Origin of the sequence: Phascolarctobacterium sp. ET69 (genome assembly GCF_023336935.1) — a bacterium.
Classification (GTDB): Bacteria; Bacillota; Negativicutes; order Acidaminococcales; family Acidaminococcaceae; genus Fusicatenibacter_A; species Fusicatenibacter_A intestinipullorum.
This window is the reverse complement of record NZ_JAMBLR010000004.1, coordinates 57,672-115,342: the sequence shown is the minus strand read 5'-3', so window position 1 is coordinate 115,342 and position 57,671 is coordinate 57,672. Positions and strand designations below refer to the sequence as shown.

At 46.9% G+C, this 57,671-nt stretch carries 54 protein-coding genes, 3 tRNA genes and 3 riboswitches (1 of these 60 only partly in view); of the genes, 11 read left to right on the top strand and 46 right to left on the bottom strand.

What is annotated here, in order from left to right:
* The first annotated feature begins 86 nt into the window (after positions 1-86).
* Both M3079_RS07495 and M3079_RS07490 read left to right on the top strand, forming a co-directional pair.
* Positions 87-362: a type II toxin-antitoxin system RelB/DinJ family antitoxin gene (locus M3079_RS07495; protein WP_021716231.1), complete on the top strand. Its 276-nt coding sequence runs from the start codon at positions 87-89 to the stop codon at positions 360-362.
* Positions 355-633 carry a type II toxin-antitoxin system YafQ family toxin gene (locus M3079_RS07490; protein WP_249078407.1) on the top strand — a complete coding sequence of 93 codons (279 nt, stop codon included), beginning with the start codon at positions 355-357 and terminating at the stop codon, positions 631-633. Before M3079_RS07495 ends, M3079_RS07490 begins: the two co-directional genes overlap by 8 nt.
* Before the next feature lie 82 nt (positions 634-715).
* Here M3079_RS07490 and M3079_RS07485 read toward each other — a convergent pair whose 3' ends face one another.
* The 11 genes from M3079_RS07485 to M3079_RS07435 all read right to left on the bottom strand — a co-directional run bounded on the left by M3079_RS07485 (position 716) and on the right by M3079_RS07435 (position 15,168).
* Entirely contained in the window at positions 716-1,999 is a 1,284-nt protein-coding gene (locus tag M3079_RS07485; RefSeq protein WP_249078405.1) for an L-serine ammonia-lyase, iron-sulfur-dependent, subunit alpha, read from the bottom strand.
* Between the two features lie 61 nt (positions 2,000-2,060).
* Positions 2,061-3,308, bottom strand: a complete 1,248-nt coding sequence (locus M3079_RS07480) for an aminotransferase class I/II-fold pyridoxal phosphate-dependent enzyme (RefSeq protein WP_249078403.1) — start codon at positions 3,306-3,308, stop codon at positions 2,061-2,063.
* Positions 3,309-3,335: 27 nt separating this feature from the next.
* The gene (locus M3079_RS07475) at positions 3,336-4,565 is read right to left on the bottom strand and encodes an aspartate kinase (RefSeq protein WP_249078401.1); all 1,230 of its coding nucleotides are present in this window, start codon (positions 4,563-4,565) and stop codon (positions 3,336-3,338) included.
* A 114-nt stretch (positions 4,566-4,679) separates the two neighbouring features.
* Entirely contained in the window at positions 4,680-7,046 is a 2,367-nt protein-coding gene (locus M3079_RS07470; protein ID WP_249078399.1) for an endonuclease MutS2, read from the bottom strand.
* 8 nt (positions 7,047-7,054) lie between these two features.
* On the bottom strand, positions 7,055-9,538 hold the full coding sequence (locus M3079_RS07465; RefSeq protein ID WP_249078397.1) for a U32 family peptidase: 2,484 nt from the start codon (positions 9,536-9,538) through the stop codon (positions 7,055-7,057).
* The gene (locus tag M3079_RS07460) at positions 9,538-9,780 is read right to left on the bottom strand and encodes a cell division protein ZapA (protein WP_021716238.1); all 243 of its coding nucleotides are present in this window, start codon (positions 9,778-9,780) and stop codon (positions 9,538-9,540) included. Before M3079_RS07460 ends, M3079_RS07465 begins: the two co-directional genes overlap by 1 nt.
* 11 nt (positions 9,781-9,791) lie before the next feature.
* Entirely contained in the window at positions 9,792-10,631 is an 840-nt protein-coding gene (locus M3079_RS07455) for a protease inhibitor I42 family protein (protein WP_021716239.1), read from the bottom strand.
* 18 nt (positions 10,632-10,649) lie between these two features.
* Positions 10,650-12,113, bottom strand: coding sequence for a glutamate--tRNA ligase (gene gltX / locus M3079_RS07450; RefSeq protein WP_249078396.1), 1,464 nt, complete (start codon positions 12,111-12,113; stop codon positions 10,650-10,652).
* 142 nt (positions 12,114-12,255) lie between these two features.
* Positions 12,256-13,521, bottom strand: a complete 1,266-nt coding sequence (locus tag M3079_RS07445; RefSeq protein WP_249078394.1) for a glutathionylspermidine synthase family protein — start codon at positions 13,519-13,521, stop codon at positions 12,256-12,258.
* A gap of 11 nt (positions 13,522-13,532) precedes the next feature.
* A complete protein-coding gene (locus tag M3079_RS07440) occupies positions 13,533-13,904 on the bottom strand; it encodes a hypothetical protein (protein ID WP_249078392.1) in 372 nt (123 codons plus the stop codon).
* A 10-nt stretch (positions 13,905-13,914) separates the two neighbouring features.
* Positions 13,915-15,168, bottom strand: coding sequence for a DEAD/DEAH box helicase (locus tag M3079_RS07435; protein ID WP_249078391.1), 1,254 nt, complete (start codon positions 15,166-15,168; stop codon positions 13,915-13,917).
* 193 nt (positions 15,169-15,361) lie between these two features.
* Here M3079_RS07435 and M3079_RS07430 point away from each other — a divergent pair, with 193 nt between their 5' ends.
* The gene (locus M3079_RS07430; protein WP_249078389.1) at positions 15,362-15,583 is read left to right on the top strand and encodes a hypothetical protein; all 222 of its coding nucleotides are present in this window, start codon (positions 15,362-15,364) and stop codon (positions 15,581-15,583) included.
* Between the two features lie 239 nt (positions 15,584-15,822).
* Here M3079_RS07430 and M3079_RS07425 read toward each other — a convergent pair whose 3' ends face one another.
* Positions 15,823-16,833 (bottom strand): hypothetical protein, encoded by a 1,011-nt coding sequence (locus M3079_RS07425; RefSeq protein WP_249078387.1) that lies wholly within the window; start codon positions 16,831-16,833, stop codon positions 15,823-15,825.
* A gap of 139 nt (positions 16,834-16,972) precedes the next feature.
* On the opposite strand from M3079_RS07425, the gene M3079_RS07420 reads away from it, so the two are divergent.
* On the top strand, positions 16,973-17,302 hold the full coding sequence (locus tag M3079_RS07420) for a hypothetical protein (RefSeq protein ID WP_249078385.1): 330 nt from the start codon (positions 16,973-16,975) through the stop codon (positions 17,300-17,302).
* A gap of 66 nt (positions 17,303-17,368) precedes the next feature.
* Here the strand turns inward: M3079_RS07420 and secF are convergent, their stop codons facing one another.
* The 12 genes from secF to M3079_RS07360 form a co-directional block, all read right to left on the bottom strand.
* Positions 17,369-18,262, bottom strand: a complete 894-nt coding sequence (gene secF, locus M3079_RS07415; RefSeq protein WP_249078381.1) for a protein translocase subunit SecF — start codon at positions 18,260-18,262, stop codon at positions 17,369-17,371.
* Positions 18,262-19,497 (bottom strand): protein translocase subunit SecD, encoded by a 1,236-nt coding sequence (secD, locus tag M3079_RS07410; protein WP_289521604.1) that lies wholly within the window; start codon positions 19,495-19,497, stop codon positions 18,262-18,264. Before secD ends, secF begins: the two co-directional genes overlap by 1 nt.
* Positions 19,498-19,528: 31 nt before the next feature.
* A complete protein-coding gene (locus M3079_RS07405; protein ID WP_249078377.1) occupies positions 19,529-20,089 on the bottom strand; it encodes a 5-formyltetrahydrofolate cyclo-ligase in 561 nt (186 codons plus the stop codon).
* Positions 20,090-20,091: 2 nt separating this feature from the next.
* Entirely contained in the window at positions 20,092-20,394 is a 303-nt protein-coding gene (yajC, locus tag M3079_RS07400) for a preprotein translocase subunit YajC (RefSeq protein WP_021716250.1), read from the bottom strand.
* Positions 20,395-20,469: 75 nt separating this feature from the next.
* Positions 20,470-21,582, bottom strand: a complete 1,113-nt coding sequence (tgt, locus tag M3079_RS07395) for a tRNA guanosine(34) transglycosylase Tgt (RefSeq protein WP_249078375.1) — start codon at positions 21,580-21,582, stop codon at positions 20,470-20,472.
* A 15-nt stretch (positions 21,583-21,597) separates the two neighbouring features.
* Positions 21,598-22,629 carry a tRNA preQ1(34) S-adenosylmethionine ribosyltransferase-isomerase QueA gene (gene queA / locus M3079_RS07390; RefSeq protein WP_249078373.1) on the bottom strand — a complete coding sequence of 344 codons (1,032 nt, stop codon included), beginning with the start codon at positions 22,627-22,629 and terminating at the stop codon, positions 21,598-21,600.
* 16 nt (positions 22,630-22,645) lie between these two features.
* Positions 22,646-23,950, bottom strand: coding sequence for a SpoIID/LytB domain-containing protein (locus M3079_RS07385; RefSeq protein ID WP_249078372.1), 1,305 nt, complete (start codon positions 23,948-23,950; stop codon positions 22,646-22,648).
* Positions 23,951-23,966: 16 nt separating this feature from the next.
* Positions 23,967-24,512, bottom strand: coding sequence for an epoxyqueuosine reductase QueH (locus tag M3079_RS07380; RefSeq protein WP_249078370.1), 546 nt, complete (start codon positions 24,510-24,512; stop codon positions 23,967-23,969).
* A 1-nt stretch (position 24,513) separates the two neighbouring features.
* Positions 24,514-25,524 (bottom strand): Holliday junction branch migration DNA helicase RuvB, encoded by a 1,011-nt coding sequence (gene ruvB, locus M3079_RS07375; protein ID WP_021716256.1) that lies wholly within the window; start codon positions 25,522-25,524, stop codon positions 24,514-24,516.
* The gene (ruvA, locus tag M3079_RS07370) at positions 25,524-26,132 is read right to left on the bottom strand and encodes a Holliday junction branch migration protein RuvA (protein ID WP_249078367.1); all 609 of its coding nucleotides are present in this window, start codon (positions 26,130-26,132) and stop codon (positions 25,524-25,526) included. The genes ruvB and ruvA overlap by 1 nt, the downstream gene beginning before the upstream one ends.
* Positions 26,133-26,627, bottom strand: a complete 495-nt coding sequence (gene ruvC, locus M3079_RS07365; RefSeq protein ID WP_249078364.1) for a crossover junction endodeoxyribonuclease RuvC — start codon at positions 26,625-26,627, stop codon at positions 26,133-26,135.
* A gap of 62 nt (positions 26,628-26,689) precedes the next feature.
* Positions 26,690-27,436: a YebC/PmpR family DNA-binding transcriptional regulator gene (locus M3079_RS07360; protein ID WP_021716259.1), complete on the bottom strand. Its 747-nt coding sequence runs from the start codon at positions 27,434-27,436 to the stop codon at positions 26,690-26,692.
* Positions 27,437-27,619: 183 nt separating this feature from the next.
* Between M3079_RS07360 and M3079_RS09420 the strand changes: the two genes are divergently transcribed.
* The 5 genes from M3079_RS09420 (at position 27,620) to M3079_RS07340 (ending at position 29,817) form a co-directional block, all read left to right on the top strand.
* The gene (locus tag M3079_RS09420; RefSeq protein WP_283162460.1) at positions 27,620-27,742 is read left to right on the top strand and encodes a CD1871A family CXXC motif-containing protein; all 123 of its coding nucleotides are present in this window, start codon (positions 27,620-27,622) and stop codon (positions 27,740-27,742) included.
* Positions 27,735-28,553, top strand: a complete 819-nt coding sequence (locus tag M3079_RS07355; RefSeq protein ID WP_249078362.1) for a 4Fe-4S binding protein — start codon at positions 27,735-27,737, stop codon at positions 28,551-28,553. The genes M3079_RS09420 and M3079_RS07355 overlap by 8 nt, the downstream gene beginning before the upstream one ends.
* A gap of 10 nt (positions 28,554-28,563) precedes the next feature.
* Positions 28,564-29,091, top strand: a complete 528-nt coding sequence (locus M3079_RS07350; RefSeq protein WP_021716261.1) for a TlpA disulfide reductase family protein — start codon at positions 28,564-28,566, stop codon at positions 29,089-29,091.
* A 148-nt stretch (positions 29,092-29,239) separates the two neighbouring features.
* Positions 29,240-29,425 carry a type II toxin-antitoxin system HicA family toxin gene (locus M3079_RS07345; protein ID WP_044896897.1) on the top strand — a complete coding sequence of 62 codons (186 nt, stop codon included), beginning with the start codon at positions 29,240-29,242 and terminating at the stop codon, positions 29,423-29,425.
* Between the two features lie 5 nt (positions 29,426-29,430).
* Entirely contained in the window at positions 29,431-29,817 is a 387-nt protein-coding gene (locus tag M3079_RS07340; RefSeq protein WP_249078359.1) for a type II toxin-antitoxin system HicB family antitoxin, read from the top strand.
* Positions 29,818-29,874: 57 nt separating this feature from the next.
* Here M3079_RS07340 and M3079_RS07335 read toward each other — a convergent pair whose 3' ends face one another.
* Positions 29,875-32,427, bottom strand: coding sequence for an autotransporter outer membrane beta-barrel domain-containing protein (locus M3079_RS07335; protein ID WP_249078357.1), 2,553 nt, complete (start codon positions 32,425-32,427; stop codon positions 29,875-29,877).
* Positions 32,428-32,741: 314 nt separating this feature from the next.
* Here M3079_RS07335 and M3079_RS07330 point away from each other — a divergent pair, with 314 nt between their 5' ends.
* A complete protein-coding gene (locus M3079_RS07330; protein ID WP_249078355.1) occupies positions 32,742-34,118 on the top strand; it encodes an MATE family efflux transporter in 1,377 nt (458 codons plus the stop codon).
* 71 nt (positions 34,119-34,189) lie between these two features.
* Here the strand turns inward: M3079_RS07330 and M3079_RS07325 are convergent, their stop codons facing one another.
* From M3079_RS07325 to M3079_RS07285, 9 genes are all read right to left on the bottom strand, one after another.
* Positions 34,190-34,930 carry an ABC transporter permease gene (locus tag M3079_RS07325; RefSeq protein ID WP_249078353.1) on the bottom strand — a complete coding sequence of 247 codons (741 nt, stop codon included), beginning with the start codon at positions 34,928-34,930 and terminating at the stop codon, positions 34,190-34,192.
* Positions 34,927-35,790 carry an ABC transporter ATP-binding protein gene (locus M3079_RS07320; protein WP_249078351.1) on the bottom strand — a complete coding sequence of 288 codons (864 nt, stop codon included), beginning with the start codon at positions 35,788-35,790 and terminating at the stop codon, positions 34,927-34,929. The genes M3079_RS07325 and M3079_RS07320 overlap by 4 nt, the downstream gene beginning before the upstream one ends.
* 1 nt (position 35,791) lies before the next feature.
* Positions 35,792-36,577 (bottom strand): ABC transporter ATP-binding protein, encoded by a 786-nt coding sequence (locus M3079_RS07315; protein ID WP_249078350.1) that lies wholly within the window; start codon positions 36,575-36,577, stop codon positions 35,792-35,794.
* Position 36,578: 1 nt separating this feature from the next.
* The gene (locus M3079_RS07310; protein WP_249078348.1) at positions 36,579-37,592 is read right to left on the bottom strand and encodes an iron ABC transporter permease; all 1,014 of its coding nucleotides are present in this window, start codon (positions 37,590-37,592) and stop codon (positions 36,579-36,581) included.
* 11 nt (positions 37,593-37,603) lie between these two features.
* Positions 37,604-38,365, bottom strand: coding sequence for an ABC transporter substrate-binding protein (locus tag M3079_RS07305; RefSeq protein ID WP_249078346.1), 762 nt, complete (start codon positions 38,363-38,365; stop codon positions 37,604-37,606).
* A 295-nt stretch (positions 38,366-38,660) separates the two neighbouring features.
* Positions 38,661-39,665, bottom strand: coding sequence for a sirohydrochlorin cobaltochelatase (locus tag M3079_RS07300; RefSeq protein ID WP_249078344.1), 1,005 nt, complete (start codon positions 39,663-39,665; stop codon positions 38,661-38,663).
* Between the two features lie 254 nt (positions 39,666-39,919).
* A riboswitch (cobalamin riboswitch) is annotated at positions 39,920-40,047 on the bottom strand.
* A gap of 270 nt (positions 40,048-40,317) precedes the next feature.
* Positions 40,318-40,393, bottom strand: a tRNA-Trp gene (locus M3079_RS07295).
* An 8-nt stretch (positions 40,394-40,401) separates the two neighbouring features.
* Positions 40,402-40,476 (bottom strand) — tRNA-Gly (locus M3079_RS07290).
* A gap of 2 nt (positions 40,477-40,478) precedes the next feature.
* Positions 40,479-40,555, bottom strand: a tRNA-Asp gene (locus M3079_RS07285).
* A 201-nt stretch (positions 40,556-40,756) separates the two neighbouring features.
* Between M3079_RS07285 and M3079_RS07280 the strand changes: the two genes are divergently transcribed.
* The gene (locus tag M3079_RS07280; RefSeq protein ID WP_249078342.1) at positions 40,757-41,365 is read left to right on the top strand and encodes a hypothetical protein; all 609 of its coding nucleotides are present in this window, start codon (positions 40,757-40,759) and stop codon (positions 41,363-41,365) included.
* 54 nt (positions 41,366-41,419) lie between these two features.
* Here the strand turns inward: M3079_RS07280 and M3079_RS07275 are convergent, their stop codons facing one another.
* From M3079_RS07275 to M3079_RS07220, 12 genes are all read right to left on the bottom strand, one after another.
* A complete protein-coding gene (locus tag M3079_RS07275) occupies positions 41,420-43,786 on the bottom strand; it encodes a heavy metal translocating P-type ATPase (RefSeq protein ID WP_349293362.1) in 2,367 nt (788 codons plus the stop codon).
* 662 nt (positions 43,787-44,448) lie between these two features.
* Positions 44,449-45,936 carry a glycerol kinase GlpK gene (glpK, locus tag M3079_RS07270; RefSeq protein WP_249078338.1) on the bottom strand — a complete coding sequence of 496 codons (1,488 nt, stop codon included), beginning with the start codon at positions 45,934-45,936 and terminating at the stop codon, positions 44,449-44,451.
* Between the two features lie 102 nt (positions 45,937-46,038).
* Positions 46,039-47,010, bottom strand: a complete 972-nt coding sequence (locus tag M3079_RS07265) for an ABC transporter ATP-binding protein (protein WP_249078336.1) — start codon at positions 47,008-47,010, stop codon at positions 46,039-46,041.
* Positions 47,000-47,791, bottom strand: a complete 792-nt coding sequence (locus M3079_RS07260; protein WP_249078334.1) for an ABC transporter ATP-binding protein — start codon at positions 47,789-47,791, stop codon at positions 47,000-47,002. Before M3079_RS07260 ends, M3079_RS07265 begins: the two co-directional genes overlap by 11 nt.
* 23 nt (positions 47,792-47,814) lie before the next feature.
* On the bottom strand, positions 47,815-49,380 hold the full coding sequence (locus tag M3079_RS07255; protein WP_249078332.1) for an ABC transporter substrate-binding protein: 1,566 nt from the start codon (positions 49,378-49,380) through the stop codon (positions 47,815-47,817).
* A 44-nt stretch (positions 49,381-49,424) separates the two neighbouring features.
* On the bottom strand, positions 49,425-50,255 hold the full coding sequence (gene nikC, locus M3079_RS07250) for a nickel transporter permease (protein ID WP_249078331.1): 831 nt from the start codon (positions 50,253-50,255) through the stop codon (positions 49,425-49,427).
* A gap of 1 nt (position 50,256) precedes the next feature.
* On the bottom strand, positions 50,257-51,201 hold the full coding sequence (nikB, locus tag M3079_RS07245; protein WP_249078329.1) for a nickel ABC transporter permease: 945 nt from the start codon (positions 51,199-51,201) through the stop codon (positions 50,257-50,259).
* Between the two features lie 129 nt (positions 51,202-51,330).
* Positions 51,331-51,452, bottom strand: a riboswitch (cobalamin riboswitch).
* 219 nt (positions 51,453-51,671) lie between these two features.
* On the bottom strand, positions 51,672-52,910 hold the full coding sequence (locus M3079_RS07240) for a porin (protein ID WP_249078327.1): 1,239 nt from the start codon (positions 52,908-52,910) through the stop codon (positions 51,672-51,674).
* 91 nt (positions 52,911-53,001) lie between these two features.
* Positions 53,002-53,361, bottom strand: coding sequence for a hypothetical protein (locus M3079_RS07235; RefSeq protein WP_249078325.1), 360 nt, complete (start codon positions 53,359-53,361; stop codon positions 53,002-53,004).
* A 126-nt stretch (positions 53,362-53,487) separates the two neighbouring features.
* A riboswitch (cobalamin riboswitch) is annotated at positions 53,488-53,630 on the bottom strand.
* A gap of 120 nt (positions 53,631-53,750) precedes the next feature.
* Entirely contained in the window at positions 53,751-54,524 is a 774-nt protein-coding gene (locus M3079_RS07230) for an ABC transporter substrate-binding protein (protein ID WP_249078324.1), read from the bottom strand.
* 255 nt (positions 54,525-54,779) lie between these two features.
* Positions 54,780-57,158 (bottom strand): phosphoenolpyruvate synthase, encoded by a 2,379-nt coding sequence (ppsA, locus tag M3079_RS07225; protein ID WP_249078322.1) that lies wholly within the window; start codon positions 57,156-57,158, stop codon positions 54,780-54,782.
* A 163-nt stretch (positions 57,159-57,321) separates the two neighbouring features.
* Positions 57,322-57,671, bottom strand: partial view of a TRAP transporter permease gene (locus M3079_RS07220; protein WP_249078320.1) — the 3' end only. It continues 1,588 nt past the right edge of the window; 350 of the gene's 1,938 nt are visible here — the last part of the coding sequence; its start codon lies beyond the right edge, outside the window; the stop codon is at positions 57,322-57,324.

The window sequence follows — 57,671 nt, the reverse complement described above, 5'->3', positions numbered from 1 at the left end:
TGAAATTCAGGGTACGTGAATTTATCTACCATTGTATTTACAATGTAAATCAATTATGATACAATTTTATAAAAGAGGTGATAATTATGCCACAGGCAACAGCTGTTATCAATACCAGAATTAAACCGGAAATAAAAAAAGAATTTGAACGTGTAACTTCCCAGTTAGGCTTAACATCTTCTGCCGCTATTAATTTATTTATTGCCGCAGTAATAAGGCGTCAGGGAATTCCCTTTGATTTAGTATTAAATGATGAACCAAATGCAGAAACTTATAAAGCTATGGATGATGCTGAAAACAGGCGTAATTTACACGGGCCGTTTAAATCTTTTGAAGAAATGATGGATGACATAAATGCTTAACCTTGAATATACCAATCAGTTTAAAAAAGATATTAAGAAAATAACAAAGCAAGGTTTAAACATTGAAAAGCTGCATAAAGTAATTGATATTTTACAAAAACAGGAAAAACTTCCGGCGCAATACCGTGACCATTTGTTAGTTAATTCACGGAATTACAAAAATATGCGTGAATGTCATATTGAAGCCGACTGGTTATTAATTTACAAAATTTATGATGATGCTATGGTTTTAGTTGCCGTTAGAACAGGCAGCCACAGCGAATTATTTTAATTTGATTTTATACAGCAAGAGGCACTGTACCGCAAAAGTACAGTGCCTTTTAGTTTGCTTATTCAATTTTAAGCGTTTTGCATCATTCTTTAATCATGATGTCGATGATAACTTCATTGGTTTTTTCCATGCCTTTTTTAGCCAGAGTGCCAACGTTGGCAAGGGTTTCTTCAACATCTTTGCCTACAATGCCGTCGCCGGGCTGGTAGTTATTGCCGGTTTTGCACATATTGTAGCCGATAATGCCTGCTTCAACGGAGTTGGCAATTTTGCCTGCGCAGGATGCTTTTGCACCGTCGCAAATCATGCCGCTGGTTACGCCTACGGCGTTGGTAATGGTGTGGCCGATTTCTTCAAGCGTTGCGCCATGCAGGTAAGCAATGCCTGCACCTGCGCCTGCGCCTGCGCTTACTGCGCCGCAGAATGCGGAAAGTACGCCGATAGGAGTTTTTTCGTGGATGGTTACGAGGTTTGCAAGTGCAAGAGCACGGTAAAGTTTTTCTTCGGATACTTTAAGTTCCTGTGCGTAAACAATAACAGGAATGGAAGTGGTCATGCCCTGGTTGCCGCTGCCGGAGCAGATTACAACCGGCATTTCGCAGCCGTTCATGCGGGCATCGCTGCCTGCTGCTGCCATAGCGCGTGCGCGGGTACGTACGTCCGGGTTTTCGCCGGCCATTTTTAAAAGCACGCTGCCGATATTGGCGCCGTAGTTGTTGCGCAGGCCTTCTTCTGCAATGGCCATGTTGCATTTAATCTGCGGGTCAAGAACGTGTTTCAAATCTTCAACGTCTACGGTGTTGGCAAAATCATAAATGTCGGCCAGGTTAAGCAGGGTTCTGTCGGTAAGGCCTTCGTTGGTTTCGCCGTTAACGGGAATGTATTTAAGTTTTTCACCGTCTTTTTCAATCAGTACAACGTTGGTATGGTCGTTGGCAATGCGCACTTTAACATAGTGTTCGCCTTGATACAGGGTAATGATAATGTCAAAGGTGCAGCCAAGTTCGATATGTTTGGTGGTAATTTCGGTATGCTGCAAAAACTCCTGCATTTTGGCAATCTGTTCGGGGGTAACATCGGCTAAAACTTCCAGTTCTTTATCCGGGTTACCGGCAATAATGCCTACTGCCGCAGCAACAGGAATGCCTTTCATATGGTTGGTGTTGGGGACGATTACCGATTTTACGTTTTTAATGATACTGCCGCTTGCTTCAACCAATACTTTGTCTGGCAGGCCGTCCATATATTTTGCCGCAACTGCCGCTGCATAGGCTAAAGAAATCGGCTCGGTACAGCCCATAGCAGGTTTAAGTTCTTCCTCCAGAATCTGAATATAAGCTTTGTACTTCATGTCTGTTTTGTTCACAATCCATCTCTCCCTTTCTTATATTTCAAGATTCCCCTCGCAAACTTCAATGCATTGTTTATTATTTGTGTACTGCGTCCTGTGCTGCTTTGATTTTAGCTGCCATACCGCCGATTTTTTTAAGCGGTACTGCACACAGTGCAATACGGATGCCTGCTTTAAGAGGCACTGCAAAGATGTTGTCATCGTGCAGTTTGTTGCATACTGCTTCCGGGTCGGTATCCGGAATGGAAAGGAAGAAGCCTGCAATATACGGAAGGCATTTCAATCCGCACTCGTTTGCTTCTTTCATAAATAAATCAGCACGGGCTTTAATCATCTGGTAATAGTCGTTGCGTTCTTTTTGTACGGCTGCCAGCAGTTCCGGGTCTTTGTAAACGGTTGCCAGTGTTTTCATGGCAGGGCGGTTAATGTTAGACCAGGTTGCGCGGCTGGTGTACTGGTTAATGCCTTTAAATTCGTCAATAACTTCTTTGGAAGAAGAAACGCCTATCATTGCGCCTGTGCGCTGGCCGTACATAGTAAAGCCTTTGGACATGCTGTATGCAACGATTGTTAAAATGTTGGCAGGCAGGTTGGAAATCTTTTTAAAGAATTTGCGTACTGCCTGGCGTTCGCCCGCATAGTCGATGTAGGCAATATCCAAAAGCAAAGTTACGGTTTTGCCGGTGCCTTCGGTAGCATTTTTAAGAATGTCAATTACGCCCTGCATATCTTCTTCGCTGAGGCTGTAACCGGTGGGGTTATGTGCCGGAGTGTTGATGATTAACAGCAGGCTTTTTTGTTTGCTTAAAATTTCTTCTACCTTTGCTTTTAAGGCAGGCAGGTTATATTTGTTGTTTTCGTCCAGCATGGTATAGGTGTCGAGCTTGCGGCCCATATCGTTGCAGAGCACGCTGTACGGGTCCCAGTACCAGTCGCTGGTAAGGGCGGTTTCGCCTTCATCCATGTAGTTCCAGATTGCATGGTGAATTACGCCGGTGCCGCCGGAGGTGGCAACTGCTGCCATGTAGCCTTCCGGGCGGGAATCGCCGAAAGCTGCGTTCAAAACTTCTTCCAGATAATCCGGCAGGCCGGAAATTGGTGCATAAGCAATGAGTTCATCGGTAGAAAGGCTGCGGAAAACTTTATTTACCGTGGGCAGGCATACAAGTTTTTCGTCCTCGTCCAAAATAGCGCCGATTGTGGCGTTGGTTACGTTTTCTGCGCCTATTTTTTTGGCTGCGGCAACGCACGCTGCGTTAGCGGCAAAAATAGTGTCTTCGGCGGATTTACCTTTTGCGTGGTTAGCTGCAATACTTGTCAGCATATTAATTACCTCCAGTTTTTATATCAATCAGTTTTCTGCTTCCTGCGGGAAGAAGCGGCTGTGGATTGCATTAACAGCCTCGGCCACTTTCTGTTCGGGCACAAGGCAGGAAATACTGATTTCTGATGTACTGATTACGCCGATATTAATGCCGGCTTCTGCCAGCGCACCGAACATACCGGCGGCAATGCCCGGGCTGCCAAGCATGCCCGCGCCTACAATGGATACTTTGGCTACGTTAACTTCAAGGTCTACTTTATCAAAAGGCATGGCGGCCTTAAGGTTTTCCAAAACGCCGAGAGCCTCTGCCATATCGGTTTTAGCTACTGTAAACAAAATGTCGTTTTTATCTTTTTGTACGCTTGCGCTCTGCACAATCATATCAACGTCGATATTGGCGTCTGCCAGCGCCGCAAAAATTCTGTAAGCTACGCCCGGTTCATCCGGCACGCCGCGTGCTGCCAGTTTTGCAACGTTGGTATCGTGCGCTACGCCGCGGATAACAAATTTTTTCTCCTGCACTGTATATTCCCCCCTGATAATAGTTCCCGGAACTTCATGAAATGTAGAACGTACATGGATTGCCACGCCGTTGTGTTCGCCGTATTCTACCGCACGCGGCTGCATTACGCCTGCGCCGAGGCGGGCAAGTTCCAGCATTTCGGCAAAGGTAATTTCGTCAAGCTTAATGGCGTTAGGCACAATGCGCGGGTCGGCAGTGTAAACGCCGTCCACGTCGGTATAAATATCGCAGATGCCTGCATTAAGCCCGGCTGCAATGGCAACGGCGGTTGTATCGCTGCCGCCGCGGCCCAGAGTTGTTATATCGCCGCTGCCGGTAATGCCCTGAAAACCTGCCACTATTACAACATTGCCTTCGTCAAGCGCTTTTTGTACGCGCTCGGCTTCTACATTAATAATGCTTGCTTTAGAATATTTGTCGTTGGTTTTTATTCCGGCCTGCGCGCCCGTAAAAGAAACCGCAGGCTGGCCTTTTGCCCAGAATGCCCCTGCCATTAAGGCAATGGTAACCTGTTCGCCGGTTGCCAGAAGCATATCGAGTTCGCGTCTGGGCATTTCCGGGTTAACACGCCCGGCCAAAGCCAGAAGGTCATCAGTGCTGTCGCCCATTGCCGATACAACTATTACAATTTTATCGCCGGGCTTTTTTTCTTTCAGCACCCTGTTTACAATACCATGAATTTTTTCCGGCGTCGCTACAGAGCTTCCGCCAAATTTTTTTACCAATATAGCCATCAGGTTCCCCCCATGAAAAAATACTGCTATATAAATATTGTACCATAATTGACATATTCTGTATACACTGTTAATTATGAAAGCACAGTTTTTTAAATGTTAATTAAACAGATATTAAAAATTAATAATGGTTGCGCCGCTGCCGCCTTCGTTAAGCGGTGCTTCCGCAAGCGATTTTACCGAAGCGTGGGTTGAAAGGTAGGCCGTAAGCCCTGCCTTTAAAGCGCCGGTTCCTTTGCCGTGAATAATGCGCAGGCTGGTAAGCCCTGCCAAAAGCGCGTCATCCATGGCCTTATCAACTGCCGGAATAGCTTCGTCCATAGTCATGCCGCGCACGTCAACTTCGGTGCGCGCGCCAATGCTTTTAGATACAAAGAACTGGTGCGCAAAGCCCTTGCGTTTTTTGCCGAAGTTTTCCCCGGCGGCATTGCTTTTGGCTTTGCCGCGCATGGCAATGCAGTCTTTGGCTTTAACGGTGGTTTTTAAAATGCCTATCTGCACGGTAACTTCGCTGCCGTTAACGGCAATTATGGTTCCGTCCTTGCCGAGCGATTTTAAAAATACCGTCTGCCCTGCTTTTGCGGTTTGCGGCGTTAAAAGCTCACCTTCCGGCACGGGCGTTTCGGCTGCAAAACTTTTCTGCAGTTTTTTGCGTGCCGCTTCTGCCGCTGCCTGCAACTGTTTGGCGTCAAAATCGGTTTTCATTTTGCGCAGCTCTTTTAAAACTGCTTCCGTTTCGCGGCGGCTGCTGCGGTAAAGTTCATCTGCCTGTTCGCGCGCTTTGCGCAGAATTTCGTTTTTGCGGTGTTCAAGCTCCTGCTTCTGGTGCTGAAGTTCCTGCTTAATGCGTTCGCTTTCGGCTTTTAAGCTGCGTATTTCGCGGTTTTGCGTTTCGTATTCGCGCCTTTCTCCTTCCAGTTCTTTCAGCACATCTTCCATGTGTACGTGTTCCTGCGTTAAAAAGCTGCCCGCGTTTTCAATAATATCATCATCCAAGCCAAGCCTGCGGCTGATGTTAAACGCATTACTGCTGCCCGGCACGCCCATTAACAGGCGGTAGGTAGGACGCAGCGAAACAGGGTCGAATTCCACACTGGCGTTTTCCATGCCCTGACGCCCGTAAGCAAAGGTTTTAAGCTCGCTGTAATGCGTGGTTACTATTGTAAGCACGCCGCGTTTGTGCAGGTGTTCCAGTATCGACATGGCAAGCGCCGCGCCTTCGTTAGGGTCGGTGCCTGCGCACAGTTCGTCTATCAGCACCAGTTCGCCTGTTTTTACCTGTTTTAAAATTTCCACCATATTCGTCATATGGCCGGAAAATGTACTTAAACTTTGTTCAATGCTCTGCTCGTCGCCAATATCGGCATAAACCGCGCCGATAACCGGCATTTTGGCACTTACTGCCGGTACAAACAAGCCTGCCTGCACCATCAGCATAAAAAGGCCCACTGTTTTTAAGGCAACAGTTTTGCCGCCGGTGTTAGGGCCGGTAATTAAAAGCGTGTTAAACCTGCCGCCGATTTCAATATCCAGCGGCACAACTTTTTGCGGGTCTAACAGCGGGTGCCTGCCTTTGGCAATTTCTATGCCGCCGCCAATGTTTACAACCGGGCGCACGGCTTTTTGCTGCTGGGCAAGGTAAGCGCGCGCAGCTATAAAATCAAGCTCTATAAGCTGTTCCATAGCCTGGGTAATGCGGGCCGCATCCGCACCTACCATGCCGGAAATGGAACGCAGGATACGCTCTATTTCTTCCTGTTCCTGCGCAAGATAACGCTTAATATCGTTATTCAGGTTAACAACCGCCATCGGTTCAATAAACAGGGTTGCACCGCTGCCCGACTGGTCGTGCACCACGCCGGGGAAATTATAGCGGTATTCCTGCTTAATGGGTATTACATAGCGGTCGCCGCGCATGGTAACAAGCGCGTCCTGAAAATACTTCTGGTTGTTGGGGTCATGCAGGATGCTGTCGAGTTTTTCGCGCACGCGGTTTTTGGCAACCTGCACGCCGGTACGCAGCCCTGCAAGTTTGGTGCTGGCGCTGTCTAAAATTTCGCCTTTTTCGCTTACTGTGCTTGCAATAAGGCGTTCAAGCTTGGGAAAGGCTTCCAAACCGGCAGCATATTCTGCCAGCTGCGGCGCGATTTCCGCTTCGTCTGCCAAAAACTGCTTAACCATGCGCAAGGCTTCGCAGGTTGTGCCTACCTGCATTAATTCTTCCGGCTCTAAAACGCTGCCTATGCGCGCACGTTTAACCTGTGGCAGAATGTTGTACGCCCCGCCAAACGGAAAACGCTTGCCGTCGTCCAAAAGGCGCAGTGCTTCTGCAGTTTCTTCCTGCAAACGCTTTACGGAGGCAAAATCGCTTTCAATGCGCATGTTCATAACGCGTTCGCGCCCAAGCGAAGTTGCCGTTTTGCCTGCCAGCATTTCTTTAACTTTATCAAATTCTAATGTTTGTATTGCAAACTTAGCCATAATTCTCCTTATAAAACGCCGCGGAAGTAATGCCCGCGCGTTGTATGGGGCAGGTTTTCCTCCTGCCTTATTTCACCGTTCATTACGCCTTTATATAACGCTGCCATTTGGGCGGTTTCTTCTTCGCTGTAATAGCGTGCGTCTATCAAAAGGCGCTCTACACCGGCTTCCTGCACGGCTTTAAGGTTAGCCAGCAGGGAAAGGTCATGCGCGTTTAAAACGTGCATGCGGCAGTTCTGGTCGGTTACAAGCGGAAAACTTGCGTCTTTGCGGTCGTTTAAAAATAACTGTTCGCGGCAGTTAAAGCTGCATTTGCCTTTGTCCAGCCCGCCGAGGAAGCTGCCTCCGGCGCAGTATTCCGAAACCATCATTTCTATGCGCCCCTGTACAAGGCATTCCAGCGGCATCGGGCTTACAGCGCACAAATGCTCAATTTGTTTTAAAGTAAGCTCTGCGCTTAAAACAGCGCCTTTGGCACCGGCTTCGTGCCAAAATTCAAGGCAGCTGCTGTTGTAAATGTTAAGCGCCATATCTGCCCACAGCGGCAGGGTGCAGTTTTCTTTGGCTATTTGCCACAGGCTGTTGTTGGCAATGTAAACAGCATCGGGGTTAAGCTGCTGCCATTTGGCAAACTGCCGTGCGTAAAATTCTTCCTGCCCCTGGCTGATTATACGCGGAGTGCCCGGCGCCCATTTTTTGCCGTATTGTGCGGCAAGTTCCGCAACTTTGGCGTAATCGGCATCCGTAACAATTTTAGTGCTGAACAAATCGCCGCCAAAAATAATATAATCGGCACCGGCGGATAAAGCTGCCTGGGCTTTGCCTACCGTATCAGTGCGCACGGTTAAAACTGCGTGCTTTTTGGGAATGTTCTTTTCCGGTTTTACAAGCTGCACATCAACTTTATGCTTTTCCGTGCGTTTTGGTGCAAAGGCTTCCAGCCTTGCTGCGTCCAGCGCTTCTGCCGCCATGCGGCGCGCTTCGTTAATTTCGCTCATGGGCACCATAACGCCGTCGTCAAGGTCAACGGTTAAATTATTAAGTACATATTCGGTTGTGCCCAAACGGTCTACCTGCTTGCGCACTGCGGCTTCATCAAGCGCGTGCTTGCGGGCAGTTTCCGTAATAAAATTGGTTTCACCAAAGCCGGTGCTGCCTTCATCATCCGTTAAAAGAACGGTTAAAGGCTGCCCCAATTTAGCGGTTACAACTGCATCTACCGGTATGCGGCGTTTGGCTTTTTCGCCGTAAAACTTACCGGCGTAAGCCATAAGCTCGGCATCAAAAGTGCGGAACACGCGGTCATTCATGCGTACGCCGTTTGGTATGTCTATAACTACCTGCGTACCGGGCAGAGCGCTTGTTACCTCCTGCCCGTTCTGCGTCATTTTGTTAACGGTTGTGCCAACGCGCCCGCCAACTTTTACCCAAAATTCAAGCCCGTCACCCAGCGAAAGTTTCTTTTCCAGCTTAATGGCGGCTTTGTTTTCGCCCTTAAACAGCTTTACCACGCGGCCTACCATAACGCCGCGGTTATTGGGCCTGCGGTCGCTCATCATGGTTCTGCCGGGGCGGCTTACCATATACGCGGTAGTAAAATCACGGTTAAAAATCTGTTCAATATTTTCAAAATCCTGCTGCGGCACGTTGTAATTGCCCGCAAGGTAACTGTCGATAGCGCGGCGGTAAGCGTCTACCACCACTGCCACATATTCCGGGCGTTTCATGCGCCCTTCTATTTTATAGCTGGTAACTCCGGCATCTATCAGCTGCGGCAAAATTTCCAGCGTGTTCAAATCTTTCGGGCTTAAAAGATACTGCCCGGCGTCAGTTCCTGCCAGCATGTCCCTGCCGTTTTTGTCGGTAAGCTTATATGGCAGGCGGCAGGGCTGCGCACAGCGCCCGCGGTTGCCGCTGCGTCCGCCGATAAGGCTGCTCATCAGGCACTGGCCGCTGTAGCATACGCATAACGCGCCGTGAATAAATACTTCTATTTCGGTATCGGTACTATTGCAAATGGTTTTAATGTCTTTAATGCTCAGTTCACGCGCCAGCACGGCACGTTCCATGCCGTTTTCCGCACACAGGCGCACACCGGCAAGGCTTGTTACCGTCATCTGCGTGCTGGCATGCAGCGGCAGCTGCGGCACAAGTTTGCGCGCCAGGTTAATAACGCCCATGTCCTGCACGATAATGCCGTCAACACCCACATTATTTAAAAACAGCAGGTAATCGGCAAGTTCCGGCATTTCGGCATCATCAACCAAAGTATTTACCGTTATATACAGCCTTACCCGGTGCATGTGCGCAAAATACACAGCCCGGGTCAGTTCTTCTCTGTCAAAATTGCTGGCATACTGGCGTGCGCCAAAGGCTTTGCCACCCATGTAAACGGCATCTGCCCCGGCGTTTACCGCCGCTTCCAGTGCCTCCCAGCTTCCGGCAGGCGCCAGCAGTTCGATTGTTTTATTATGTTTCATCACATTCACCATTATTCTTTAGCTGCCGCCAGAAGTTTTTCGTATTCTTTGCGCAGTTTATAAAGTTCACCGGCAAAATCAAGCGCTGCCCAAACGGCTACGCGCCCGGTTTTTACCACGTGAGTTTTTTCCGCAAACTGCTGCATTTTTTTATCCACCATTTCCGCAATGGCTTCGGTTTCTTTTTTAGGCAGCTCCGTTGTTAAGTTATACTGTTCGTTAAAAATGGTTACAGTAATGGTTTTTTTCTCCATTTAAACCTCCGTTACTGTGCGGCAATATCAAAGCTGAATTGCTGTACGCCCATCATTTCCCAACCGCGTTTGTATTCCATTGTTACTTTATAGTTTCCGGGGTTCTGCACGGCCAGGAAAATTATTTCGCTGCCCATCACGCCGGTCTGCCCGTCCATGTTCATAGGCATCATATAAGAACGGCCAATTTCAAAAACGGAAGCAGCATCGGAAGGATGCACCTGCCAGCTGTAACCGGTGCTGCGATTGGCGTCGAGCTTAATTGCCAGAATAGCGCCCGGTTTTACAGGCACCAGCCTGTCCTCAACTGCACGGGTCATAAATGAAACCGGCAAAATTCTTACGGCTTCGGCTGCGCGGATTGCTGGCAGCAAATTTTTATACGGCATAACACGCGTATAGGCTGCGCCGTCAGCATCGCGGAAATGCACGCCGTCCTCATATAAAAGCGCGTCATTATAAGGGCCGGTAATGTTGGTAAAGGTTTCGCCGCCGCGGAAAATTTCCGTCAGCGCCATTTCCCTGCCGGTGGTTAAATCGATATTAACGCCTTTGTAAACTGTATTTGCTCCGTTTTCCGCTTTCAGCAAAATGCCGACAACCGTAGGCCTGTTTAAAGTTACGGTGTAGGAAAGACGGCAGCTGCCAAGCTGTTTGGCCAGATTGTCGGCAGCATTGTTAAGCACGCGGTTGGCGCTTTTTTGCAGGCTGATATTATCAATTCCGTCGGTTTCCGGTATTACGCCCGATACGCTGCCGGTTACCACGCGGCTGTAAACGGTTGCAGTCTGCTGGGCAAAACATACGGATGCCATCATCATTAAGGCTAAAAACAGTCCGGTAATCTTCATCTTTCCACACCCTCCATATTACATATTTTTAATAAATTCTACGGCTTTTTCCATGCGCTCCAAAGTTTTTTCGCGGCCCAAAAGCACCATTACGTCAAACAGGCCGGGGCTTACGGTGCGCCCGGTAAGCGCAAGGCGCGTGGGGTGAATTGCCTTGCCAAGGGAAAGGCCGTGTTCTTCCGCAATTTTATTGTACAGTGCTTCGGTAGTTTCAAGGTTAAATTCCGGCAGCGCTTTAATGCCTTCAATGCAGGCTTCCAAAAGTTCTGCGGCTTCCGGTTTAAAATGTTTGGCTACGCCTTTTTCGTCGTAGCTTTCCACATCTTTAAAGAAATATTCGGCAGCGTCAACAACTTCCTGCAAGGTTTTTACGCGCACACGCACAACATCAACCAGTTTTGCAAAATATTCTTTGTTGTTGTCAAGCCATTCCTGCGTTACAAGGCCGGATTTTACAAAAAACGGCTCTGCTTCGGGCAGAATTTCTTCCAGCGGCAGGCTGGAAAGATACTGGCCGTTCATCCAGGTTAATTTTTTAACGTCGTAAACAGCGGCTTTTTTGCTCATCTGCTCCAGTTCAAACAGTTTAACGGTTTCTTCAAGGCTGAAAATTTCGCGTTCATCGCCGGGGCCCCAGCCAAGCAGGGTAAGATAGTTAACAATGGCTTTGTTTAAATATCCCTGGCTGCGGAATTCTTCAACGCTTGTTGCGCCGTGGCGTTTGCTGAGTTTGCTGCGGTCCGGCGCAAGTATCATCGGCATATGGCCGAATTCAGGAGGCTCAAAGCCGCAGGCTTCGTACATCAGAATCTGCTTCGGCGTGTTGGAAAGGTGCTCTTCCGCACGCAGAACGTGGCTGATGCGCATCATATGGTCATCAACAACAACGGCAAAGTTGTAGGTAGGCATGCCGTTGCTTTTTACAATTACAAAATCGTCAAACTGGGTTAAATCAAAAGTAACGTCGCCGTGAATAAGGTCATGTACGGTTAAAGTACCTTCTGTCGGAATTTTAAGGCGAACGGAATAAGGTTCACCGGCAGCAACGCGGCGTTTGGCTTCTTCCACGGGAATATCGCGGCAGGTGCGCGCATAGCGGAACGGCTGTTTTAAAGCGCGCTGTTTTTCGCGCTGTGCTTCAAGGTCTGCCGGGGTGCAGAAGCAATAGTATGCCTTGCCTTCGTCCAAAAGGCGCTGGGCAACCTCCTTATACAGCGGCAGGCGCTCGCTCTGGAAGTACGGACCGGCCTCGCCGCCAACCTCCGGGCCTTCATCCCAGTTTAAGCCGAGCCATTTAAGGCTGGTTAAAATCTGGCTTACGCTGTCTTCCTTCAAGCGTTCGGTATCGGTATCTTCAATGCGCAGTACCAGCTTACCGCCGTTTTTGCGGGCAAACAGCCAGTTAAAAAGGGCCGTTCTTGCTCCGCCGATATGTAAATAGCCAGTAGGGCTGGGTGCAAAACGCACGCGAATTTCGTTCATTTCATCGTCTCCTCAATCAAAAATAAAACTCTATAACATTATAATTATACAACTTATCGCTGTATAAAGCAATTTATACAGCTTACAAAGGTTAAAACAAACAATTAAAGCCGGTACGGAATCCGGCTTTAATTTACACAGATTACTTAACAACAACCGGCACAAACAAAGCTTCAATGCCGGTAATATCATACGGGCTGAAACGCACAAACAGTTTGGAAGGCTTACCGTTAATTACAAAGCACGAATAGGTAAACCTGCCCTCCCACCTGCCGGCGTCCGTTTCCACGCTTACAAGGTCAGAATCTATAAACTCCTGGTAAATATCGGCGCAATCATCGGCTTCTTCAGCCTCATAGCTGAAGGTTCCGTCCGGCTCGATAATGGAAATATTGCAGCCTTCGCGCCCGAAGATAGGCTTTTTAAGGAATTTGCGCCCGGCAAAATCCTTAGCGTCCATTGAAGTTTCCGCAATATTCGTGCGCACAATCTGCTTTGCGGCATCGTCAAAATAACCGGTGCTTCCGGCAAGATAATGCGCTATCGCCATCATGGCCTTGTTCTGCATTAAAATGGCCTTAACCGGGTTTACCAGAATAACTTTGTGCATATTCGCCAAATCCATCAGCTTTAAGCCGACAGGATAACCGTCGTCTGATTCGTCGTCCATTAAAAGTTCCAGCGGATGCAGGCGGTACAAAACATCAATTTTATATTCGCCGCTGCCGTCGTTATGGTAAACGCCGTCGTCCTTTACAACCAAATCAATCAGCCTTGCCGCACGCACATTAACAAATTCGTACTCGTCAAAATGCGCTTTAATGTAATCTTCCAGAGCATTTTTCAGATACATCATATTGGCCCAGTCTTCGGCGTAAGCATCGTTTGCCGCCAGCGTAATATTTACGCCGCTGAAGTTTATTTTGCCTTTCAGCGTTGTTTTTAAAAGCTCTGTAAAAGGCGCGATAAGTTCAGCGTCAAACCCATCATCTTCGCTGCCGGCAAAATATTTCTGCGCCACGGCATTGCCGTAAAACGTTTCCGGCATGGCGCAGGGCGTATCGGCGTTAATTTCCACAACCTTATAAATGCCGTTTTTGTCCTTTACAAAATCAAGGCGCGCTATGTTTGTTACATATTTGCTGTCGTCGTCCAAAATAAACGGCGTCAGCTTCGGCGTCATGTTAATAATGTCTATCGGCATTACATTGCCTTTGCTGCGCACGTCTTCGGCAAGCTTTGCCATTACGGCGCACACCTCGCGCGCAATGTACTGTATTTTTTCTTTTTCGCTTTTGCTTAGATAAAGCGGGCTTAAAACCGGATACCTTGTTTCGTAATCCGGCGCATCAATGTAAGGAATTATTTTTTCGTCCAAAAGGTCAATCCAGGATGATTTTTTAAGCATGGCCTGCCTCCTTACGATACCGCACTGCTGCGTGCCGCGCCGCTGCTGATGCCTGTTTTGCCGGTTGAAGGGCTTGTTACCTTACTGGTTGTGGTGCCGCTTTTGGTTCCCTCTGCCCCGCTCACTTTGGAATTGCCTGCGGTATTGGCATCGGTACCGGCAGTATTGCCGGGTACAGGCGTGCCCTGCCTTACGTTAGTGGTAGTGCCGCCAAACATTGGCCAGTGCCAGAACATCCACCACGGATAAACTATTGAAGTATTGGCAGAACCGTTTTCTTCCTGTTCTTCGTTTTCATTGCTGCCGCACCCTGCGGTGGAAGCAAGCATTGAAAGCACTATTGCGCCTGCTATAATTTTATTGCGTTTTTCTTTAGTAAGCATTTCTTATCACCTATTTACGTTTCTGCCTTCTGTTGCTGCCGGTTTTCGGCGCTTTGCGCTTATCGGCAACGGCGCTCCTGCCTCTTTTCGGCGCAGCCGGCTTTTTCTTTTTCGGCGCAGCGGTCTGCTCGCGGCGGGCTATAACTTTGCCTTCTAAATTCTGTTTTTCCATGCGCACATTCAGTTTGCTTTCTATGTTACGCAGCCATTTAACTTCGTCTGCCGTGTACAAAGTTATGGCAACGCCATCGTTGCCTGCCCTGCCGGTACGGCCAATGCGGTGCACATACCAGTCAACATCATGCGGAATATCATAGTTAATTACATGCGTTACGCCTTCAATATCCAGCCCGCGGGCTGCAATATCGCTGGCAACAAGTATTTGCAGCTTCGCGTCGCGGAACTTTTTCATAACCGTTTTGCGTTTGGCCTGCGAAAGTTCACCGGTTAAAACATCAACATTGTAACCCATACCGCCGAGCACGTCACCCAAAGCGTTGGCGCGTTCCTTGCTCATGCAGAAAATTATCATAAGATACGGGTTTAAACGGTCTATTAACGAAGCCACCGCACGGTCGCGGTATTCATCCGTTGTTTTAATGCAGATTTGCTTAATTGTATCAACGGTTGCTTCATTGGGGTTAATATCAATAAGCACCGGGTTGGTGGTAATGCGGCGGCCAAGCTTCTGCACTTCTTCCGACAGAGTTGCACTGCAAAGCATTACCTGGCGGCCGGAAGCCGTCATGCCCAAAAGCTCTGCCGCATCGTCAACAAAGCCCTGTTTAAGCATTTCGTCAACTTCGTCCAGCACAAAGTAACCAACACCGCCAAGGCTTACATTGCCCTTGCGGATATGGTCCAAAAGCCTGCCCGGCGTGCCGATAAGCACATGGCAGGTATTTTCGAGTTTATGTTTTTGCAGTTCAAAATCGCGCCCGCCGGTAACGGCAAGCACTTTAACCGCACTTTCTTTGCCTGTTAAACGCTTAAACTCCGCGGCAATCTGCTGGGCAAGTTCGCGCGTCGGCGTTACAATCAGCGCCTGCGCATAATTTTTGGTAACGTCAATACGCTGTGCAAGCGGCACCAGAAAAGCAAGCGTTTTGCCGGTGCCCGTCTGCGCACGGGCAATAACATCACGCCCCGCGTAAAGGGCAGGTATTGCCTGCGCCTGTACCGGCATCGGTTTGGTAATGCCCATATTTTTCAAGGCTTCTATAATTTGCTCCGGCACTTTCATATCTTTAAAACTTGGTAACATATAATCCCTCTTTTCTGTCAAAATTCTATTTAAAAAGCGTCCCAAAAGGGGCGCCCGGCTTCTACCTGCTTATTATATCATACTCCGGCAATATTTTTTGCGAAAAAATTTTAACATTATATTTGAATATCCGCAGCGAAAATGTTATTCTAATAGTAGAAAAACTTTAACTGATAATAGTGAGGTGGCAGTTATGCAGAATAAACGTACCTGGCTTTACCTGATATTAATGCTGATACTTTTTACACTGATTTGCGCCCAGCAGCAGCAAATTAATGACCTGCGCGACGATTTAAACATTTTGCAGGAACAAACCGTACAAATAGAAAAGCAGCTTAACGAGCACATTACCCCGCCGCTTCCGGCAGAAACCGCTGACGGCGCAGTGATTGTGGAAAGAAATATTAACAAATAAAATATTTACAAAAAACAGAGAGCAAAAATTTGCTCTCTGTTTTTTCTCTTTTATGCATTTATAAATGATAAAAATCAGGCGAAAAATTTATACTGATGCGGCTCTGCAAAAAGCTGCGGCTCCTCCGATTCCGGTCAGGCTGCGCAGCTGACCTCTCGCACACAAATATTTTAATTTTAGCCGCCGCAGTTTTTGCTATCACCTTACAGCATAAACCATTCGCCCACGTAACAATATTTTTATCCCCATGTGCAATTTTTCAAAAGTTCAGCAATTTTGCTTGTTTCGGGTAATTCTTCAATTTTACTGCCTTCCGGCATAATTTTATTTATTTCATCTACCAGGTCAAACATTCTGCTGCCCATAGGTGCACGCGGCGTAATCTTTTTAAAATCAGTATCATAAAATTTATCAACAACAAAAAATATCATATCTTCTTCATTAAAAGGATAAGGAGATTTTTTTATAGATTTTTTTATTCTACTTTCTATTGTTTCATCAAATAAACCTGTTACTGTTTTAAAATTAGTTATATTATCTTTATTAACTACATGTGCCTCAAATATACCTGTAATTTTCCCAATAGCCTTAACTGCTTTATCTTTATATAATCCAATATATTTATGGGCTGAATATCCACGTTCTTGGCCATGATAATAAACCCCACATTCTTGGTTTTGATCAAAAGTTCCTCCAGATAACACTACGCGCATACGTTTCCAATCATCTGGAATCAAATCACTATCATAACAATACCGTTCATAATCAGCAATTATATTCTGCATATCAATATCGCGGTCATCAACCACTTCTTTTACAGCTTCTATTAATTTTTTAAATGTTAGATTAATATGTATTACATTTTTATTTTTACATTCACTATCAATTTTCTGCTTTAAATTGCTTTCCATTTCCCTTGGGTCAAGAGTCATTAAAAATTTATAATTATAACCTTCAAGGCTTGCTAAATGATGCAATAATTGTTTTTCAGCAAAGTTATTATGCAATTTTGTTTCAACGGCAATTTTAAAACTTTCCTGCATAATTGCAGCATCAGGTACACTACTCTTATTTTTTTCTTGCAAAACTACTTTTAATTCAACATCAATGTCAATATCTTCTACAAGGTTATTTAAAAAAGAAAAGAAAGATTTAGGCGAATTTAAATACAAGCGCGATAACAACAGCATTGCATTTGCAGTATCAACATTTTCTTTTGAATGATAACGCTGAAAATAATGTGTTTCCATTATTCTCCACCCCTTAATTGTATTTATATAATAATTCTATGATTTCCATTAAATCTTGTCAAACAATTAAAATTTGCTTTATAAAAAAATCAAGTATATAATAGTTTAAATTCAACTATCAGTTAAGGAGGCTGACATTATGATAAAAGAAATAATATGTGTAGACATAGGTAAAACCATTTATGTGGTCAGCACTGATAAAGACGAATATTATTATATTAGTACCAAGCAAAGAAAAATTGTTAAAGGCTGCCTTGCTGAACTTACAAAAGTTGGTTACTGGTTAGAAAACGAAGATCATTCTGATTATTTGCTTAAATTGTTAGAAGATATTTTAAAATATCCTGATATTGTTATTGATAACCGCAAAGCCGGTACTTTACAGGGTTACGTTATAAGAAATCAATATGACCTTTCACCGGAAGAAGCAAAAGAACTTGCCAGCAAGTTAAACGAAGATTTTAAATAACCCTGCCATAAACAAATCCCCGATACTCAAAGTACCGGGGATTTTTGTTTTAGTGTAAATTTAAGTTTAGTTTGCCGCTGCGGGTTTGTTGTTTTTGCGCTCACGCATTTTAATCCACATCGGGCCTGCAAGGCAAATGGAAGTATAACCGCCGCTTGCAAAGCCAACCAGCATTGCAAACATAAAGTTATGAATGGTTGCGCCGCCATAAAGGAAAATTACCAATACGGCAAACAGCGCGGTGGATTCGGTATAAACGGTACGGGTCATGCACTGCCAGATACTGGTTTCAACCAGTTCCTCCAGTCCTTCGCTGCGGCGGTGCAGTTTAAGGTTTTCGCGGATACGGTCGAAAATAACAACCGTGCCGTTGATGGAAAAACCTACAACTGTTAAAAGTGCTGCAACAAACGAAGAATCAAGCTCCATCTGGAAGAAGGAGAAATAACTGATGGTTACAAAAACGTCGATTACAAGTGCCGCTACCGCCGCTACCGCAAAGTTAAATTCAAAGCGGTAAGTAATGTACACAATCATCAAAAGCCACGAAAGCACAACCGCCATGGCAGCCTGCTCAATCAGTTCCTCGCCGATTGTGGCGCCGATATTTTCCATACGGTTAATCTGATAGTTGCCTAAAGCTCCCTGCATATCGCTTACTGCGGCACGAAGCTGGTCATCTTCTACAAGGCCGGTACGGATAAGCACGCTTTTGGATTTTTCGTTGTTGGTGCTGTTTTCAAGCTGGATAATGCTGTTGCCCATGCCATGCTGGCTAAGCACATCGCGCACCTGCGAAACGGTAACTTCGTTTTCAAAAGTAAGGTCAACAATACTGCCGCCGGTAAAATCAATGCCCATATTAAAGCCGCGCGTAAAAATGGAAATTACGCCGATAAACAATACCAGCAGGGTTAACCCCATGAAATATTTAAAATGCTTAACAATAAGAAATCTCATTATTTAGCCGCCTCCTTTTTGGGATATTTAACTCCGTAAAGGAAGCCGTTTTTGGTAAGGTTGCTGGCGAGCAAAAAGTTCATTAAGAATTTGGTTACCGTAATGGCGGTAAACATACTCAGCACAACGCCAAGGCCCAGCGTTACGGCAAAGCCTCTGATTGGGCCGGTGCCGAGGTAGAACAAAATTACAGCCGCAATAAGGGTAGTAATGTTGGAGTCGAAAATGGTTACAAACGCACGGGAGAAGCCTTTATCCATTGCGGAGCGCAGGGTTTTGCCCGCTGCAACTTCTTCTTTAAAATGCTCAAAAATAAGCACGTTGGCGTCAATCGCCATGGCAATGGAAAGGATAATACCCGCTATGCCAGGCAAGGTAAGCGTTGCATCAAGGTAACGCATAATTAAAAGCAGAAGCATTACATACAAAAGCAGTGCAATATCCGCTACAACGCCCGGAATTCTGTAAAAGAGCAGCATAAAGGCAAAAATGCCGATGATAGCAATGGAGAATGCCACAACGCTCTTTTCTTTGGAGTCCTGGCCTAAAGTCGGGCCAACGGTACGGTTTTCCATAACTTCAATTTTAACAGGCAAAGAACCGCTGCGCAGCAAAATTGCCAGATGCTCGGCTTCTTCCATGTTGCGAGAGCCGGAAATCTGCGCTTTGCCGCCGGTAATTGCTTCCTGTACAACAGGGCTTGTCAGCACTTCGCCGTCAAGCAGAATGGAAATCGGGCGGCCGATATTGCGTGCAGTCAAATCGGCAAATTTAGCGCCGCCTTCATCGGTAAACTCCAGCCCTACAACGGCCTGGCTGCCGCTGCCCGTCATCTGGGCGCGCGCATCACGCAAATCCTTGCCGGTTAAAACAGTGGTGCCGTTAATGTCTTTAAACTCCAGCATAGCCGTACGGCCAAGCATGTTAATGGCCTGGTCCGGGTCTTTAATGCCGGGCAGCTCCACAATAATGCGGTCTTTGCCCTGACGCTGGATAACCGGCTCCGTTAAACCGAGTTCGTTAACACGTCTTTCAATAATTTTTACAGTTCTGTTCAAAGCATCGTCGTCAATCTTCGCTTCCGGTGTTTCTACCGCCTGCAGCACAACATGCGTGCCGCCCTGAAGGTCGAGGCCCTGCTTGATGGAATTAGCCAGCGGATTAATATACATAATAAAACCGCCGATAATGGCCAATGAGATGATCAGAAATTTTCCTAATTCATTCCATCTCAAAATTATTGCCCCCTTTATTTTTTTATAAAAATTACCTGCATTTTGCTGCCTGCGATTCGGTGATAATATAATCCATTAATACATCATGCTCATCGCAGATTATTTTACCGCGCAGCAAAATATCGTAAGTAATACCTGTTTTAACCGCATTTGCGCACTGCGGCAGAAAACGGTCGTAATAACCCGCGCCCATGCCCATGCGCCCGCCTTTTAAATCAAAGCCAAGGCCCGGCACAAGCACAAGGCCGATGCCGGAAGGATTAACGGCCTGCGGTTCGCCCTGCGGAATACGGATGCCGTACGCGCCTTCTTTAATGCAGTTTAAACTGTCTAATTTTACGGCCTGCATGGAATGAGGGCCCGTTACAACAGGAACGCACACCGTTTTGCCGTCAGTAAGCGCCTGCGAAATAACGCCATCGATATTCACTTCATTGCCGAAGGCAAGATAGGCAAATACAGTTCCGGCATCGCGGTATGCCGCAGTACCCAGAATTTTACGGCAGATACTGCTGCTTTTTGCGGCCACTTCTTCCTTAGAAAGCCGATTGCGCAAAGATTTGAGCTCTTTGCGCAATTGATTTTTATCCATTATTACTTTTCGGCCATTTCCTGTTTGGCAGGGTCCTGATAGGCGCTGATTGCCGTGCGCAGGAATTCAACTTCCACGTTTTCACAAACTTTAAGAACGACTTTCTTTTCGCTCAGACGGGTAATAGTGCCATACATGCCGCCGACAGTGACAACTTTGTCCCCTTTCTTCAAAGATTCAAGCATGCGCTGTCTTTTCTTTTCTTCTTTTTTATGCGGTCTGTCAATCATCCACCAAAAGATAAACGCCAAAATAAGAAAAGGCCAAACACCGCTAAAAAAGTTCACCAGATCAAAACCTTGCATGGACTTACCTCCTAAACCTTTTTACTTATATCTCTTATTCTAATTTATTTACACAAAAATAGCAAGTTCTACTTTTTACCCACGGTAATTCGCAAGGTACGCTTCGCGGAATTCCGGGAAACGGTCCTCGGCAATAGCCTGCCTGATTTGCCTTGCAAGGTCAAGCAGGAAATATAAATTATGAATGGTTAACAGCCGCAGCGCAAAAAGTTCTTCCGCCTTAAACAGATGCCTGATATATGCGCGTGAAAAGTTGCGGCAGGTATAGCAGCCGCAGCGCTCGTCAATCGGGCGGAAATCTTCGGCATAGGTTTTGTTGCGCACCACAAGGCGTCCCTCCGGCACCATGGCCGTGCCGTTGCGCGCTACCCTTGTCGGGAACACGCAGTCAAACATATCAACGCCCAGATTTACGCCTTCAATAATGCAGTCCGCCGTGCCTACGCCCATTAAATAACGGGCTTTATTCTTGGGCAGGTGCTGCGTTGTTTCGCCCAAAATATCATACATCATGGGCTTTGGTTCGCCAACGCTTAAACCGCCGATGCCGTAACCTGCAAAATCCATGTCTGTTAAACTATCGGCGCTCATTTTGCGCAAATCCTTGTACATGCCGCCCTGCACAATGCCAAAAAGCGACTGGTCCTCACGCGTATGTGCTTCAAGGCAGCGTTTTGCCCAGCGCGTGGTGCGTTCCGTTGATTGTTTGGCATAATCGTAATCAGCCGGGTAAGGAATACACTCGTCAAAGGCCATAGCGATATCCGCGCCCAGTGCTTCCTGCACCTGCGTGGCAATTTCCGGCGAAAGGAACTGTCTGCTGCCATCAATATGCGAGCGGAAGGTTACGCCTTCTTCCTTTATTTTGCGCATTGCGCCGAGGCTGAACACCTGAAACCCGCCGCTGTCCGTCAGCATGCCGCGTTTATAGTTCATAAATTTGTGCAGCCCGCCGGCTTTTTTTACAAGCTCATGCCCGGGGCGCAAAAACAAATGGTAAGTATTGGAAAGTATTACCTGGCTGCCCATATCGTACAGTTCTTCCGGCGACAGGGTTTTTACTGTTGCCTGCGTGCCGACCGGCATAAACATCGGCGTTTCAAATGTGCCGTGCGGCGTGTGCAGGCGGCCAAGCCGCGCACCGCTGCGGCTGCATTCTTTAATAAGTTCGTAAGTAACAGCGTGCATTATTTACCTCCGCTTTTATAAATTATCGGTAATGAACATGGCATCGCCGAAGGAGAAGAAGCGGTATTTCTGTTTTACTGCTTCTTCGTAGGTTTTAAGCATAATTTTGCGCGTCGAAAGCGTGGAAACCAGCATTAAAAGCGTGCTCTGCGGCAGATGGAAGTTGGTTACAAGCGCATCTATCATTTTAAATTTGTAACCGGGGTAAATAAAAATATCAGTCCAGGCTGCGCCCGGTTTAATAATACCGTTGCCGGCGGTTGCGGCGGCTTCCAGCGTACGCACAGCCGTTGTGCCTACCGAAACAATGCGCCTGCCCGCGGCTTTGGCCTTGTTAATGGCGTCTGCCGCTTCGGGCGTAATGGTGTAAAATTCTTTATGCATAACATGGTCTTCAATATTTTCCACGCTTACGGGACGGAAAGTGCCGAGGCCGATATTAAGCGTTACGAACACTTCTTCGCAGCCCATGTCTTTTACTTTCTGCAAAAGTTCTTTGGTAAAGTGCAGCCCGGCAGTAGGAGCTGCGGCACTGCCCTTATCGCGGCTGTAAACGGTCTGGTAACGCTCCTTGTCTTCAAGCTGCTCGGTAATATACGGCGGCAGCGGCGTTTCGCCAAGCCTGTCCAAAATTTCTTCAAACACGCCTTCAAATTTAAAACGGGCAATGCGTCCGCCAAATTCGGTGTTGTCAAGTATTTCGCAGCTTAAATCCTCGCTGAAATTTATTACAGCGCCGGTACGCAGGCGGCGGCCCGGTTTTACCAAAACTTCCCAGTCGGTTGCGTTAAGGCGCGTCAGCAAAAATACTTCGGCTTTGGCGCCGGTATCTTTCACGCCGTGCAAACGCGCGGGAATAACTCTGGTATCGTTAAACACCAGTAAATCATCAGGGCGCAGGTAATTGGGCAAATCATAAAAATGGCGGTGTTCCATTTTGCCCGTTTCCTTATCAACAACCAGCAATCTGGAATGGTCACGCGGTTCCATAGGCGTCTGCGCAATCAGTTCCTGCGGCAAATCATAATTAAAATCGCTTACTTGCATTTTTTCTCCACACTTTTCAATAAATTTTTGTTACAACTGTATTTCTGTAATAATAACGCAAAATATTTTTATAATATCCGGGCGTATTGCCTTCGTCATTGGCAAGCTGGCGCGCTCCCCACAGGCTTAAGCCAAGCCCGCTGCCGCTGCCGCGCCCTTTAAAAATAACTTTTTCCCCGTCAACGCCGCTGATAAGTTTAATGCTTCCGGCAATGCCGTTTTCGCTTTTCTCCTTATCCTTCAGCTCTATTTCTATTTCTTTGCGGCCAATTTCCATGCCGTAATAATTTTCGATAGGTACATCAAGCTGTTTGGGAATGGGCCTTGTAACTTCAATTTCAAACAATGTGCTTGGCAGCGAAAAAAGCTCGCGTACCACGGCGGCAGGCACAACAATGTTGCCCTTGCTGCCCGCAAAGCCCACGCTTATTACGCGCCCGGTATCCGTTCTGTCGGATGCGCCCGGTTTTTCCGGCGAAAGGCGTATGCTTTCAATCTGGCCTATATCATACCCGCCGCGCAGCAAACCGGAAGAAATATTCTGGGCGTCAAAAGAACGCTCCCATTTATAATCCGGCGCGTCGGAGTCATAATCTTTTACGCTTTTTAAATAAGGCTTGGGGAAAACTTCGCCGTAAACATCGGCGCTGTCTTCCGTATAACCGCCGCTCGACTCCGTATAAAGCGTCATGGCGGGCCTGCCGCCGTAAAGCACCACTTCGCCGCGCGTGCTGTCAATCAGTTTATTAATATCGCGCTTTTCCATATCCGTGCCGCTGTAAACATAATCTTTTTCTCCGGCACGCACGTCATAGTAATAATTGTTGTTTTCCGCAAGCCACAGGGCATAGCTGCGCATGGCAACGGCCTGCGACTTAATGGCTTCATCCGGAAAATATACCGGCACGGTGCGCCCCACCACGCTGTAAAGATATTCATCAACAGGCAGCACGTTGCGCACTATAAGGTTTTTGCGGTCCGGCGCAAGCATAACTTCTATATTGCCGCGGTAAGTTTTTTTGTTTACTTTTACATGGTTTACACCGTCTGCCTTAATGCGCAGCACAACGTTGCCAAACTCCTGCCCGTCGGCATTAACGCTGCCGTTTGCGGCATTAAAATAATAACTGCCCGCTTTAAACAAAAATTCTTTGCGCACACTGCCGTTAACAACCGTCTGCGCTGTAAAATCGGTTTCGCTTGCCAGTTCGGCAGTAAACTGCCCCGTCACAAGCCCTACGGAAATTTGAGGTGCAGCCAGCGCCGCAGGTGCTCCCACCAGCATCATCATAAACAGCAGAGCGGCATATAAAATTCTCATCGGCTGCCTCCTTGCGTTAATCTTTCTTTTTAGGCTTCTTCTCGTAACGGTCACGTTCGCTGAACACGCAGCCGCAGTACGGCTGGCGGTAAAGCTCAAGCTCAAGGCTTATATCTACGCCGCGCTGGTAACCCTCGCGGAAATCTTCATAATAAAACGGAATGTCAAATTCCGCAGCAGCTTCCTCTGCCAGTTTTTTAATAAGCTCGTGCTTCTGGTATGGGCTTACAAGCAGCGTTGTGCTGAAAGCATCATAACCGTTTTCCTTAGCGTATTGGGCTGCATAGCGCATACGCGTACGGTAGCAGTAAATGCAGCGGCAGCCGGGTTCATCAAGCATGCCGCGCACACATTCTTCCAGAGGATAGCTTTTATCAACCGTTAAACGGTATTTTTTCTTTTCGCACAGTTCGCGCAGGGCGGCTATGCGGCGTTTAAACTCTTTGTAAGGATGAATGTTGGGATTAAAAAAGATAATGTCAAAATCAATGCCGTCTGCTGCCAGCTTTTCGGTTGGATAACAGGCACACGGCCCGCAGCAGGCATGAAGCAAAAGTTTCATATCAGCGCCCCTCCTTCTGATAAGGCACACCAAGATACCTGTATGTTTCGCGTGTGGCTATGCGTCCGCGCGGCGTACGCTGAATAAGCCCCAGCTGCATAAGGTACGGTTCGATAACATCTTCGATAGTATCGCTTTCTTCGCTTACGGCTGCCGCAATGGTTTCTATGCCCACCGGCCCGCCGCCGAAGGTTTTTACAATGGTCTGCAAAATGCGGCGGTCATTTCGGTCAAGCCCGTACTTGTCAACTTCAAGGCGCGACAGGGCTTCGTCCGCCACCTGCTCCGTAATGCTCTGCGCCCCGGCAACCTGCGCAAAATCGCGCACGCGCTTTAACAGGCGGTTGGCAACACGGGGCGTGCCGCGGCTGCGCCTTGCAATGGCCTGCGCGCCTTCACGTTCAATGGCTACGCCCAAAATTTCCGCAGCGCGCTCTATAATAAAGCACAATTCATCAGGTTTATAAAACTCCAAACGGCACTGCACGCCAAAGCGGTCACGCAGCGGCGCAGCAATAGCGCCAAGGCGGGTAGTTGCGCCAATAAGCGTAAACTTCGGCAAATCAAGGCGTACACTGCGCGCGCTCGGCCCTTTGCCGATAATAATATCCAGCGCAAAATCCTCCATGGCAGAATACAAAATTTCTTCTACCGTTTTGGAAAGGCGGTGAATTTCATCGATAAAAAGCACGTCGTTTTCGCCAAGGTTCGTCAGTATCGCCGCCAGGTCGCCCTGCCGCTCAATCGCCGGGCCGCTTGTTATGCGGATGTTTACGTTAAGCTCGTTGGCAATAATGTTGGCAAGCGTGGTTTTGCCAAGGCCCGGAGGCCCGAACAAAAGCACATGGTCAAGCGCTTCGCCGCGTTCTGCCGCCGCCTTAATAAAAACCTGCATATTCTGTTTTACCTGGTTTTGCCCGATATATTCGGCAAGACGGCGCGGACGCAGGCTGTACTGCCAGCCGTCGGCATCCTGTTCCCTGCCGGTAATAATTCTTTCCTGCTCGTTCATTATTTCCTCCCGGCAAATACCTTAAGCACATGTTTAATAATTTCTTCGCACGGCATTTTTTCGTAGCCTTCAACGGTTTTCAGTGCCGGTACAATCTCGCTGTTGCTGTAACCAAGCGCCTGCAAAGCTTCAATGGCTTCGCCCACTGCCGTTTCGGGCACATCGCCGCTCTGCGGGTAAAATACCGTATCAATAATTTCATCCCCGCCGGAAATTTTATCCTTCAGCTCCAAGAGCAGCCTTTCAGCCGTTTTTTTGCCAATGCCCGGCAGCTTGGTCAGCGCTTTCATATCACGGTTCTGCACCGCCATATAAAAATCATCCGGCTTTACAGCCGATAAAATGCCCAGCGCCACTTTAGGCCCAACGCCGCTGACAGCTATTAACAGCACGAATAAATCGTAATACTGTTTTTGCAGAAACCCGAACAGCAAAATGGCGTCCTCGCGCACGGAAGTATAAATATGCACGAGCACCTCGCTGCCAAGGGAAAGCGCCGCCAGATTGGCCGAAGGCATAAACACGCGGTAGCCTACCCCGCCCGGCGTTTCTATCAAACAATATTCATTTGCCAGTTCTGCAACTTTGCCTTTTATTGAACCAATCATTTACTTTAACTCCGTCCATCTTCTTGTTGCCGCCGTATGCAGCCCGCAAACGGCAATCGCCAGCGCGTCGGCAACGTCGTCAGGTTTTGGTTTTTCGCGCAGGTTTAAAAGATGCTGCACCATAAACTGCACCTGTTCTTTATTGGCGCTGCCAAAGCCTACAACGGCCTGTTTAACCTGTATCGGCGTAAATTCCATAACAGGCAGCCCGCGGTTGGCGGCGGTTAAAAGCACAACTCCGCGCGCCTGCCCTACGCTGATAGCCGTTGTTACGTTGCGGTTAAAAAAGAGCTGCTCCACGCTCATAATATCCGGGTGATAGGTGTCTATCAGCTCCGTAAGCCCGTCGTAAATCTTTTTTAGCCGCATCTCCGGCAGCATATCTTTATCCGTAAACACTGCGCCGTAATGCACCGGCCGCAGCCTGTTGCCAATCATTTCAACCAGCCCGAAGCCGCAGATTGCCGTGCCCGGGTCAATTCCGATTGCCAGCATAACAAAACTCCCGTCTTATATAAAGCAGGCAGGCCTTTTAAGCCTGCCCCCTAAAAAATCAATTATTCTTCATCATCATCCGGCAGGTCTGCGTTGGTGTATACATCCTGCACGTCATCAAGGTCATCCAGCAAATCAAGCATTTTCTGCACTTTGGCAACGCCTTCTTCGTCAAGCTCTGCCATAGTATCCGGAATCATGGTGATTTCTGCCATGGCAACTTCAACGTTGTTGTCGGCAAGCGCTTTTTCAACAGCGTCAAAATCTTCCGGCTGGGTAATGATTTCAAAGCCGCCTTCTTCGCTCTTAACGTCCTCGGCGCCAGCGTCAAGGGCAATCATCATCAAATCGTCTTCGGTCAGGCTTTCGTTTTCCTCGCCGTCGATAGTAAATACGCCTTTGCGTTTAAACATCCAGTTTACGCAGCCGGTTTCGCCCATGTTGCCGCCGGATTTACTGAATACGTGGCGCACATCGGCAGCGGTGCGGTTGCGGTTGTTGGTAAGGGTAGATACCATAACGGCAACGCCTGCCGGGCCGTAGCCTTCGTAGGTAATTTCTTCGTAGTTGCCGCCTTCGGCAGCACCCTGTCCTTTTTTAATGGCACGCTGAATGTTGTCTTTCGGTATATTGTTGGCCTTAGCTTTGCTGAGTGCCAGTTTTAATCTCATATTGCCGGTAGGGTCAGGGCCTCCCATCTGCACAGCAATGGTAATTTCTCTGCCGATTTTGGTGGTAATTTTACCGCGCGCAGCATCGGCTTTGCCTTTTTTGTGTTTGATATTAGCCCATTTAGAATGTCCGGACATAACTGATTCCTCCTAAAAACTTAACTGGTAATTTACCATAATACATTTAATTATTATACTACAACGTGCCGGGCATTTCAATAATTTATGCGGCGCGTATTGCCGCGGCATTTTTAATATTTTCTTTGGCCGCGCGCCTTGTACTGTATGCGCAGGCTATTGTATAATAATAGCGGTGATGAAATGAAAATATTTTTGTGGCTGCTTGCCGCTGCGTTTCTGGCGGCCGGTATTTACCAAAAAGAATATATGCAAGTGCTGAACAAAGCAATTTTAATCTGCCTGGAGTGCATCGGCATTGGTTAGGCGCAGCGTTGTTCAGCTTTTATCGGCGCTTTTGCATAACGCCAACCTGCCGGGCTTTATCACCGGGCGTATCTGGCAGGCGCAGCCCAAAAGCGTATGCGTGCCGGTATTAAACTGCTATTCGTGCCCCGGCGCGCTGGGGGCCTGCCCAATAGGCTCGCTGCAAAGCACCCTTGCTGGCACGGCGTTAAAGTTTCCGTTTTACGTTGTGGGGCTTCTGCTTTTATTCGCGCTGTGTTTAGGGCACGTTATCTGCGGCTGGCTGTGCCCCTTCGGGCTGGTGCAGGATTTGTTATACAAAATCCCCTCGCCCAAGCTGCACAAAAATGCCTTTACGCAAAAGCTGAGCCTGCTGAAATATGCCGTTGCCGTTATCTTTGTGCTTCTCTTACCGGTATACTTCTGGTGGCAGGACGGCGTCGGCGCACCGGCGTTCTGCAAATACATCTGCCCCGCAGGCACACTGGAAGCAGGGCTGCCGCTGTTGGCACTTAACGCAAACCTGCGTGACGGCATTGGGCTTTTGTTTGGCTGGAAGTTTTTATTAATGCTTGCAATTTTGGGCGCGTGCGTATTTATTTACCGCCCGTTCTGCCGTTTTTTATGCCCGCTCGGCGCATGGTACGGCCTATTTAACAAACTTTCTGCCTTTGGCATTACGGTAGATAAAGCAAAATGCACCGGCTGCAATGCCTGCGTGCGTTTCTGCAAAATGGACTGCCAAAAAGTAAACGACCGCGAGTGCATCAACTGCGGCGAATGTAAAAAAATCTGCCCGGAAGGGGCTATAAATTTTAAAACTAAATTTTAGGAGTGGTTAAATGTTTACTTTAAAAAAATTCTTGCTCATTACCGCTGCCGCAGCCGTTGTAGGCATTGGCGCAGCACTTGTGTGGACGCATTACCAGGCAGGCAACATTAACGAAGCCGCCGCACAATCAGTTAACACCGAAGCGCCGGATATTACCGTAACCGCCATGGACGGCACAGAAGTAAAACTTTCTTCTCTGCGCGGCAAAACAGTGTTTGTAAACTTCTGGGCAACCTGGTGCGGCCCCTGTATGCAGGAAATGCCCGAAATGAACAAAATTTACCCGGATTACAAAGATAAAATTGAGTTTTTTGCCGTAAGCATTGATGATTCGCGCAGCGATTACGAAAAATATGCTGGCGAAAGCGGCTTTGCCTACCCAATGTACTGGGGCGACAAAAACGCCATTGTTAAAGCCTACGGCTTGCAGGGCATACCTGCCTCCTACATTGTTGACAAGTACGGCACCATTACCAAATCGCATATCGGCGGCATGAAAGAAAAAGAACTGCGCGCCTTTTTGGACAGCGGGCTGTAAAGAATTATATAAAAACGAAAGCAATACTGCTTTATATAAGTGGTATTGCTTTTATTTTTTATTTATAACAAAATAACCTGTTTTATCTTTGCTTTATACGTGTACACGTGTTATAATTTAAATGTCAGGAGGAAACCAAATGGTCACAATGAAAGACAAAGAGCTTTTAAAGCTGTTATTAAAAAATGGATGGCAGTTATCAGAAATTAAAGGCAGCCATCACATCCTTACAAAAAACGGAAAAATAGAAGTAATCCCTGTACACGGCAAAGATATGAAAATAGGCTTACTTACTAAAATACTAAAACGCACAGGTTTAAAACAAAAGGAGTGATAAAAATGTTATTGATATATCCGGCAATTATTCATGAAGATGACGACGGTTTATGGCTTGAATTTCCCGATCTTGAAGGCTGCCAGACACAGGGCGATACACAGCAGGAACTTTTGGCCAATGCTGCCGAAGCACTTGAAGGATATGCGCTGTGCCTTTTAGAAAACGGGCAAAAACTTCCGTCTGCAAGCAATCCAACCAAAATACGTCTTGAAGATGAAAACTCCTTTATATCCTTAATTCAAACCAATGTTGATTTATCCAAACACACAAAGTCTGTTAAAAAAACTTTAACCATTCCGGCATGGCTTAATGAGCGTGCATTAGCCGAAAAAATAAACTTTTCCAGTGTTTTGCAAAATGCACTTCTTAAAGAACTAAAAATAGGCTGAAAAATACCGTCCTTGAATAAAACAAGGACGGTATTTTAATTTACTTTAAGAGATATTTTACTTTACTTCAATGTTCGTAAATTTCTTTAAAATAAGAAAGATTGCACTGTCCGGCTCTGAAAAATGCTGCTGCTCACTTAGAACGTCCAGCGCATGCCGGCACTCCACTGCCACGGAGTAGCAACATCGCCGCCATAAGTTTTTTACTACATCGGCATATACATAGCTGTTTTCGCTTGTTTTGTAGTTAAAGCCAATTCCCGCTTCGCACCAGGTATCGCCAATATCCTGATGATAACTGTTTGTTAAACCTTTATAGCTTAAATAAGTATCGGCGCTGCCTGCAAAATCGTGCAGCAGGCTTGCTTTGGCGTAAATACTGCCGCTGTCGCTGATGCGTTTGCCTACTTCAAAGCCTACGCGCCCTACTGCGCTTTCAAGGCTGTCCTGATTAACTTTGATACCGTTGTTGGTGGTGTAATCTTCGCCGCCGATACGCATTAAGGTAAACTGCGCCTGCGGCGTTACATACCAGCCGCCGTCAAGGTCAACTTTCATGCCGTATTCACCGCTTAAGCTGGTTCCCCACGCATCATAATCGCCGCTGGTGTGCCCTGCTTCGGTGTAGATGTCAAAGTCGTTGCTTAACCTGCCCTGTTTAAGTACGATATCGGCATAATGACCTTTATCACCCAGCCAGGTGCCGTACAGGCTTAAAGATGTGCTGCGGTTTTCGCCGTCGCCATGGGTGTAAGTTGTCTGTCCGTCATTATGGCTTACTGCCGCGCCGTAATGCCAGCTGCCTGCCGCCCAGTCGTAACCCATCTGGAAGAAGTTATACTGGTTTTTATATTCGCCGTTATATTCAAATTCGCCGCGGCTCATACGCACCCAAATGCCCTGTCCGCCGTCGCTCTCGCGTAGTTCGCCAAGGCGCTGGCTTAAGGTGCTGTCCTCCTGCCGCCAAGCCACAATAGCTGTTGCGGCAAGATTTTTCATTGCATCCATGGTTTGAGTTGTTCTGTTGCCACCGGTAATATTGGTTACATAACCCTGATTATTACCATCAAACATTAAATCGGCACTTGCTTCCGGTGTAATAAGCCCTTCTTTTACTGTTACTTTGCCGCCAAGGTTACCGTCATTAGCAACATAAACAATTTTTTCGGCAATAGCATTTAAATTTTCTTCCGTTTTTTCAATATCAAGTGTATTTACGGTATTATTAATTACACCTAAATTAACAGAAGAACCTGCTTCTGCTGTACCAATAGTTACATCACCGGTATTGGTAAAATCCAAAACACCGTTGTTATCAGTATTTTCCGCTTTAAAATTAATATCGCCGCTGCCTGTATAATTGCGTATACCTATAGTACCAGCATTATTATGTTCAACAACACCATTATCCATTGACAAATTTGTTAAAAGTGAACCTCCAGCAAAACCAGTTGTCCTCCATACAGCACCATCATGAAGTGCCAAATCTGCAACTGCATCATTATTAGCAATAAAAATATCGCTTTCAATTAAGCTATCTGCACCGGTAAAATTCAAATTAACATAACCTTTATCCCCATCTGTTCCTATTCCTGACTGAATATCGCCCTTAATCACACCATGTACTGCATTTTCAGCAGTATTTGACAGTTCAGCTTTAGAAATATCTACAACACTATCTTCCTGAGCAAAAATAGCAACTGAAGCCTGTCCACTAGTTTCAATATATACATCATCTCTAAAATTAACTATAGCATCCATATCATCATCAAAAGTAGCTGCTCCTGAACAAAAAACACCTACGGCCATTCCAGCAGGGTTATTAACTGTTATTTTAGTTTCATCATTAAAAGTCAAAATATTGTTTCCATCATCAGGATTACTAATTATAGATATAACACCTGCTATCGGAGATGAAACAGAATTTGCATTAAAAATCAAATCAACAGTTTTATTGAATACTGTTTCAGAACCATATGACGTATGTATAGCAGCTGCTATACCATTACTTGTTTTAGTAATATTACTAGTTAAATTAATAACGGCTTTTACATCACCATTAAATTCAATTTTATCACCGCTAAGATATAGTGCAGAAACTTCATTATTGCAATCAGAATTAACTTCAATATTTATATCTCCATTAAATTTTGTATTAGAGTAAGCATATATACCATAAGCACCATCATAATGCGAAGTGCTATTTAAATTATTACTTACCGTAATTCCTAAATCAGGGTTAATGACTGTTTCTGTTGGTATTTGTGAACTTATATCAATACCAACAGCTCTTTCCCTACCGTTAGCAATGATGTTTAATTTTGCATCATCACTTCCATTAATTATCATATTATTATCTTCTATCTTAACGCCAGTAACATCATTAGTCATATTTTCGGCATTAATAGAAACATTTCCATTAAGTGTAACGGTTAATTCTTTATCAGAACTATCTATACCAATATTATCAACATTAAGAACATCACCATTATTAAAAGTAATATCATCCTTTATGGTTTCCGTATACTCAGCCGCCAGCGCCGTATTTGCCGCCAGCACGCCGCCTGCCAAAACGCACAACAAAATTTTAGAGCGTAAATTCTTTTTCATAAAAATACCTCCCCCGTTGTTACGTGGAGGAGGAAATTACTCGTCAGGTTCTCTTTTTTAGTTCTGCGCGAAGCGCAGTTCCCCCCAGCGAGATTTTACACTTTTATTATACCATACGCAAGCGTTTTTTAAAAATTTTTGTTTGAAAATTTATGCAAAGTTGTTTGCATTTTTATATTAAAACAGCTTTGTTGTTAAATTTATTTTACACTGCTGCCATACCATGTACAGTATTGACAAGCCTGTTGTTTACGGCTACACTAACGGTAGCGGCTGTTTTTGGGCAGCAATTTTTATTTTACAGGAGCTAAATAATGCCTGCTTTAACCAGTACTAAAAATAAAACCAAGGATTTAACGCACGGGCCTATTGGCAGGCAGCTGTTTTGGTTTTCGCTGCCGCTTTTTGCGGGCAGTTTAATTCAGCAGCTTTACAGCACGGTCGATTTAATTTTTGTCGGGCGTGTTTTGGGCAAGGATGCGGCCGCCGCGGTAGGCGCCAGCACTTTTATAATTATCATTATTCTGGGCTTTTTTATCGGTCTTTCCGTTGGCATAGGCGTTATAGCCGCACGCGAATTTGCCCGCGGCGAGTTTGAAAATCTCAGCCGCGTTGTTCACTGTACGGCGGGGCTTACCATAATATTTTCTATTGTGTTTACCATACTTGGCATAATATTTGCGCCAACTGTTTTGGAGCTGATGAACACTCCGCCCGAAATTATGCACTGGGGCACGGTTTACATCCGCCTGTTTATACTGAGCCTGTTTTCCATTGTAAGTTATAACGTTGGCAGCGGCATTTTAAGGGCTTTGGGCAATTCGCTTTCACCGATGATTTATCAGCTTATAGGCGGCATAGCCAATGTTATAGGCAATTTTTTGTTTGTATATTACTGGAACTTTGGTATTTCAGGTTCTGCAATGGCAACGGTTGTTTCGCAGACGCTGGCGGCAGGGCTTGTAATTTACCATTTATATAATATGGACGCGCGCTACTGCCTGCGTTTTAAAAAGATTACCCTTGATTTGCCGCTGGCGCGGGAGATTTTCCGCATTGGCATACCGGCAGCCATTCAAACCATTGTAATTACGCTTTCGAACATTGTTGTGCAAACCAACATTAACGGGCTGGGCGTAAACAGTATTGCGGCTTACGCAGCTTATTTTAAGGTAGAAAACGTTATTTACCTGCCCATTATGGCACTTGGGCAGGCCTGCTCCACCTTTATCAGCCAGAACGTGGGCGTTGGCAAAATTATGCGCAGCAAACGCGGAACTGCCATTTCCATTTATTTCGGCCTTGCGGTTACTGCAGTAAGCATCAGCCTGGTGCTGTTTTTTGCAGATTTTGCTTTCGGCATGTTTACAGATGACGCCGAGGTTATCGCTATCGGCAGCAGCATTGCTTTTGTTATTATGCCGTTTTACTTCTTATATGTTTTCCTCGAGGTACTTGCTTCGTCAATCCGCGGCAGCGGCAGCACTTTGCCGACAATGTTTATTATTCTGGTAAATATGTGCGTTATCCGCATTGGCGTATTAAAATTAATTATGTATTTTAACCCCACTGCTGACGGCGTGGCGTGGGTATATCCCATTACGTGGGTGTTTACCGTTGCCTGCCTGTACTGGTATTACAGAAGCGAACGCTGGAACCCGGTTAAGGTTCTTGCCAAACCTGCCGTTTAGTTTATTAAAAAATTTAACCCCGCATACATACAGCAGCAATTTATTTGCCGTATGTGTACGGGGTTTATTTTTTACTGGTTTTTTAAGCTTTTATAAATATAGTGGCAGGCGCCAAAAAGCAGCACTGCATAAACAAGCAGTATTGCCGCCGAAGTTATGCTGAATGGCGCGCCGCTGTTAATGCCACGCAATAGGCTGCTGGCGTGCGTTAAGGGCAAAAGCTCTATAACAAATGCTGCGGCATGCGGCAGCCTGTCGGTTTTAAAAAATGTGCCGCATAAAAAAGACATTGGCAAAAGCAGATATGTGTTAAAGCGCGCCATGTCTTCAAAATTGCGTACTATAAGGGCTGCGCAAAAACCTGCTTCGGCAAAAATTACGCAGTTTAACGCCAAAACTGCTATAAACAAAGGCGTAAGGGCAAGTTTTGCGCCAAAAAGCCATGCCAGCACTACAATAATTGACGATGAAATAAGCCCGCGCAGCACTGCCGCCAAAATTTTGCCAATTATAAACCCGGAGGCGGAAATAGGCGCCAGCAGGTATTCTTCAAGCGATTTATGGTATACCCTTTCCGTGCACAGCGGCGTAAGGCTGTTAAAGGCAATGTTCATGGAATTTAACGCCAAAATGCCCGGTACGATAAAATCGAGATATGAACCGCCGCCCGTGTTAACGCTGCGGGCAAGGCCCCAGCCGAAAGCCACCATATAAAGCACCGGCGCAACCATGCGGCTTAAGATAAATTTTAACAGCCTGTGGCGCAGCACAATCCAGTCGCGCCAAAATACCGTTGCTATATCCTGTATCATTTTATTGCCCTTCCCGTCAGTTCTATAAATACGTCTTCCAGATTTGTACGGCGTATAAAGGCGGCGCTGTCAAGCTCTGCCGCAAAGGCCGCCGCTTCGCTGCGCTGCGCAAAAAAGCGGTACTGCCTTGCGCCGTCTGCGTCCCATTCTGCCGTAAAGCTGCCAAGCTGCCTGCAAAGTTCCGTGGGGCTGCCTGTTTTTACCAGCCTGCCGTCGTTTATAACGGCAACCCTGCCGCATAAATTTTCGGCTTCTTCTATATAATGGGTTGTAAGCACAACGGTCACGCCTTCGCGGTGCAGGGTGCGTATTAAATCCCATATGCGGCGGCGTACCTGCGGGTCAAGCGCAACGGTAGGTTCGTCCAGAAACAGCACTTTCGGGCGGTGTATTAACGCGCGCACTATCAAAAGGCGGCGCTTCATTCCGCCTGAAAGCGCCTTTATGCTTTCTCTGCGCCGCTCCTGCAAGCCAACATACTCCAGCAGTTCATCTATGCGGGCATGGCGCTCTTTTTCGGGCAGATGATGCAGCCGCCCGTGCAGCTCCATGTTTTCCCATACGGTTAAATCCTGGTCAAAATTAATGTGCTGCGGCACTACGCCTATTTGCGATTTTACAAATGTTTCGTTGGCAAAAGCGTTTTTGCCGTCATATAAAATCTCACCGCCGCAGGGGCGCATAAGCATTGCCAGCATGCTTACAAGCGTTGTTTTTCCTGCCCCGTTAGGTCCCAAAAGGCCAAAAATTTCTCCGTCATTTATTGCAAGGCTTAAATTGTCTATGGCTGTTTTAACCGTTTTGCCGCCGTTTTTGCCTTTTGTTTTAAATTGCTTTTTTAAATTAATAATTTCTATCATATTATTTGTTCCTTAATGCAAAAGGAAAAATTACTTCATCCTGCGCACCGTTTTTGTATACTGCGGCTTCAACGCCGAAAACTTCCGCCAGATTGGGCGGAGTAATTATTTCTGCCGGGCAGCCGCCTGCAAAAACGCCTTTGTTTTTTATTATAACAACATCATCCGCATAAAGCCGTGCGTGATTTATATCGTGTATTACCATAATAACCGTCATGTTTTCCTGCGCGTTAAGTTCGGTAATAATCTGCATAATTTCCAGCTGATGCGCAATATCAAGGTAAGTTGTTGGTTCGTCAAGCAAAAGAATCTGCGGCTGCTGTGCCAGTGCCATGGCAATCCACGCACGCTGGCGTTCGCCGCCGGAAAGCGTTGCCACAAAACGCCCGGCAAGATGCGCAATATGCGTTTTCTGCATGGCGGTTTCAATAATTTCCGCATCGTTTTTGCCTTCGCGTTTAAAAAGCGAGCGGTACGGAAAACGCCCGCAGGCAACAAGCTCGCGCACCGTTAAATCGGCCGGAGCCGTTACGCCCTGCGGCAAAATGGCAAGCAATTCTGCAATTTTGCGCCGCGGCATGTTTTTCATATCGGCGCCGTTTAACAGCACTTTGCCGCTGTAATTGCGGTTTAACCCTGCCACAGCCCGCAAAAGCGTAGATTTGCCGCAGCCGTTTGGCCCTATGATGGCAGTGCGTTTTCCTTCGCGGAAGTTTATATTAATATTTTGCAAAATAGTGTTTTTGCCTATGGAAATGCTTAAATTTTGTACCGAAACAGAAGCCATTTTACAACTCCTTTCTCAGTAAAAACAAGAAGAAAGGTGCGCCGAGCGCCGCCATAAAAATGCCCACCGGCAGTTCAAGCGGTGCAAAAGCCACACGGGCCAGCGTATCGCTGTAGGTTACAACGGCTATGCCCAAAAGTGCAGACGACGGAATTAAAAAACGGTAGTCAGAGCCTGTTAAAAGCCGCACCGTATGCGGAACAATAAGCCCCACAAACCCGAGCAGCCCGGCAACGGAAACAGCGCTTGCCGCAAGCAGCGCGCCGATAGCCGTAAAAACAAGCCGCACAAGCTCAACATTTACGCCAAGCCCTTTGGCTACATCATCACCAAGCTGTAAAATGTTTAAATAGCGCGCCCCGCAAACCGCAAGTATAAACCCAATAACAGCATAGGGCAGTATAATTTCAACATGGGGCCAGGAACGTGCCGCAAGGCCGCCCACCATCCACATCAGCGCGCCGTGTACCCTGTCGCTGTAAAGCACAAGTATGGCCGAAATGCCAGCGCCCAGAAAACTTGATACGGCAACACCTGCTAGCACAATACGCAGCGGGCGGATGCCGTTTTTCCACGCCAGAATATAAATGCAGGCTGCGGCAAGCATGGCGCCGCAAAACGCAGTTGGTACAATTAAATATTCCAACGCCGGAAACAGGACTATAACAAAAATGCCTGCCAGCCCCGCGCCGGAAGAAATGCCGATAATATGAGGGTCTGCCAGCGGATTTTTCATTACCGCCTGCAATACCGCACCGCTGACAGCAAGGTTCATGCCCACAAGTGCTGCCACAATGGCTCTTGGCAGGCGTATATTCAGCAAAATCTGCCGGCTGGCATTATCCCCGCCGCCGTTTAAAATATCGCCCATGGCAGATATCGGTATTGCCACCGCGCCGCTGAGCACGCTGCATAAAAAACCGCCTGCCGCCAAAACAGCAAATGCCGCAAGCATTAAAACGCGCCATTTTTCTATTGCCATACCAAATTTTTTATGTTCGTTTACAGCATTCATAACCAAAAATCCTATTCAAATTTTTCCGGATAAGCTAATTTAGCCATATATTCTGCCGCCTGCGGGTATTTTATGCCGGGGCTTAACAAAAACAGCTCCTGCGGCAAAAAGTAAACATGCCCGCTGCGCACTGCCGCCAGGCTTTGCCATGCCGGGCTTGCGCTGATGCTTTTCAACATGGCGTCCTGCACGGTTTCCAGCTTGCCCATGCTGGTAATGTAAATAATATCGGGGTTGGCGGCAACGAGTGTTTCCAAACTGTAAGGCGCCGCCGTAGAATTGTTTTCCAGGGGCATGCTGCCTGCGGCGATATTGGTAAAGCCCAGCAGCTGCGCCGTACTGCCCGCAATGCTGCCTTCAAGCTGCACCGTTACGTTCTGAGCCGTGCTGTGCAATATGGCAATTCGCTTGCTTTCCTGCGGCATTTTTTCCCTTACGGCGGCAATGCGTTCATCCATATCTTTGTTAAGTTCTTCTGCTTTTGCTTCATTACCGGTTATTTTGCCCAATACGCTTACGGTGTTTTTTACCTGCGCGTAAGTACGCATTTCCAAAACTATAACCGGAATATTATTTTCTTCAAAATTGTGCACGAATTTATCGTTCATGTCTTTATAGCAAATTACCAGGTCAGGATGAGCGGCAATTACTTTTTCGATATTAACATTATAAACGTTGCCTACCTCCGGCAGCGACTTATATTTTTCGCTGATGCCCGTTTTTGCCGCCACACGGGCTGCAAGGCCTGCATCAAGCTTTTCCAGTGGTTCCAAAAAAGAGGCTGAAAGCGGCACAATTTTTTCGGCACGTTTTTTAAGCTTACCGTTCTTCCGTTATCGTCCGTTACCGTAATTTTGGCGGCGGTGTCTTTTGGCACGCTGTTTTTACTGCTGCCGCATCCGGCAAGGGCAAACATTGCCGTTAAAAGTATTAAACCGGTTATAAACAAGTATTTTTTCATGGCTGTGTTCCTTAAAACAAGTATTTTTATAAAAGCACAATTAGCTATGCGGCACAAAGGCCGCATAGCTGTACTTAAATTATATCACTAACTGTAATTTTATTAAATTATTTTTCAGCAACAAGTGCGTCCCATGCTTCGTTGGCATGCTCAACAAACAGGCTGCGCACGTTTTTATTTTCGCCTATTCCGTGAATGTAGGTATTTACTTTAAAGCCTTCTTTTTGCAGAATGGTCTTATGCGAATCTTCTTCATCGCCTGCCATATCGTTGTTGGCATGGTCGCCCGCAACCATCATCAGCGGCATTAAAGTTACGTTTTTAACGCCTTTTTCTTTCAGTTTGGGAATAACATTTTCCAGACGCGGCCAGCCTTCAACGGTATAAATCATTACTTTGCCGCCATATAAAGCGTCAAGCCTATCCTGCATTACGGCATAATAAGCGTTGGAAGGGTCGGGCGTGCCATGTGCCATTACCAGCACGGCATCTTTTTTGCCCATTTTTGGAAGCTGTGAACCGATAGCTGCCATAGCTGCTTCCACGTCATCGGCCTGCCCTTCCTGCCCCATCCAGTACATTAAAGGCGTGCCCATGGTTATCTTTTTAAACTGGGTTTTATACATATCGTAAACGGCTGTTTTATAAGCATATTCCATACCCGGAATTACATCCAGCGAAGTAAGCGCCACGCGGTTGTAGCCTTCCGCTTTCAACTGTTCCAAAGCCTGTTCCGGCGTCGGCACCGTAAGGTCTTCGTTGGCTTTTACCCTGTCGATAATGATGTGCGAAGTAAATGCCAGCACAACCTTTGTTCCCGGGTGGGCGGCTTTAATTTCGTTTACGGTTGCCTCAATGGTTTTTGCCCTTGTATCGGGGAAAGTAGTGCCAAAACTCATAACAAGAATGGCGTCCTTATCCGGCTGAGCCAAAAGTGCCGGGTCGGTAGTGGTATAAGTACGCACGCCAATCTGCGAAGCCTGCAAAAGCGCAGGCGTAGGTGCTTTAACTTCTTCACTTAAACTGTAAGCTGCCATAGTAGTTGCCGATACCCCCGTTAAAACCATACAAGTAATTGATGCTGCCAATAATTTTTTCCATTTAAACTGCATTTTCAATCATCCTTCCTGCGTTATATATTTTCCTGTCTTACAAGGCAGGCAGAAAGCAAAATTTATCAGAACATAAAGTACAGTTCGCTGAAGATGGTTTGTGCATCTTCATTGCTAAAACTAAAGATTTTTTCATTGCGGATTCCTCCTAAAAATAAAAAATACACAAATTCCGCTGCCTGTGAAAAAGGAAGCGCAAATTTGTGTATTGTAGCCTTAAATGCACATCACCTGCAACCTTGCCGTCCCTCGCAGCAGCCGGAAGCGTTAAGGGCAGCGATCTGACTTACGCTTTGCAGCGCTCACAGTGGCGTGACCGTGCCGGAATTACACCGGCTTCCCTTGATTTAAGCAATTAAGCACCCTTAACATACAATATTAACTTATGCAGCTATTATAGCACTTGTTACTATTAAGTTCAATACATTTTATAACTTTTTTATCAATTAATTTTGTAACCTTTTTATTAGGTTTGTACTTAAGATATATATTTTTATTTGAACAGTTATTTAAATAATGCAATATTACTTAGCTTGCTTCAAATTATAAAAAGGTACGGTTGCTCCCACGTTACTCCCAATGAGGTGCGGTTTTCAACTCCCACACAAAAACAAAAAAAGGCGCAGAACCAGTCTGCGCCTAAGTTTGCAAGTGGCAGGGGCAGTAGGAATCGAACCCACAACCAACGGTTTTGGAGACCGCTACTCTACCAGTTGAGCTATACCCCTAAATAAAATGGAGCGGAAAACGAGATTCGAACTCGCGACCCCCTCCTTGGCAAGGAGGTGCTCTACCACTGAGCTATTTCCGCATTGGCGACCCGGATGGGACTCGAACCCACGACCTCCGCCGTGACAGGGCGGCATTCTAACCAACTGAACCACCGGGCCTCATGTCAGTGTCCTGACAGATATAAATATTACCATAAAAATTTATTTAATGCAAGTCTTTTTGTAAAATTTTCTTAATTTGCTTTTTTATTTACATGCCGGCGTGCCAAAAATGTTTTTAAGTTTTTTGCAGCCATTTATGCTATAATGTTATTCAGATAATTTACCGTTTCATATTTAACTATACAGGAGGTTACCTTTATGCTTACAGCCCCGGACTGGGCTCTTGGCAGCCGCTATCTGCGTGAAAACGCACCTGAACTTATTCCGTTTATTGAAAAATACGGCCCTTGCAATTTACAGCCGGAAGCTCCGGAAAAATATTTTGGCACGCTTGTTACCGGTATCATTTCCCAGCAGCTTCCGCCGGATGTCAGCCTGGCAATGGTTAAACGCCTGGAAGAAACCGTCGGAACGCCCATAACGCCGGAAGCAATAGCCTCTGCCGCCGAAAGCGATTTATGCAGCTGCGGTATTATGCCGCAGAAGGTAATGTATCTTAAAGGCTTTGCCGAAGCGGTTTTAAACGGCGAAGTTACAATGGATAAATTTGCCGGTATGACCGACAGCGAAATTACCAAGCAGCTGATAAAAATAAAAGGGCTTGGCCAGTGGACAGCGGAGATGTTTTTGCTTTTAGCGCTGTGCCGCACCGATATTGCCCCTACCGCCGATTTTATTTTTCAAAAACGTGTTAAAGAAATTTTTAACCTTAACGCTATGCCCAAACGCAAGCAGATTCTGGAACTGACAGAACACTGGCGCCCGTGGCGTTCGCTTGCCGTATGGTATTTATGGCAGGAAAAATAACCCAAAAACAAAAAGGCTGTGCCGTAAAATAATTACGGTGCAGCCTTTTTTATATTAATTTTTCTGATACAAAATTCTGATGGAATTTATTACGCACAGCATGGCAACGCCGGTATCGGCAAACACAGCCGCCCACATTGACGCAAAACCGGCAAGGCCTGCTATCATTATCACTGCTTTTACGCCCAGCGCAAAAATAACGTTCTGCCAGGCAATGCGCCCCGTGCGTTTTGCAATATTAATTGCCTGCGGAATGGCGCGCATTTCGGATTTCATAAATACCACGTCTGCCGCTTCAAGTGCTGCGTCTGCGCCGCTGCCCATAGCCGCGCCAACATCGGCACCGGCAAGCACGGGCGCGTCGTTAATGCCGTCGCCAACAAACATTACGCTGCCGTATTTGCTGCGCAGACGGCCAAGTTCGTTAAGTTTATCCTGCGGCAGCAGTTTGGCACGCACTTCATCTATGCCGGCGGCAGCAGCAACTGCCTGTGCGCTCGCTTCAGCATCGCCCGTAAGCATGGCCGTGGTAAGCCCCATGGCCTTAATTTCTTTAACTGCATCCACAGCATCATCCTTAATGGTATCGGCAATAACTATATGCCCCATGTATCTACCGTTTTGGGCAAGCAATACTTCCGTGCCATAGGCAGAATTTTTAAAGCCGCCGCAGCTTATTTTGTAACGGGCCATAAGTTTTTTGCTGCCGCAGATAACGGTGCCGTTTAAGGTTTGGGCAACAATGCCTTCACCCGCTATTTCTTTAAAGCTCACCGGGCGCACCGGCGTAAGCCCGCGCTCTTTAGCTGCATTTACAATGCTTACGGCAATGGGATGGGCGGATATTGCTTCCAGATCAGCGCAAAGCTGCAAAACCTCGGTTTCATCCGCGCCGGGGGCAGGCATTACTTTCTGCACAACAAAATTGCCTTTGGTAACGGTGCCGGTTTTATCCATTACAACGGCATGTACGTTTTTAAGCGCTTCCATTACGGAGCCGCCCTTAAACAAAATGCCGTAGCGCGAACCCGCGCCGATGCCGGAGAAAAATGCCAGCGGCACGCTGAGCACCAGTGCACAGGGGCAGCTTATTACAAGAAAGGTCAGCGCCGTGTAAATCCAGTGCTGCCAGTTGCCGGTAATGTAGCCCGGCACAAGCGCCGTAAGCATTGCCACAACAACCACAAACGGGGTATATACCCTTGCAAAGCGGGTAATAAAACGGTCAATCTGCGGTTTGGAAGCCGCTGCGTTTTCCACGCTGTCCAAAATACGTGTAACCATGGATTCCGAAAGCACTTTTTCCACGCGTATTTTCAGCATGCCGTTGGTATTAATGCAGCCGCTGGTAATTTCGTCGCCGTAATGCTTGCGTACAGGCACCGGCTCACCTGTTACCGGCGAAGTATCAACAAGGCTGTCGCCTTCTATTACCACGCCGTCCAGCGGTATGCGGTCACCGGCGCGCACCAGCAGAATATCGCCTACATGGGCGTCCGCCGCCGGAATTATGCGCACTTCTTCACCTACAAGCAGGTTAACGGTTTCCGGGCGCATATCAACAGCGTCCATAATCTGCCCGCGGCTTTTTTCCACCGCGCGGTGCTCAAAATATTCTCCCACACGGTAAAAGAACATTACGCCGACGGCTTCTTCATAAGCAGAAATTACAAATGCGCCCAGCGTTGCAATGGTCATTAAAAAGTTTTCGTCAAACAAATTGCCGCTTAAAAGATTTTTAACGGCTGCCAGAACAACCCTGCCGCCCAAAAGAACATAAGCGGCAACCAAAACATATAAGTAATAGGCTTCCGGAATAAGCCCCAAAAATTCTGCCGCTATAAACAGCACGCCGCCAACAACAAGCTCTATCTGCGTCATGGTTTCGGAAGACAGCGAAAAGCTTCCGCATTTGCGTTCTTCAACATGCGGCGCCAAAACAGCAGCTCCTTCGCGTTCTTTTACGGCAACGCCGCTTTCTATGCCGGAGCAGATTTTTTGCATCTGCGGCAGCAGCCCGTCAAAATCACGCGCCGTAACCTTAAGCTGCTTGGTTGCAAAAGTAATGGTGGCTTCGCTTACCTGCGGCAGCTCATTAATGGCACGCTCCATTTTAGCGGCGCAGTTGGCGCAGCCAAGGTTTTCAAGCACATAAACCTGAGTTTTAAAATTAAAGGTTCCTTCGCCTTCACGCGGAACAACTTCAACGCCGCTTTCTATCGAAGTGCAGATTTCCTTTATTGCAGGCAAAACAGCTTCGTGGTTAACCGCCGAAAGGCGCAGCTGTTTGGTAACGTAGCTGATATTGGCATATTCAACCCCGGGCAGTTCCTTTATGCGGTGCTCCATTTTAGCAGCGCAATGGGCACAGCCCAGATTTTTTAATATATAAACCTTCTTCACGCAATGAGCGTCCGGCATGCGGCAGGTGCAGTTTTCAAGGCTTTCGCCGCACACGTCACAGTATTCTTCGTGCGGATGGCAGATTTCGCACTGACAGTCCTCCGGGTGCCCCGGAACGTGGTGGCTGTGATGATGTTCATGTCCACAGCCGCAGCTATCATCATGCTGATGGTGATGATGTTCCCCACAGCCACAGCTTTCTCCATGCTGATGTTCGTGGTGGTGCTCATGTTCTTGACCACAGCAGGCATCATGTTCATGTTCTTCATGAGTATGAGCTTCGCCGCAGCCGCACGCTTCGTCATGGCCGTGCTTGTGTTCCGGCTCATGGCTGTGCTCATGCCCGCACTCGGCACCGTGTTCATGGTGATGGTGGCCACAGCAGCAAGCTCCATCTTCATGATGATGGTTATGCGTACGCACCTCATCACTGCCGTTTCTTATATCCGTTAAATCACGTACTTTTTTGGATGGCATAATATGTTCTCCTTTACGTTTGAACAATCATTCATATATTATTTAAAAAATATAGCCAAAGCACTCTTTGGTTACCATTATTATAACACATGAGCGAATATTCATCTATACTTTTTTGAAAGATTTTTATAATTTTTTTAGCCGGCATAACAGAAGGCAAATTACTTACCTCCCGTTATGCCAAACATAAAATATAATCGCTTTTAAATCCTTACAGAAGCTGCTTTAACGGCATTGTGCCAGCCCTGCAAAAGGCTTTCTCTTTTAGCCTGCCCCATCTGTGGTTTAAATTCGGCGGCAATAACATGGTTAGCCAAAATTTCTTCCTTGCTGCGCCAATAGCCTACGGCAAGCCCGGCCAGATATGCCGCGCCCATAGCCGTTGTTTCAATGCAGTATGGCCTTACAACGGAAGTATTTAAAATATCCGCCTGGAACTGCATTAAAAAATCGTTGTCGCACGCGCCGCCGTCAACACGCAAAGATGTTATAGGCATGCCGCTGTCCTCCTGCATCGCCGTTAAAACATCATTTACCTGGTACGCTATGGATTCCAGCGTTGCGCGCACAATATGATTACGGTTTACACCCCTTGTAAGCCCTACAATCGCGCCTCTGGCGTACTGGTCCCAGTAGGGCGCGCCCAGCCCGACAAAGGCAGGCACAACATAGCAGCCGTTAGCATCGGGCACTGATTTTGCCAACACTTCCGATTCCGCCGCATCACGGATAAGCCCAAGTTCATCACGCAGCCACTGCACGGCAGCACCGGCAACAAAAATCGAGCCTTCCAGCGCATACTCAACCTTGTCATCTACGCCCCAGGCGATAGTTGTAACCAGCCCGTTATGCGAATTTACCGGAGCAGTACCGGTGTTCATCAGCATAAAGCCGCCTGTGCCGTAAGTATTTTTTACTTCGCCGCGCTCAAAGCAGGTCTGCCCGAACAATGCACACTGCTGGTCGCCGCCTGCGCCTGCAATAGGCACCTCGCGCCCAAAAAGCTTGCTGTCCGTATAACCGTAAACATGGCTCGAAGGCTTAACCTCCGGCAGAATCTGCTGCGGAATTTTTAAAACGCGTAAAATTTCTTCATCCCATTTTAAGGTATGGATATTAAAAAGCATTGTACGCGATGCGTTGGAATAATCCGTTACATGCACCTTACCGCCCGTCAGCTTCCAGATAATCCAGCTGTCAACCGTACCGAAAAGCAGTTTGCCTTTTTCCGCACGTTTGCGTGCGCCAGCAGCATTATCAAGCAGCCAGCGCAGTTTGGTTGCCGAAAAATAAGCGTCCAGCACCAGACCCGTTTTGCTGCGGAAAAACTCCGCCATGCCGAGTTTTTTCAGTTCATCGCAATAGCCTGCCGTGCGGCGGCACTGCCACACAATCGCCTTATGTACCGGGCGTCCGGTTTCTTTATCCCATAAAACCGTGGTTTCGCGCTGATTGGTAATGCCAATGCCAGCAATTTCGTTAATGGTAATATCAATTTTACTCATTGCTTCATACATCAGGCCGGTTTGGGTTGCCCAAATTTCCTCCGCGTCATGCTCAACCCAGCCGGGCTGCGGAAAATACTGGGTAAACTCCTTTTGCGCCGCGCTGCAAATCCGTCCGTTTTTATCAAATATAATGCAGCGGCAGCTGGTTGTCCCTAAATCCAGCGCCATAATGTATTTATCCATTGGGCATCCCCCTTGCCGACAAAAATTTTAATACTGTATAACATAATTATAACAAAAAAACCGCTGTAAAAGCGGCTTTTTTTATTTAGTTTTTACAATGGCTTAAAAATTTCCGTTAACCAGGTGGCAGGCTACAAAATGCCCGGGCACAACCTCTTTAAGCTCTGGTTTTTCGCTGCGGCAAATTTCCATACACTGCCCGCAGCGGCTTTGAAACGGGCATCCTTTAGGCAAATCAAGCGGGCTTGGAATTTCGCTTTCCAGCGGTTCTATTTTTTCGCCCGGTTTAAAATCCACCTTAAACACCGATTTCATCAGCGCCTTTGTATAAGGGTGCATGCCCTCGGTGCTGATGCGCCTTCCATAACCGATATATTCCACGATATTGCCCAAATACATAACGGCAATCTGGTGGCACATTAAATCAACAAGCCCCAAATCGTGGCAGATAAAAAGATAGGTAATACCCTTTTCTTTCTGCAGGCGCACCAAAAGCTCGCAGATTTTTTCCTGCACCGAAACGTCAAGCGCGCTTGTAGCTTCGTCGCACACCACAATCTTTGGTTCCAGCGAAAGCGCGCGCGCAATGCCCAAACGCTGACGCTGCCCGCCGCTCATGTTATGCGGGTAACGGTCCTTAAAATCTTCCGGCAGTTCTACCATACGCAAAAGTTCCGCCGCTTTGGTGTCAACTTCGCTCTTTTTTATCAGCCCAAAATTCAGCAAAGGTTCGCAAACAATTTCTTTAACCTTCATTTTAGGGTTAAAAGCAGCTGCCGGGTCCTGAAACACCATTTGTATTTTACGCCTGTTCTGGCGTGCCGCTTCACCGCGCAGTTTTAAAATATCCTGCCCGTCAAAAATAACTTCGCCGCCGCTTGCCGGATGTATCTGCAAAATAGTGCGCACCAGCGTGCTTTTGCCGCAACCCGATTCGCCTATAATGCCAAGCGTCTGCCCGGCATAGGCGTTAAGGGTAACATTATCGCACGCCGTCAGCATTTTTCCGCCTTCCGCCGCAAATTTTTTTGTTAAATTTTTAATTTGTAAAATTACAGGTGCTTCAGCGTTCATAATATTTCTTATCTCCCAATACAGGCACAGCCGCAAGCAGTTCTTTGGTATAGGCGTGCTGCGGGTTTTCAATAATTTCGCGCCCGCCGCTTTCCACCACATGCCCGTTTTTCATAACTATCAGCTTATTAGATACATACGAAGCCACACCAATGTTATGCGTTACCAAAATTACCGCCGCATTATATTCATTGCGCACGTCAACAATCTGGCGTATTATCTGCGCCTGCGTGGTAACGTCAAGCGCACTGGTAGGCTCATCTGCCAAAAGCAGCTTGGGGCTGAATATCATGGCCATGGCAATACCCACGCGCTGGCGCATGCCGCCCGAAAGTTCAAACGGATAGCTGTTCATAATGTTCTGCGGATTCGGCAGGCGTACTTTATTAAGCATATCTTTCGCCATTTCCGCGGCCTCCGCCTTCGATTTCTGCGGAGCGTGAGCAAGAATGTAATCTGTAAACTGTTCGCCTATGCGGCGGATGGGGTTTATCATGTTGCCGCTGTCCTGAAAAATCATCGACATTTCGCTGCCGCTGATTTTACGCCAGTCCTCACGCGTGTTCTTCAGCATATCGCGCCCGCCAAAAGTTATGCTGCCGCCCGAAACATGCCCTCTGCCGGGCAGGCAGCCCATAACGGCACGGATAACGGTTGTTTTGCCGCTGCCCGATTCGCCTACAATTGACAGAATTTCGCCTTTATCAAGTTGAATGTTTACACCCGATACGGTAAGTTTGCTGCCGTAACTGATGTCCAGATTTTTTACATCAAGAAGCATTAATTTAATCCCTTCTTTGCAGCTTATTCAGCAGGGGCAACATCTTTGGTCAGCCAGTAATAATCTGCCGGTTTAATATCGGCGTTTTTCAAGGTTACTTTGCTTACCATATTTGTTTTCGGATAGCCAAAGAACAAACCTGCGCCGTCGTTAAGCAGAATCTGCTGCATCTGAATCATTAAATCGCGGCGTTTGGCAGGGTCAAATTCAACCGCAAGCCTGTCACTCAAAGCATCATATTCCGGGTTGCTGTAACCGGTAGCATTCTGCGGGTCACCGGTTTTCCAGTACCAGTTAAGGTATACGGCAGGGTCGCCGCTGTTAGCAGTAAGAATATTGGAAATGCAAAGGTCAAAATCGCCGCTCTGGCGGATTGAGTCAAGCACGTTGTAGTCAATATTTTTCATATTAACCTTAATGCCGATTTTTTTAGCGTCGGACTGGGTTGCTTCTGCATAAAGCGGCAGTTCAGCGCGTCCGCTGTAATAAATAAAGTCAAGTTCAAGATTTTTGCCGTCTTTATCCACATAACCGTCATTGTTGGTATCTTTCCAGCCGGCTTCCGCCAAAAGCTGTTTTGCGCGTTCCACATTATAGGCATTCGGGTCGGTCAGCTGGTCAAAGCCGTAATCCAAAGAAGGCGGAATGGGCGCTTTGCCCGTAATGAAGGTATCCTTAAGCAATACTTTGTTGTAGGTTTCGCGGTCAAGGCAGCTGATAAGTGCAGCGCGTACTTTCGGGTCGTGGCACGGGCGGCCTTCGTTCATATTAATCTGCGCCAGTACGGTACGCAGCGAAGCAAGTTCGGAAATATTGTATTTGGCTTTATCCTGGAACAGCTGCAAATCGCCGGAAGCTATATTGATTGCCATATCAATTTCGCCCGACTGCAAAGCCATTGCACGGGTGTTGGGGTCATCAATGGTAGGAATTTCGGCAACTTTAAACGGAACTTTGCCGTCCCAGTAATTGGGGTTTGCTTCCATAACGGCTTTGGCCTTGCTGTATTCCTTAACCATATACGGGCCGGTGCAGATAGGCCCCTGTTTTGCATAATCGCGGTCAGTTACGCTGGTATCAATAATAATAAACAGCGGGTCGGCCAACATGCCCGGCAAAGTCGGCACCGGATTTTGGGTTTTGATAATTAAATTCTGGCCGTCGGCAGTAATATTGTCGAACTGGAAAAAGGTTCCCGCACGGTTGGATTTTTCAAAAGTGCGTTCAATGGATTTTTTTACGGCGTCGGCAGTTACTTTGTTGCCGTTGCTGAATACCGCTTTATCATTAATTTTAAAAGTCCAGGTCAGCTTATCGTCGCTGATAGACCAGCTTTCGGCAAGCCACGGAGTAAGATTCATTTTATCGTCAAATTTAACAAGGCATTCGCCAAGGCCGTAACGCATTACAACCCAGCTGAAGAAATTATCGGTAGGTTCAAGGCTGTCGGCAAAGTTGGTAACGCCAAATTTTACCGTATCTTTAGCCCCACCGCTTTTTGCGGAATCATCACCGCCGCAGCCTGCTGCCGCAAAAGCAAGTAATCCCATCATGGCAAGTGCTGCCGTAATTTTTGCTGCTTTTTTCATAAATACATCTTCCTTTCCGTTATATACCATCCATTAAACAGTTTTTATTCTTCCTGGCGCGGGTCGAGTACGTCGCGCAATGCGTCGCCCCACAGGTTAAAAATTACTACCGTAACAAAAATTGCAAGGCCTGGGAAAATCATCAGCCACGGCGCCGTTTGCAGCTGCTGCCTGCCTTCGTTAAGCATTAAGCCCCATTCCGGTGCAGGCGGCTGCGAGCCGAAGCCGAGGAACGAAAGCCCTGCAAGCTCCATCATCATGGCACCGATATCGGACGCCGCCGTTATTACCATCAGCGGCAGAATATTCGGCAGGATATGCTTCCATAATATGTGTGTTGAAGTGCCGCCGTTAACTATTGCGGCTTCTACAAAGTCGCGTTTTTTTATTTTTAAAACCATGCTGCGTGCAAGGCGCGCATATTTGGTCCATGTTACAATCGTCAGCGCTATGATGGCGTTAATAAGGCTGCCGCCCAAAATACCGGCAACGGCTATGGCCAGAATCATGCCCGGGAAAGAAATCATCATATCGGAAATGCGCATAATGACGATATCCACCTTACCGCCGTAATAGCCTGCCAGTACGCCCAGCGTTGTGCCAACCGCAAAAATAATTGTTACAAGCAGCAGCACGCTCGAAAGCGAATAGCTTGCGCCGTACAAAATGCGGCTGAAATTATCGCGCCCCAGTTTATCTGTGCCGAATAAATGCTCCGCGGAAGGCGGCAGGTAAGCGTTCTGCATTACTGCTTCAAGCGGGTCATACGGCGCAATTAACGGCGCTGCCAGTGCCACAGCAATAAGCAGCAGCACAAAAAAACTTGATACCGCAAAGGCACGGTTGGTTTTTAAACCATTTATAAGTATCTGCATATTATTTACCTGCCTTTCTTAAGCGCGGGTCAAGATGATTATAGGAAATATCAACTATAAGGTTAATTACCATATACATTAGCGCTATCCACAGCACTATGCCCTGCACCAGCTGAAAATCGCGGTAAATAATTGATTGTACAGCAAGGTATCCAAGCCCAGGCCACGAAAATACTATTTCAACAACTGCCGCACCGCCCAAAAGGTTGCCAAAGGATAATCCCAGCAGGGTAATCAGCGGCAGCATGGCGTTCGGCAGAACTTCCTTCCATAAAATATGGCTTTCGCTCATGCCGCGGGCACGCGCGCCGACAACATAATCCTGGTTAAGCTCTTCAAGCACCGTTGCGCGCACCTGGCGGGTGTATTTGGCCGCCATAACTATGCCCAGCGTTAAAGCAGGCAGCACCAGCGTTTCGGGGCTTACGCGCCCGCCTACAATAGGCAGCAGGCCAAGTTTCAGCCCAAAAATCCACAGCAGCATCAGGCCCATCCAAAAGTTAGGTATCGATACGCCGACGAAAGTAAGCCCGCGCACCATATAATCGAACCAGCTGTTGTGCTTAACGGCGCTGTAAATACCTGCCGGTATGGAAACCAGAAGCATAAAAACCGTAGACGCCACGGCGAGTATTACCGTTGCAGGCAGGCTGTGCATTAATTCTTCTATAACAGGCTTTTTAACCATGTATGAAAACCCAAAATCTCCCTGAACAGCCCTTCCGAGCCAGTCGAGATACTGGAAGATAAACGGCTTGTCCAATCCCAGTTCATGGCGCAGCGCTTCAACTTCCTGCTGGCTTACAACAATATCCTCGTTGCCGGCAATCATCTGGCGCACAGGGTCGCCCGGCGACAGCATTACCAGTGCAAAGGTAATAAAGCTGATGCCCAGAAGCACAAGCACTATCTGCCCAATGCGCCCTAACAACTGTTTATTTGACAAAACACACCACTCCCTCATCAAAACTCCTGATAACCAAAATAAAACTCCCTGCCGTTTCAGTTTGGCAGCAGGGAGTTTACAAACGCTTAAGTTTATTTTAATTCTCTTGCTACCATGCCGTCACACGCAGCACCGGAAAGCATTAAAGGCAGGCTGCTGACTTGCAAAGCTGCTTACAGCGGCGGGACCGTACCGGTTTTGCACCGGGTTTCCATTTTAAGCCACAAGGCACCTTTAACCAGTTTATTCAATTATCATGTTTTAATTTTAGCACTAATTACTAATAAAGTAAATAATTTTTTTGTTAAAAATTTTAATTAGTATTTTATACGGTATACCCGTATGGGTATACCTCCCAAAAAGTGCAAAACCTGCACCGCCTTGCGGATAAAGCTTATCTGGCAGCAGTCCGCAAATATTTTGCTTATGCTGCGTATGCCTTAACCCGGCAGTACAGGTAATTTAATTTATTAAAACATAATTTGCAGGCGGCTCCAGATAACCTGGTCATCCAGCCCGCTTTCCTTGCCTTCAAGGTCATAGTAATGCAGCTGGTAAACCATGTTTTTGGCAAGGGTTACACCGCCGCCGACCATATAGCCTTTAAAGCCTTCGTCTACATAGTAACTCCAGTCACCCGGGTACATGGTATGCGCCACAAAAGTACCTGCGCCCTGGTCATAGTAATTGGCAAACAGGCCCCATGTGCCGGGTTTGTTTTTATCGGCACCTTTGTAATTAAGGCCTACAACATAACCGTTGGTGTCAACGTCTTTATATGAGGAATTATCCCTTAAATCAATATCGGAATCAAGATAAGTTGCCGCCAAAGTAAAATCACCGAATTTATAATTGGCGCTTAAATTCCATATGCCGTTATCAGAACCTGTTTTTGCACTGTTAGGAACCCCATAGCCTTGGATTTCATTTAAAGCATCCTGAAATTTATCATAACCGGCAGAAAGGCTTAAATTGCCAACTTTGCCGCCAACGGATGCACCCCACATTTTATCATAACCATAATCGGTGGGAATACCGTAATAAGCGGTAAGTTTTACATCCTTCCCGTAAGACAGCTCAATTTTTTCGGCGGTATCATCATAAATAAAACCATTGCCTGCATAGTGGTCTGTTTTACCGGCAATTACTTTTGCGCCGCCAATTTTACCGTTTACATAAGCCTGATTGAATTTCAGGGTATCGTCACCGCTGCTGTTTTTAAGGCTCTGGTTATTTTCAAAACGCCCGGTGTAGCTCCAGTCCTCATTAATATTGCCGTTTACAAAAATACGGCTGCGCAGGCGGTGCTGTGCCACTTTGCCTTTAGTTTTCTGCATATCGCCATTTCTGTCGCCGTATTCATAGCGGATTTGCCCTGTAATGCGCACATTATCGCTTTTCTTTTCCAAGTTTGCTACACGCACGCCAAGGCTGTCGAGCTCACCGGCAAATTCTGCTGCAAGCCTGTCTGCATTTGCACCCTTCGCCATTGCTTTGGCTACAATCTGCGCCATTTCATAGCGGGTCATCAACCTGTCGCCGCCGTAAGTGCCGTCCGGGTAACCTTCTACCACGCCCTCTGCCGCCAGCTTGTTTACAGCGTCATAAGCCCAGTGCCCTGCCGGAACATCGCTGAACGGATTTGCCGCGTACGCGGAAGCGGTAATTCCCATCGCTATCGTCATTGCTAAAAGTAAAGTTTTTTTCATTTGCTTTCCTCCATTTTTTATTTATATAAAGCCGCAGCAAAAACAGTAAGGTCTCCTGGCTTCCCCGCTCTTTCCGCTGCGGCCGGTTTGCTTAATAAGCGTCAACGCCGCCGCGCCCTCCGCCTACAACGCGTACGTTTACTACGTTAAACGCTGCCTTAATTACCGGCAGCCAGCGGCTTACAAGGGCAGTACGCAGTTTTTCTGCACCGGCAAGTATTAACAGCGAATTGCCGCTGATGTTAATGTTTTCCAGCGGATTAATGTATTTTTCAAAGGCTGCTTCACCCATTGCCGTTTTTAAACGTACAAGCCCGTCCAAAAGCTCCGGTTTTTCAAACGCGGCACGCACCTCAAATTTTTCAAAAGGTTCTGTTTTTATGCTTTTGTTTTCAGCATGAACAAATTCTTCATCCAATCTTCCGCCATAGCCCAAAAAATCTTCTGCCATTTTTAATTCCTCCTGTCTGAATAAATAATTAAAACCGTCCCCGGTTTTTCGGAAACGGTTTTTATGCAAAGATACATTAACGCCTTAATGCGCAATTATCAATACATACCCGTCTCCCGCAGGCTAAGCTAAATGCTTATGTACAGCAATCTGCTGGCTTGGGCTTAGCCAAAACCTGCCTGCATAACAGGCGTGCCCTTACAGCGGCGGGACCGCACCGGCTTTGCACCGGTTAACATTGCTGCACAACAATATTAACTTGATTATATTTTAGCACTACTTCTCAGTAATGTAAATACGCTATCAGTAAATTTTACTATTTAATTTTATATATCGTATACCCGTATGGGTATAAAACATTATCCTTTTATTTAATACACCAGCAGTCATTAAAATTCACCAAAGTAGGTTTTCTTTAAACGGTCAAATTCCTGTGATTTTCTAAAGTTTCTCAAACCTTCGTTTAATTTGCTTAAAAATTCTTTGTCACCTTTTCTTACGGCAAGAGCAACATTATCTGTTTTTAAATCGCCGGAGGCAAATTTAATTTTATCCGCATAACCGTTTGCTATAAAAAAGCTGCCGGCCGATTTGGAAATTACGGCACAATCGGCTTCGCCGCCAATTACTTTGGCCATTGCTTCTTCTATGCTCGGTGTTTCAATAACTTTGGCAGCGCCGCCAAAATCATTAACCATTGCCAGTGCAAAGCTGTTATGTTTTACGGCTACAACCTTGTCTTTTAAAGCGCTTATATTATCTGCCGTAAAATCGTTTCCGGCAGCAACAGCAATCCTGAACCCGTCATTCAAATAACTTTCCGAAAAATCAACCGCCTGCTGCCTTTCCGGTGTAACGCTGAAACCGGAGGCAATTACATCATAACGCTTGCCGTTAAGCCCGTTTATTAAATCATTTAAGCCGGTATTTACAAATTCAACCCCGCTGTAACCCATGTTGGCAGCCACGCCGCGCATAAGTTCAACATCAAACCCGGTAAAATTATCCGTGCCCTTCTGGTAATACTCAAAAGGCGGAAAGTTGGCGTCAAGCCCCACTTTAAGTACCCGGGAACCTTCCTCCCCAGCTTCTTTCTGCCCTGCGCACGCTGCTATCAAAAGCATGCACACAAGGCTCATAACAACAAGCAGTAATTTTTTCATAAAAAAAACACTCCCCCAACCTGTAAGAATTGTGAGAGTGTAAACCTTGCATCCGGTTATGCTTTTATTATAAACCTGTTAAATACTAAAATCAACTGTATTTAATTAAGTTTTTTATATTTATAAATACTTTAATGCGTTTTATTTTTTCTATCTTTTAGAATTACATATTACATTCCCGTATGGGTATAAAAATAAACCCCGGAACTTTTAAATTCCGGGGTTTACAGGTATTACACCGCTTTATTGATAAAATTACCAGTCAAGGTTTTCGGTTTCAACGCGGCCTCTGCCGGTAAGGGCATCCAGCATAATGCGCTGTTCAAGCTGTGCGGCAAGTTTTTTGGTAAATTTAACGGTATCCGGGTTTACGGACATGCTGTCGATACCGCTCTTAATGAGGAATTCGCAGAATTCAGGATATACGCTCGGTGCCTGGCCACAGATGGAAACGGTTTTGCCGTCTTTATGTGCAACTTCGATAAGGTGGCGGATTGCACGGCGTACTGCCAGATTGCGTTCGTCATAAATATGGGATACGGTGTCATTGTCACGGTCGCAGCCCAGAATCAGCATGGTAAGGTCGTTAGAGCCGATGGAGTAACCGTCAACATATTTGTTGAACTGGTCGGCAAGAATAATATTGGAAGGAATTTCTGCCATCAGCCATACTTTAAAGTCTTTGCCGCGTACAAGGCCTTCGCCTGCCATAATGGCGGTAACTTTTTCACATTCTTCCACGTTGCGGCAGAACGGAATCATTACGTTAAGGTTTTTCAGGCCGAATTCTTCGCGTACTTTGCGTACTGCCTGGCATTCCAGTTTGAATGCTTCTACATATTTCGGGTCATAGTAACGGGAAGCGCCGCGCCAGCCAAGAAGTGCGGAAGGTTCATACGGCTCAAATTCGTCGCCGCCCTTCAAATCGCGGTATTCGCTGGATTTGAAATCGCTGAAGCGCAGAGTTACCGGACGCGGAGCCATTGCCTGGCATACCTGGCGGATGCCTTCGGCAAGCTGGTCAACAACTTTTTCCGGATGGCCGGTTTTAATAAGATACAGCGGATGTTCATGAATGTAAGTGGTCCAGATAAATTCTTCGCGCATCAGGCCAATGCCGTCGCAGGGCAGTGCGGAATATTTTTCTGCAAGGTCCGGGTCACCGAGGTTCATGTAAATTTTGGTGCCGGTCGGCGGGAAGTATTCGGCAACGGGAGCAGCAGCCTGAGCCTGTGCTTCCGGTTTCTTTTCTTCCAGAATGCCTTCATATACAACGCCATGGGTTGCGTCAACGGTTACATCAATGCCGTCGGGAACGGTAGTGGTTGCAGCTTCACCGCGGCTCTTGGTGCCTACGATACACGGAATGCCAAGTTCACGGCTTACAATGGAAGCGTGGCAGGTCATTCCGCCGCTGTCGGTTACAATGGCTTTGGCTTTCTTCATAGCCGGTACCCAGTCAGGAGCGGTCATTTCGGTTACGAGGATTTCGCCTTCCTTGAACTCGTCGATATGGGACGGGTCGAGGATAACGTGAGTGCGGCCGGATACAAGACCCGGGCTTGCGGGCAGGCCTTTAACGATAACCTTGCGGTCGGTAGCTGCTGCTTTTGCTTCAACTTTAGGTTTGTTTTCTTTATTGCGGCGGCTCCATACGGTTTCAGGGCGTGCCTGGAGAATCCAGATTTTGCCATTGCGGGAATCAATGCCCCATTCCATATCCATATAGCAGCCATAATGTGCTTCAATTTTTTTAGCATAGCCTGCAAGTTCAAGAATCTGTTCGTCGGTAAGGGTCTGAACATTGCGTTCTGCTTCCGGTACGGGCAGTTCTTCGCAGTCGCCGCCTTCTTTGCGCACAAGCATAACATCCTGCTCGTTTACGCAGCGGTCAACAATTTTATTTTCTGCTTTGGAAACGGTGTAGTTATCCGGGGTAACGGTACCCTGTACAACATATTCGCCAAGGCCGAATGCAGCTTCAATAAGGATGTTGCTGTCGTCGCCGGTAGCAACGTTAACGGTAAACATAACGCCGGCGGCTTTGCTGAATACCATCATTTGAATAACTGCGCTGAGAGCTACTTCGATATGGTCGAAGCCCTGTTTTTCACGGTAGTATACGGCGCGGTCGGTAAAGCAGGAAGCATAGCATTCCTTAACTTTCGCAATGATGTTTTCTGCGCCTTTTACGTTAAGGTAAGTATCCTGCTGGCCTGCAAAGCTGGCATCCGGCAGGTCTTCTGCGGTTGCGCTGCTGCGTACTGCAACATAAGGTTCAGCTTCGCCAACTTTTTTGCCCAGTTCTTCATAAGCTGCGGCAATGGCTGCTTTTAAATCTTCCGGCATTTCTTCTGCCATAATGGCTTCGCGCAGGCGTGCGCTTACGTCGCGCAGCAGGGCGCTGTTTTCAACGTCGGTAAGTTCAGCCAGGATAGCCTGCATTTTTTCTTTCAGACCGCTCTTTTCAATAAAATATCTATAAGCATATGCAGTAGTTGCAAAACCATACGGTACAGGTACATCAGTTTTAGATGTCATTTCACCAAGAGAGGAAGATTTGCCGCCTACAATGGCAACGTCGCCTCTTTCCATTTGCTCGAACCAGAGAAGAAATTCTTTTTCCTTATTCATGTCCGTTACTCCTTTGTAATATACTTTTAGGGTTGCACCCTTAATATAGTGTATACTATATCACACTTGTGTATTATATTCAAGCTGTTTTAAAAATTTCTCCAAACATTTTACAAAAGCCCGCCATTTTATTATGACGGGCTTTAAATTAAACTATTTTAAATTATTTAGGGTTTTTACGGCTCCACAGATAGCCGATTGCCATTAAAACAACACCGGCAACGTCGGTATACAGACCCGGGTCGATAAGGCCGAGGCCGCCGAAGAAGAACAGGCAGCGCTGCAGGAAGCTAAGATGGCGGGTAAAGTACGCGCCCATTGCCGCAGCAACGCCAACCATGCCCAAAATAGCCGTGCAGCAAGAGAATACAACGCCGAACGGAGTAGCGTTAATCATCAGAATTTCAGGCGACAGTACAAAGATGTACGGAATGATGAATGCCGCAATAGCCAGTTTGGAAGCGTTGATGCCGGTACGCAGCGGGTCGCCGCCGGAAATACCGGAACCGGCGT

What these genes read in the sequence shown, in the direction of transcription:
- M3079_RS07380 (WP_249078370.1), bottom strand. Translation starts at nt 24,512, where the DNA reads ATGAAACTTTTGCTTCATGCCTGCTGCGGGCCGTGTGCCTGTTATCCA.
- M3079_RS07350 (WP_021716261.1), top strand. Translation starts at nt 28,564, where the DNA reads ATGTTTACTTTAAAAAAATTCTTGCTCATTACCGCTGCCGCAGCCGTT.
- M3079_RS07275 (WP_349293362.1), bottom strand. Translation starts at nt 43,786, where the DNA reads ATGCCGGACGCTCATTGCGTGAAGAAGGTTTATATATTAAAAAATCTG.
- M3079_RS07310 (WP_249078348.1), bottom strand. Translation starts at nt 37,592, where the DNA reads ATGAATGCTGTAAACGAACATAAAAAATTTGGTATGGCAATAGAAAAA.
- M3079_RS07230 (WP_249078324.1), bottom strand. Translation starts at nt 54,524, where the DNA reads ATGAAAAAATTACTGCTTGTTGTTATGAGCCTTGTGTGCATGCTTTTG.
- secF (WP_249078381.1), bottom strand. Translation starts at nt 18,262, where the DNA reads ATGAGATTTCTTATTGTTAAGCATTTTAAATATTTCATGGGGTTAACC.
- M3079_RS07435 (WP_249078391.1), bottom strand. Translation starts at nt 15,168, where the DNA reads ATGTTACCAAGTTTTAAAGATATGAAAGTGCCGGAGCAAATTATAGAA.
- M3079_RS07330 (WP_249078355.1), top strand. Translation starts at nt 32,742, where the DNA reads ATGCCTGCTTTAACCAGTACTAAAAATAAAACCAAGGATTTAACGCAC.
- M3079_RS07430 (WP_249078389.1), top strand. Translation starts at nt 15,362, where the DNA reads ATGCAGAATAAACGTACCTGGCTTTACCTGATATTAATGCTGATACTT.
- M3079_RS07340 (WP_249078359.1), top strand. Translation starts at nt 29,431, where the DNA reads ATGTTATTGATATATCCGGCAATTATTCATGAAGATGACGACGGTTTA.
- M3079_RS07265 (WP_249078336.1), bottom strand. Translation starts at nt 47,010, where the DNA reads ATGAACGCTGAAGCACCTGTAATTTTACAAATTAAAAATTTAACAAAA.
- ruvB (WP_021716256.1), bottom strand. Translation starts at nt 25,524, where the DNA reads ATGAACGAGCAGGAAAGAATTATTACCGGCAGGGAACAGGATGCCGAC.
- M3079_RS07345 (WP_044896897.1), top strand. Translation starts at nt 29,240, where the DNA reads ATGAAAGACAAAGAGCTTTTAAAGCTGTTATTAAAAAATGGATGGCAG.
- tgt (WP_249078375.1), bottom strand. Translation starts at nt 21,582, where the DNA reads ATGCACGCTGTTACTTACGAACTTATTAAAGAATGCAGCCGCAGCGGT.
- yajC (WP_021716250.1), bottom strand. Translation starts at nt 20,394, where the DNA reads ATGCAAGGTTTTGATCTGGTGAACTTTTTTAGCGGTGTTTGGCCTTTT.
- M3079_RS07255 (WP_249078332.1), bottom strand. Translation starts at nt 49,380, where the DNA reads ATGAAAAAAGCAGCAAAAATTACGGCAGCACTTGCCATGATGGGATTA.
- queA (WP_249078373.1), bottom strand. Translation starts at nt 22,629, where the DNA reads ATGCAAGTAAGCGATTTTAATTATGATTTGCCGCAGGAACTGATTGCG.
- M3079_RS07470 (WP_249078399.1), bottom strand. Translation starts at nt 7,046, where the DNA reads ATGGCTAAGTTTGCAATACAAACATTAGAATTTGATAAAGTTAAAGAA.
- M3079_RS07335 (WP_249078357.1), bottom strand. Translation starts at nt 32,427, where the DNA reads ATGAAAAAGAATTTACGCTCTAAAATTTTGTTGTGCGTTTTGGCAGGC.
- M3079_RS07460 (WP_021716238.1), bottom strand. Translation starts at nt 9,780, where the DNA reads ATGGAGAAAAAAACCATTACTGTAACCATTTTTAACGAACAGTATAAC.
- M3079_RS07325 (WP_249078353.1), bottom strand. Translation starts at nt 34,930, where the DNA reads ATGATACAGGATATAGCAACGGTATTTTGGCGCGACTGGATTGTGCTG.
- ruvC (WP_249078364.1), bottom strand. Translation starts at nt 26,627, where the DNA reads ATGCTGGCAATCGGAATTGACCCGGGCACGGCAATCTGCGGCTTCGGG.
- M3079_RS07260 (WP_249078334.1), bottom strand. Translation starts at nt 47,791, where the DNA reads ATGCTTCTTGATGTAAAAAATCTGGACATCAGTTACGGCAGCAAACTT.
- M3079_RS07465 (WP_249078397.1), bottom strand. Translation starts at nt 9,538, where the DNA reads ATGGTGAATGTGATGAAACATAATAAAACAATCGAACTGCTGGCGCCT.
- M3079_RS07445 (WP_249078394.1), bottom strand. Translation starts at nt 13,521, where the DNA reads ATGCTTAAAAAATCATCCTGGATTGACCTTTTGGACGAAAAAATAATT.
- M3079_RS07315 (WP_249078350.1), bottom strand. Translation starts at nt 36,577, where the DNA reads ATGGCTTCTGTTTCGGTACAAAATTTAAGCATTTCCATAGGCAAAAAC.
- nikC (WP_249078331.1), bottom strand. Translation starts at nt 50,255, where the DNA reads ATGCAGATACTTATAAATGGTTTAAAAACCAACCGTGCCTTTGCGGTA.
- M3079_RS07300 (WP_249078344.1), bottom strand. Translation starts at nt 39,665, where the DNA reads ATGCAGTTTAAATGGAAAAAATTATTGGCAGCATCAATTACTTGTATG.
- M3079_RS07475 (WP_249078401.1), bottom strand. Translation starts at nt 4,565, where the DNA reads ATGGCTATATTGGTAAAAAAATTTGGCGGAAGCTCTGTAGCGACGCCG.
- M3079_RS07495 (WP_021716231.1), top strand. Translation starts at nt 87, where the DNA reads ATGCCACAGGCAACAGCTGTTATCAATACCAGAATTAAACCGGAAATA.
- M3079_RS07320 (WP_249078351.1), bottom strand. Translation starts at nt 35,790, where the DNA reads ATGATAGAAATTATTAATTTAAAAAAGCAATTTAAAACAAAAGGCAAA.
- M3079_RS07425 (WP_249078387.1), bottom strand. Translation starts at nt 16,833, where the DNA reads ATGGAAACACATTATTTTCAGCGTTATCATTCAAAAGAAAATGTTGAT.
- M3079_RS07360 (WP_021716259.1), bottom strand. Translation starts at nt 27,436, where the DNA reads ATGTCCGGACATTCTAAATGGGCTAATATCAAACACAAAAAAGGCAAA.
- M3079_RS07280 (WP_249078342.1), top strand. Translation starts at nt 40,757, where the DNA reads ATGCTTACAGCCCCGGACTGGGCTCTTGGCAGCCGCTATCTGCGTGAA.
- M3079_RS09420 (WP_283162460.1), top strand. Translation starts at nt 27,620, where the DNA reads ATGAAAATATTTTTGTGGCTGCTTGCCGCTGCGTTTCTGGCGGCCGGT.
- M3079_RS07440 (WP_249078392.1), bottom strand. Translation starts at nt 13,904, where the DNA reads ATGCTTACTAAAGAAAAACGCAATAAAATTATAGCAGGCGCAATAGTG.
- M3079_RS07405 (WP_249078377.1), bottom strand. Translation starts at nt 20,089, where the DNA reads ATGGATAAAAATCAATTGCGCAAAGAGCTCAAATCTTTGCGCAATCGG.
- M3079_RS07490 (WP_249078407.1), top strand. Translation starts at nt 355, where the DNA reads ATGCTTAACCTTGAATATACCAATCAGTTTAAAAAAGATATTAAGAAA.
- ruvA (WP_249078367.1), bottom strand. Translation starts at nt 26,132, where the DNA reads ATGATTGGTTCAATAAAAGGCAAAGTTGCAGAACTGGCAAATGAATAT.
- M3079_RS07235 (WP_249078325.1), bottom strand. Translation starts at nt 53,361, where the DNA reads ATGGCAGAAGATTTTTTGGGCTATGGCGGAAGATTGGATGAAGAATTT.
- glpK (WP_249078338.1), bottom strand. Translation starts at nt 45,936, where the DNA reads ATGGATAAATACATTATGGCGCTGGATTTAGGGACAACCAGCTGCCGC.
- M3079_RS07385 (WP_249078372.1), bottom strand. Translation starts at nt 23,950, where the DNA reads ATGAGAATTTTATATGCCGCTCTGCTGTTTATGATGATGCTGGTGGGA.
- M3079_RS07455 (WP_021716239.1), bottom strand. Translation starts at nt 10,631, where the DNA reads ATGAAGATTACCGGACTGTTTTTAGCCTTAATGATGATGGCATCCGTA.
- M3079_RS07480 (WP_249078403.1), bottom strand. Translation starts at nt 3,308, where the DNA reads ATGCTGACAAGTATTGCAGCTAACCACGCAAAAGGTAAATCCGCCGAA.
- M3079_RS07420 (WP_249078385.1), top strand. Translation starts at nt 16,973, where the DNA reads ATGATAAAAGAAATAATATGTGTAGACATAGGTAAAACCATTTATGTG.
- M3079_RS07240 (WP_249078327.1), bottom strand. Translation starts at nt 52,910, where the DNA reads ATGAAAAAAACTTTACTTTTAGCAATGACGATAGCGATGGGAATTACC.
- ppsA (WP_249078322.1), bottom strand. Translation starts at nt 57,158, where the DNA reads ATGAATAAGGAAAAAGAATTTCTTCTCTGGTTCGAGCAAATGGAAAGA.
- gltX (WP_249078396.1), bottom strand. Translation starts at nt 12,113, where the DNA reads ATGAACGAAATTCGCGTGCGTTTTGCACCCAGCCCTACTGGCTATTTA.